At 61.6% G+C, this 57671-nt stretch carries 50 protein-coding genes and 1 tRNA gene (1 of these 51 running past the window's edge); 31 read left to right on the top strand and 20 right to left on the bottom strand.

Annotated features, from left to right (window positions below; translation table 11 throughout):
- The 15 genes from dnaG to pqqE form a co-directional block, all read left to right on the top strand.
- Positions 1-1366: the 3' portion of a DNA primase gene (dnaG, locus tag ACZRMO_RS25880; RefSeq protein WP_463974721.1), read on the top strand. The gene continues 608 nt to the left of window position 1, outside the view; 1366 of the gene's 1974 nt are visible here — the last part of the coding sequence; its start codon lies beyond the left edge, outside the window; it ends in the stop codon at positions 1364-1366.
- 67 nt (positions 1367-1433) lie between these two features.
- Positions 1434-3284, top strand: coding sequence for an RNA polymerase sigma factor RpoD (gene rpoD, locus ACZRMO_RS25875; protein WP_017739518.1), 1851 nt, complete (start codon positions 1434-1436; stop codon positions 3282-3284).
- Positions 3285-3407: 123 nt separating this feature from the next.
- Positions 3408-7151, top strand: a complete 3744-nt coding sequence (locus tag ACZRMO_RS25870) for an EAL domain-containing protein (protein ID WP_463974720.1) — start codon at positions 3408-3410, stop codon at positions 7149-7151.
- Between the two features lie 15 nt (positions 7152-7166).
- A tRNA-Ile gene (locus ACZRMO_RS25865) sits at positions 7167-7243 on the top strand.
- Between the two features lie 200 nt (positions 7244-7443).
- Positions 7444-7674: a DUF4160 domain-containing protein gene (locus ACZRMO_RS25860; protein ID WP_463974719.1), complete on the top strand. Its 231-nt coding sequence runs from the start codon at positions 7444-7446 to the stop codon at positions 7672-7674.
- Positions 7662-8126, top strand: coding sequence for a DUF2442 domain-containing protein (locus ACZRMO_RS25855; protein WP_463974718.1), 465 nt, complete (start codon positions 7662-7664; stop codon positions 8124-8126). Before ACZRMO_RS25860 ends, ACZRMO_RS25855 begins: the two co-directional genes overlap by 13 nt.
- 166 nt (positions 8127-8292) lie before the next feature.
- On the top strand, positions 8293-8739 hold the full coding sequence (locus ACZRMO_RS25850) for an Lrp/AsnC family transcriptional regulator (RefSeq protein ID WP_135289036.1): 447 nt from the start codon (positions 8293-8295) through the stop codon (positions 8737-8739).
- A gap of 146 nt (positions 8740-8885) precedes the next feature.
- Entirely contained in the window at positions 8886-10577 is a 1692-nt protein-coding gene (locus tag ACZRMO_RS25845) for a flavin monoamine oxidase family protein (RefSeq protein ID WP_207045091.1), read from the top strand.
- Between the two features lie 11 nt (positions 10578-10588).
- On the top strand, positions 10589-11383 hold the full coding sequence (locus ACZRMO_RS25840) for a carbon-nitrogen hydrolase family protein (protein WP_463974717.1): 795 nt from the start codon (positions 10589-10591) through the stop codon (positions 11381-11383).
- Between the two features lie 48 nt (positions 11384-11431).
- Positions 11432-13786 (top strand): pyrroloquinoline quinone biosynthesis protein PqqF, encoded by a 2355-nt coding sequence (gene pqqF, locus ACZRMO_RS25835; RefSeq protein ID WP_463974716.1) that lies wholly within the window; start codon positions 11432-11434, stop codon positions 13784-13786.
- 159 nt (positions 13787-13945) lie between these two features.
- Positions 13946-14020, top strand: coding sequence for a pyrroloquinoline quinone precursor peptide PqqA (gene pqqA / locus ACZRMO_RS25830; protein ID WP_003194766.1), 75 nt, complete (start codon positions 13946-13948; stop codon positions 14018-14020).
- A gap of 69 nt (positions 14021-14089) precedes the next feature.
- A complete protein-coding gene (gene pqqB, locus ACZRMO_RS25825) occupies positions 14090-15001 on the top strand; it encodes a pyrroloquinoline quinone biosynthesis protein PqqB (protein WP_463974715.1) in 912 nt (303 codons plus the stop codon).
- A gap of 11 nt (positions 15002-15012) precedes the next feature.
- On the top strand, positions 15013-15765 hold the full coding sequence (pqqC, locus tag ACZRMO_RS25820) for a pyrroloquinoline-quinone synthase PqqC (protein ID WP_463974714.1): 753 nt from the start codon (positions 15013-15015) through the stop codon (positions 15763-15765).
- A complete protein-coding gene (gene pqqD / locus ACZRMO_RS25815) occupies positions 15762-16037 on the top strand; it encodes a pyrroloquinoline quinone biosynthesis peptide chaperone PqqD (RefSeq protein ID WP_003194772.1) in 276 nt (91 codons plus the stop codon). Before pqqC ends, pqqD begins: the two co-directional genes overlap by 4 nt.
- On the top strand, positions 16030-17160 hold the full coding sequence (gene pqqE / locus ACZRMO_RS25810) for a pyrroloquinoline quinone biosynthesis protein PqqE (RefSeq protein WP_017739526.1): 1131 nt from the start codon (positions 16030-16032) through the stop codon (positions 17158-17160). Before pqqD ends, pqqE begins: the two co-directional genes overlap by 8 nt.
- 5 nt (positions 17161-17165) lie before the next feature.
- Here the strand turns inward: pqqE and ACZRMO_RS25805 are convergent, their stop codons facing one another.
- The 3 genes from ACZRMO_RS25805 to ACZRMO_RS25795 all read right to left on the bottom strand — a co-directional run bounded on the left by ACZRMO_RS25805 (position 17166) and on the right by ACZRMO_RS25795 (position 19237).
- On the bottom strand, positions 17166-17324 hold the full coding sequence (locus ACZRMO_RS25805; protein WP_010207008.1) for a YqaE/Pmp3 family membrane protein: 159 nt from the start codon (positions 17322-17324) through the stop codon (positions 17166-17168).
- 95 nt (positions 17325-17419) lie between these two features.
- Positions 17420-17740 carry a helix-turn-helix domain-containing protein gene (locus tag ACZRMO_RS25800; RefSeq protein WP_463974713.1) on the bottom strand — a complete coding sequence of 107 codons (321 nt, stop codon included), beginning with the start codon at positions 17738-17740 and terminating at the stop codon, positions 17420-17422.
- A 237-nt stretch (positions 17741-17977) separates the two neighbouring features.
- On the bottom strand, positions 17978-19237 hold the full coding sequence (locus tag ACZRMO_RS25795; protein ID WP_463974712.1) for an aspartate aminotransferase family protein: 1260 nt from the start codon (positions 19235-19237) through the stop codon (positions 17978-17980).
- A gap of 209 nt (positions 19238-19446) precedes the next feature.
- Between ACZRMO_RS25795 and ACZRMO_RS25790 the strand changes: the two genes are divergently transcribed.
- Positions 19447-20346: a LysR family transcriptional regulator gene (locus tag ACZRMO_RS25790; protein WP_124527153.1), complete on the top strand. Its 900-nt coding sequence runs from the start codon at positions 19447-19449 to the stop codon at positions 20344-20346.
- A gap of 226 nt (positions 20347-20572) precedes the next feature.
- Here ACZRMO_RS25790 and ACZRMO_RS25785 read toward each other — a convergent pair whose 3' ends face one another.
- The 10 genes from ACZRMO_RS25785 to bioB all read right to left on the bottom strand — a co-directional run bounded on the left by ACZRMO_RS25785 (position 20573) and on the right by bioB (position 33011).
- On the bottom strand, positions 20573-22351 hold the full coding sequence (locus ACZRMO_RS25785; protein WP_463974711.1) for an acyl-CoA dehydrogenase C-terminal domain-containing protein: 1779 nt from the start codon (positions 22349-22351) through the stop codon (positions 20573-20575).
- 123 nt (positions 22352-22474) lie between these two features.
- Complete coding sequence (locus ACZRMO_RS25780) at positions 22475-24244, bottom strand: acyl-CoA dehydrogenase C-terminal domain-containing protein (RefSeq protein WP_463974710.1); 1770 nt, start codon at positions 24242-24244, stop codon at positions 22475-22477.
- A 90-nt stretch (positions 24245-24334) separates the two neighbouring features.
- Positions 24335-25624 (bottom strand): GGDEF domain-containing protein, encoded by a 1290-nt coding sequence (locus ACZRMO_RS25775; protein WP_124527156.1) that lies wholly within the window; start codon positions 25622-25624, stop codon positions 24335-24337.
- A 208-nt stretch (positions 25625-25832) separates the two neighbouring features.
- On the bottom strand, positions 25833-27638 hold the full coding sequence (locus ACZRMO_RS25770; RefSeq protein ID WP_463974709.1) for a phenylacyl-CoA dehydrogenase: 1806 nt from the start codon (positions 27636-27638) through the stop codon (positions 25833-25835).
- Between the two features lie 341 nt (positions 27639-27979).
- Positions 27980-28261, bottom strand: coding sequence for a pyrroloquinoline quinone biosynthesis protein PqqE (locus ACZRMO_RS25765; protein WP_207045118.1), 282 nt, complete (start codon positions 28259-28261; stop codon positions 27980-27982).
- Between the two features lie 106 nt (positions 28262-28367).
- Complete coding sequence (gene bioD / locus ACZRMO_RS25760; protein ID WP_463974708.1) at positions 28368-29048, bottom strand: dethiobiotin synthase; 681 nt, start codon at positions 29046-29048, stop codon at positions 28368-28370.
- The gene (gene bioC / locus ACZRMO_RS25755; protein ID WP_463974707.1) at positions 29045-29857 is read right to left on the bottom strand and encodes a malonyl-ACP O-methyltransferase BioC; all 813 of its coding nucleotides are present in this window, start codon (positions 29855-29857) and stop codon (positions 29045-29047) included. Before bioC ends, bioD begins: the two co-directional genes overlap by 4 nt.
- Entirely contained in the window at positions 29850-30581 is a 732-nt protein-coding gene (locus tag ACZRMO_RS25750) for an alpha/beta fold hydrolase (RefSeq protein WP_124527159.1), read from the bottom strand. Before ACZRMO_RS25750 ends, bioC begins: the two co-directional genes overlap by 8 nt.
- Positions 30574-31755, bottom strand: a complete 1182-nt coding sequence (gene bioF / locus ACZRMO_RS25745) for an 8-amino-7-oxononanoate synthase (protein ID WP_463974706.1) — start codon at positions 31753-31755, stop codon at positions 30574-30576. The genes ACZRMO_RS25750 and bioF overlap by 8 nt, the downstream gene beginning before the upstream one ends.
- 200 nt (positions 31756-31955) lie before the next feature.
- On the bottom strand, positions 31956-33011 hold the full coding sequence (bioB, locus tag ACZRMO_RS25740; RefSeq protein ID WP_122487227.1) for a biotin synthase BioB: 1056 nt from the start codon (positions 33009-33011) through the stop codon (positions 31956-31958).
- Positions 33012-33103: 92 nt separating this feature from the next.
- Here bioB and ACZRMO_RS25735 point away from each other — a divergent pair, with 92 nt between their 5' ends.
- The 5 genes from ACZRMO_RS25735 (at position 33104) to rarD (ending at position 38816) form a co-directional block, all read left to right on the top strand.
- Positions 33104-33841, top strand: a complete 738-nt coding sequence (locus tag ACZRMO_RS25735; protein WP_463974705.1) for a phosphoribosyltransferase family protein — start codon at positions 33104-33106, stop codon at positions 33839-33841.
- Between the two features lie 58 nt (positions 33842-33899).
- Positions 33900-34664 (top strand): TOBE domain-containing protein, encoded by a 765-nt coding sequence (locus tag ACZRMO_RS25730; protein WP_463974704.1) that lies wholly within the window; start codon positions 33900-33902, stop codon positions 34662-34664.
- A 79-nt stretch (positions 34665-34743) separates the two neighbouring features.
- The gene (locus tag ACZRMO_RS25725) at positions 34744-36642 is read left to right on the top strand and encodes a PhoX family protein (RefSeq protein ID WP_463974703.1); all 1899 of its coding nucleotides are present in this window, start codon (positions 34744-34746) and stop codon (positions 36640-36642) included.
- 171 nt (positions 36643-36813) lie between these two features.
- Positions 36814-37788: a serine/threonine protein kinase gene (locus ACZRMO_RS25720; protein WP_124527164.1), complete on the top strand. Its 975-nt coding sequence runs from the start codon at positions 36814-36816 to the stop codon at positions 37786-37788.
- Positions 37789-37931: 143 nt separating this feature from the next.
- Positions 37932-38816 carry an EamA family transporter RarD gene (rarD, locus tag ACZRMO_RS25715; protein WP_124527165.1) on the top strand — a complete coding sequence of 295 codons (885 nt, stop codon included), beginning with the start codon at positions 37932-37934 and terminating at the stop codon, positions 38814-38816.
- A 223-nt stretch (positions 38817-39039) separates the two neighbouring features.
- Here rarD and ACZRMO_RS25710 read toward each other — a convergent pair whose 3' ends face one another.
- Complete coding sequence (locus ACZRMO_RS25710) at positions 39040-39552, bottom strand: glycine cleavage system transcriptional repressor (RefSeq protein WP_124527166.1); 513 nt, start codon at positions 39550-39552, stop codon at positions 39040-39042.
- 266 nt (positions 39553-39818) lie between these two features.
- On the opposite strand from ACZRMO_RS25710, the gene ACZRMO_RS25705 reads away from it, so the two are divergent.
- Entirely contained in the window at positions 39819-41996 is a 2178-nt protein-coding gene (locus tag ACZRMO_RS25705) for a malate synthase G (protein ID WP_463974702.1), read from the top strand.
- A 175-nt stretch (positions 41997-42171) separates the two neighbouring features.
- Here the strand turns inward: ACZRMO_RS25705 and ACZRMO_RS25700 are convergent, their stop codons facing one another.
- Positions 42172-42618, bottom strand: coding sequence for a response regulator (locus tag ACZRMO_RS25700; protein ID WP_017738467.1), 447 nt, complete (start codon positions 42616-42618; stop codon positions 42172-42174).
- A gap of 246 nt (positions 42619-42864) precedes the next feature.
- Between ACZRMO_RS25700 and ACZRMO_RS25695 the strand changes: the two genes are divergently transcribed.
- From ACZRMO_RS25695 to ACZRMO_RS25660, 8 genes are all read left to right on the top strand, one after another.
- Positions 42865-44787 (top strand): putative nucleotidyltransferase substrate binding domain-containing protein, encoded by a 1923-nt coding sequence (locus tag ACZRMO_RS25695; RefSeq protein WP_463974701.1) that lies wholly within the window; start codon positions 42865-42867, stop codon positions 44785-44787.
- Complete coding sequence (locus ACZRMO_RS25690) at positions 44784-45491, top strand: 3'-5' exonuclease (RefSeq protein ID WP_463974700.1); 708 nt, start codon at positions 44784-44786, stop codon at positions 45489-45491. The genes ACZRMO_RS25695 and ACZRMO_RS25690 overlap by 4 nt, the downstream gene beginning before the upstream one ends.
- 175 nt (positions 45492-45666) lie before the next feature.
- Complete coding sequence (locus ACZRMO_RS25685; RefSeq protein WP_177059263.1) at positions 45667-46185, top strand: RNA polymerase sigma factor; 519 nt, start codon at positions 45667-45669, stop codon at positions 46183-46185.
- The gene (locus tag ACZRMO_RS25680; RefSeq protein WP_463974699.1) at positions 46182-47150 is read left to right on the top strand and encodes a FecR domain-containing protein; all 969 of its coding nucleotides are present in this window, start codon (positions 46182-46184) and stop codon (positions 47148-47150) included. The genes ACZRMO_RS25685 and ACZRMO_RS25680 overlap by 4 nt, the downstream gene beginning before the upstream one ends.
- A gap of 204 nt (positions 47151-47354) precedes the next feature.
- Positions 47355-49793 (top strand): TonB-dependent siderophore receptor, encoded by a 2439-nt coding sequence (locus ACZRMO_RS25675; RefSeq protein ID WP_463974698.1) that lies wholly within the window; start codon positions 47355-47357, stop codon positions 49791-49793.
- Between the two features lie 63 nt (positions 49794-49856).
- On the top strand, positions 49857-50951 hold the full coding sequence (locus tag ACZRMO_RS25670) for a PepSY-associated TM helix domain-containing protein (RefSeq protein WP_463974697.1): 1095 nt from the start codon (positions 49857-49859) through the stop codon (positions 50949-50951).
- Complete coding sequence (locus ACZRMO_RS25665) at positions 50948-51130, top strand: hypothetical protein (protein ID WP_463974696.1); 183 nt, start codon at positions 50948-50950, stop codon at positions 51128-51130. The genes ACZRMO_RS25670 and ACZRMO_RS25665 overlap by 4 nt, the downstream gene beginning before the upstream one ends.
- 135 nt (positions 51131-51265) lie before the next feature.
- Entirely contained in the window at positions 51266-51895 is a 630-nt protein-coding gene (locus ACZRMO_RS25660; RefSeq protein WP_463974695.1) for a glutathione S-transferase N-terminal domain-containing protein, read from the top strand.
- A gap of 174 nt (positions 51896-52069) precedes the next feature.
- Here the strand turns inward: ACZRMO_RS25660 and creD are convergent, their stop codons facing one another.
- The 4 genes from creD to rloA2 are packed head-to-tail and all read right to left on the bottom strand — an operon-like array spanning position 52070 to position 56112.
- Entirely contained in the window at positions 52070-53443 is a 1374-nt protein-coding gene (creD, locus tag ACZRMO_RS25655; protein ID WP_463974694.1) for a cell envelope integrity protein CreD, read from the bottom strand.
- A 51-nt stretch (positions 53444-53494) separates the two neighbouring features.
- The gene (creC, locus tag ACZRMO_RS25650; RefSeq protein ID WP_463974693.1) at positions 53495-54934 is read right to left on the bottom strand and encodes a two-component system sensor histidine kinase CreC; all 1440 of its coding nucleotides are present in this window, start codon (positions 54932-54934) and stop codon (positions 53495-53497) included.
- Positions 54934-55602, bottom strand: a complete 669-nt coding sequence (gene creB, locus ACZRMO_RS25645; RefSeq protein ID WP_463974692.1) for a two-component system response regulator CreB — start codon at positions 55600-55602, stop codon at positions 54934-54936. Before creB ends, creC begins: the two co-directional genes overlap by 1 nt.
- Before the next feature lie 9 nt (positions 55603-55611).
- Positions 55612-56112, bottom strand: coding sequence for a retropepsin-like aspartic peptidase RloA2 (gene rloA2, locus ACZRMO_RS25640; protein ID WP_124527179.1), 501 nt, complete (start codon positions 56110-56112; stop codon positions 55612-55614).
- Between the two features lie 255 nt (positions 56113-56367).
- On the opposite strand from rloA2, the gene ACZRMO_RS25635 reads away from it, so the two are divergent.
- Complete coding sequence (locus tag ACZRMO_RS25635) at positions 56368-57282, top strand: acyltransferase (RefSeq protein WP_463974691.1); 915 nt, start codon at positions 56368-56370, stop codon at positions 57280-57282.
- Between the two features lie 17 nt (positions 57283-57299).
- On the opposite strand, the gene ACZRMO_RS25630 is transcribed toward ACZRMO_RS25635, so the two are convergent.
- Positions 57300-57671, bottom strand: a 372-nt coding sequence (locus tag ACZRMO_RS25630; RefSeq protein WP_463974690.1) for a hypothetical protein, incomplete at its 5' end; no start/stop codon positions are given.

Here is a 57671-nt window from a genome sequence, read left to right as displayed (position 1 = left end):
CGACCGCGTGATGTTCCCGATCCGCGACAGCCGTGGCCGTATCATCGCCTTTGGTGGCCGTGTATTGGGGGACGACAAGCCCAAGTACCTGAACTCCCCGGAAACCCCGGTATTCCATAAGGGCCAGGAACTCTACGGGCTGTTCGAAGCGCGCAAGAACAACCGCAACCTCGATGAAATCATCGTGGTTGAAGGCTATATGGACGTGATCGCACTCGCCCAGCAGGGCCTGCGCAACGCAGTGGCAACCCTGGGTACCGCCACCAGCGAAGAACATTTGAAGCGCCTGTTTCGTGTAGTGCCCAGCGTCTTGTTTTGCTTCGACGGCGACCAGGCCGGCCGCAACGCCGCCTGGCGCGCCCTCGAAGCCACACTGTCGAGCCTGCAGGATGGGCGCCGCGCGCGCTTTTTGTTCCTGCCCGAAGGCGAAGACCCGGACACCCTGGTCCGCTCCGAAGGCACCGACGCATTCCGCGCACGCATCAATCAACATGCGCAGCCGCTGGCAGACTACTTCTTCCAGCAACTGACCGAAGAGGCCGATCCGCGCTCCCTCGAAGGCAAGGCCCACATGGCCACCCTCGCTGCGCCGTTGATCGACAAGGTGCCGGGTGCCAACTTGCGCACCTTGATGCGCCAGCGCTTGCAGGAAATCACCGGTTTAAGTGGCGAGGCGGTCAGCCAGCTGGCCCACAGCGCACCGCAAGATGCCGCGCCGCCGGCCTACGACCCCGGCATGGATTACGACGCCATGCCGGACTATGCCGACTTCCACCAACCGCACGAGGCCTACACGCCCCAGCAGGAGTGGACCCCGAAAAAGCCCGGCGCCGGCGGCAAGCAATGGGACAAGAAACCGTGGAGCAAGAACGGCAAGCGCGGTGATCGTGACGAGGCCTACGCCCCACGCACCCCAGTCGCCGTAGAAGCGCCAACCTTGATTGCCCTGCGCACGCTCATCCATCACCCGCAATTGGCGGGCAAGGTTGAAAGCGCCGATCACTTTGCCAACGCCAGCAACACGTACGCCCAGGTGCTAATCGCGCTGATTGAAGCAGTGCAGAAAAATCCTAAGCTAAACTCAATTCAGTTGATGGCTCGCTGGCACGGCACCGAACAAGGACGTTTGTTGAAAGCACTCGCGGAAAAGGAGTGGCTAATTGACGGCGACAACCTTGAACAACAGTTTTTAGACACCATTACTAGGTTATCCGAGGGCCAGCACACGCAGACCCTCGACGAACTCATCAAGAGAGCGAGGCAGCCAGGATTATCGGCTGAAGAGCAAATTCAGATAGCAAAACAGATGCGCGACCTCTTAAAACAGAATGTTTCCGCATCAAACCCGACCTCAGCTGGCGTGTGAGGTCATAGCTCGGGTATAATCCTCGGCTTGTTTTTTGCCCGCCAAGACCTTCAGTGGATAGGGTGTTATGTCCGGAAAAGCGCAACAGCAGTCTCGTATCAAAGAGTTGATCACCCTTGGTCGTGAGCAGAAGTATCTGACTTACGCAGAGGTCAACGATCACTTGCCTGAGGATATTTCAGATCCAGAGCAGGTGGAAGACATCATCCGCATGATTAATGACATGGGGATCCCCGTACACGAGAGTGCTCCGGATGCGGACGCCCTTATGTTGGCCGACGCCGATACCGACGAGGCAGCCGCTGAAGAAGCCGCTGCTGCGTTGGCCGCGGTGGAGACCGACATCGGTCGCACGACTGACCCTGTGCGCATGTATATGCGTGAAATGGGTACCGTCGAGTTGCTGACACGCGAAGGCGAAATCGAAATCGCCAAGCGTATTGAAGAGGGTATCCGTGAAGTGATGGGCGCAATCGCGCACTTCCCTGGCACGGTTGACCACATTCTCTCCGAGTACACTCGCGTCACCACCGAAGGTGGCCGCCTGTCCGACGTCCTGAGCGGTTATATCGACCCGGACGACGGCATCGCGCCGCCAGCTGCCGAAGTACCGCCGCCTGTCGATGCCAAAGCCGCGAAAGCGGACGATGACACCGACGACGACGAGGCTGAAGCCAGCACCGACGACGAAGAAGAAGTCGAAAGCGGTCCAGACCCGATCATCGCTGCCCAGCGTTTCGGTGCGGTTTCCGATCAAATGGAAATCACCCGCAAGGCCTTGAAGAAGCACGGTCGCGCCAACAAGCAGGCAATCGCCGAGCTGCTGGCCCTGGCTGAGCTGTTCATGCCGATCAAGCTGGTCCCGAAGCAATTCGAAGGCCTGGTTGAACGCGTTCGTAGCGCCCTTGAGCGTCTGCGTGCACAAGAGCGTGCGATCATGCAGCTCTGTGTCCGTGATGCGCGCATGCCGCGTACCGACTTCCTGCGCCAGTTCCCGGGCAACGAAGTTGACGAAAGCTGGTCCGACGCTCTGGCCAAAGGCAAGGCGAAATACGCTGAAGCCATCGGTCGCCTGCAACCGGACATCATCCGTTGCCAGCAAAAGCTGACTGCGCTTGAAACCGAGACCGGCCTGACAATTGCCGAGATCAAGGACATCAACCGTCGCATGTCGATCGGTGAGGCCAAGGCCCGCCGCGCGAAGAAAGAGATGGTTGAAGCGAACTTGCGTCTGGTGATCTCCATCGCCAAGAAGTACACCAACCGTGGCCTGCAATTCCTCGATCTGATCCAGGAAGGCAACATTGGCTTGATGAAGGCTGTGGACAAGTTCGAATACCGTCGCGGCTACAAGTTCTCGACTTATGCCACCTGGTGGATCCGTCAGGCGATCACTCGCTCGATCGCCGACCAGGCCCGCACCATCCGTATTCCGGTGCACATGATCGAGACCATCAACAAGCTCAACCGTATTTCCCGGCAGATGTTGCAGGAAATGGGTCGCGAACCGACCCCGGAAGAGCTGGGCGAACGCATGGAAATGCCTGAGGATAAAATCCGCAAGGTATTGAAGATCGCTAAAGAGCCGATCTCCATGGAAACCCCGATTGGTGATGACGAAGACTCCCATCTGGGTGACTTCATCGAAGACTCGACCATGCAGTCGCCAATCGATGTCGCCACCGTTGAGAGCCTTAAAGAAGCGACTCGCGACGTACTGTCCGGCCTCACTGCCCGTGAAGCCAAGGTACTGCGCATGCGTTTCGGCATCGACATGAATACCGACCACACCCTTGAGGAAGTCGGTAAGCAGTTTGACGTGACCCGCGAGCGGATCCGTCAGATCGAAGCCAAGGCGCTGCGCAAGTTGCGCCACCCGACGCGAAGCGAGCATCTGCGCTCCTTCCTCGACGAGTGATACCAGAACCCCCGGCCCAGGCCGGGGGTTTTGTTTTGCATCGATAAAACTCTGCGTAACCCCCCTCCCCCCCGCAATGCCCGTCTACACTCGAAACATTCCCCGTGCCATAACGAGACCGTTATGCCCAGATTGCCGACTGTGTTGCTGCTGTCGCTGCTGACCTGGACCGCAACGGCTGGCGCGTTGACTCTTACCGATGATGAGCGTGGCTGGCTGGCGGACCATCAGGAGCTGCGGCTGGGGGTGGATGCGTCATGGCCACCCTTCGAATACCGCGATGAAAATGGCCACTATCAAGGCCTGGCCGCTGATTACGTGCGCCTGATCCAGGACCGTCTGGGCGTGAGGATCAAGCTGATCGAACCGGCCAGTTGGAGCGCTGTGCTCGAACAGGCCAGGAACAACCAGCTCGATTTGCTGCCCGGCATCATGTCCACCCCGGAACGCCAGAGCTACATAGCGTTCACGCGCCCCTACCTGGACTTTCCCATCGTGATCCTGGCCCATGAGGGCGGCGCCAAGCCGCGTAACCTCAAGGACCTCTACGGGCTGAAGATTGCAGTTGTGGAGAATTACGCGCCCCATGAACTGCTGCGCACTCACCACCCTGACCTCAACCTGGTGGCCATGCCGAATGTCAGCTCGACCCTGCAAGCACTGGCCACCGACGAAGTGGATGCCGTGGTCGGCGACCTCGCCTCCAGCGTCTGGAGCCTGCGCCAACTGAAGCTCGATGGCTTGTACGTCAGTGGCGAAACGCCCTATCGCTACCAACTGGCGATGGGCGTACCCCGGGACAACAAAATGCTGGTCGGCATCCTCGATAAAGTCCTCGCCGACCTCAGCCCACAAGAAACCGATGCCATCCAGCAACACTGGGTGGGCAGCATTACCGATCACCGTGAATTCTGGACCGACCTGCTGACCTACGGCTTGCCGGCGGTATTGCTGCTGAGCACCGTACTGGCCATCGTCATTCGCATCAATCGCCGGCTCAGCTCGGAGATATCCCGCCGCGTTGCGCTCGAGCAAGAGCTGCGCAGCAGCGAATACCACTATCGCGGCCTGGTGGAGAGCCTGTCCGCCATCGCGTGGGAAGCCAGCGTTGTCGATTTCACCTACAGCTACGTGTCACCCCACGCCGAGGAGCTGCTGGGCTATCCCCGCGCACACTGGTTGATCCCCGGCTTCTGGCGCAACATCATTCACCCAGCCGACCTGACACGCGCCGAAACCTATTGCTTGCGCGAAACCCGCGCCAACCGCGACCACAGCATTGATTACCGCGTCATCACCGCCAATGGCCACTGCCTGTGGGTGCGCGATATTGTCAGCCTGATAGAACACGGCCATGAGCCAGTTTTGCGCGGCTTGATGATCGACATCAGCGAAGCCAAGCGCACGGAAGAAGCCCTGCAACTGTCCGAGCAAAAGTTTGCCTCGGTGTTTCAGCAATGCCCGGACATATTGATACTCGCCCGACTGTCCGATGGCTGCCTGCTGGAAGTGAACAAGGCGTTCGAAGATCAGGTTGGCCTGGGCGCCGAAGAGGTGGTGGGTAAAACCGGTACGGCGCTCAACATCTGGGGGACCGAGGGCACTGGCCCGGACCTGCTGCAACGGGTGCAGACATCCAGTATCCGCAACCTGGAGATGCCCTTTCGGCGCAGCAACGGCCAAGCCTTTACCGGCCTGATTTCCGCCGAACCGTTCCAGCTCGACACCATCGAAGCCATCGTGGTGGTGGTGCGCGACATCTCCCAGCTCAAGGAAACCCAGCAGCAACTGCAAACTTCCGAAGAGAAATTCGCCAAGGCGTTCCATGCCTCACCCGACGGCCTGCTATTGAGCCGCCAGAGCGATGGCCTGCTGATCGAAGTGAACGATGGCTTCAGCCGTATTACCGGTTTCAACAGTGCGGCATCCCTCGACCAATCAGCCCTGGACCTGGGCATCTGGGTCGATCTCAACGAACGCAAGCACATGCTGGAACTGATGCACCGCGACGGTTATGTCCGCGACTTCATCTGCCATATCCGCCGCAGCGACGGGCAGATCCGCCTCTGCGAGTTATCCAGCCGGCCACTGCCCATTGGCGATGACGACTGCATGCTCACCATCGCCCGCGACATCACCGAACGCCAACTCATGCAGGAGAAGCTGCAACAGGCCGCCACGGTCTTCGAAAGCACCGCCGAAGGCGTGCTGATCACCGACACCCGGCAGAACATCAGCGCAGTCAACCGCGCCTTCAGCGAGATCACCGGCTACAGCGAGGCCGAAGCCCTGGGCCACACTCCGCGCCTGCTCGCCTCCGGGCTGCACGACAGCGCGTTTTATGCCGCGATGTGGCATCAACTGACGGCCCAAGGGCATTGGCAGGGCGAGATTTCCAACCGCCGCAAGAATGGCGAGGTTTATCCCAGCTGGCTGACGATCAGCGCCGTGCGCAACCGCGAGCAGTTGATCACGCACTTTGTCGCCGTGTTTGCCGATATCTCCAGCCTCAAGCTGGCCCAGGCGCGCCTCGACTATCAGGCGCACCACGATCCCCTGACCGGCCTGCCCAACCGCACACTGTTCGAAAACCGACTGCAGGCCGCCCTCAACGGCCATCAAGAAACCGGCAAACAAGGCGCCGTGCTGTTTCTCGACCTCGACCGCTTCAAACACATCAACGACAGCCTCGGCCACCCCATTGGCGACCTCTTGCTCAAAGACATCGCCGTGCGCCTCAAGGAACAACTGCGCGACATCGACACCGTCGCCCGCCTCGGTGGCGATGAATTCATCATCCTGCTGCCAGGCCTGCAACACGCCACCGACGCCGACTACCTCGCGAACAAACTGCTGGCGTGCTTCACCCCACCGTTCCAGGCCGGCGAACACGAGTTCTTTATCAGTGCCAGTATCGGCACCAGCCTCTACCCACAGGACGGCACCGACGTGGCCACCCTGGTTAAGAACGCCGACGCCGCGATGTACCGCTCCAAGGCCAAGGGCCGCAACCGGGTCGAAAGTTACACCCGCGACCTCACCGCCCAAGCCAACGAACGCGTAGCGCTGGAGCACGAACTGCGCCGCGCCATCGAACGCGACGAACTGAGCCTGTACTACCAGCCAAAACTCAGCCTGGTGACACAAGAGCTGATCGGCGCAGAAGCCCTCATCCGCTGGCACCACCCGACCTTCGGCGACGTACCTCCCGAGCATTTCATTGCCCTGGCCGAAGAAAACGGCATGATCCTGCAGATTGGCGACTGGGTACTCGAACAAGCCTGCCGACAAATGCACACCTGGCATCGCACTTACGACGACTTCGGCACACTCTCGGTCAACCTCGCCGGTGCGCAACTGCGCCACCCCAACCTGCTGTCACGCATCGAACAACTGCTGCACGACTACCGCCTCGAACCCGGCTGCCTGCAATTGGAAATCACCGAAAACTTCATCATGAGCCAGGCCGAAGAAGCGCTGGGAGTCCTGCACCAACTCAAGCACCTGGGCGTACAACTGGCGATTGACGACTTTGGCACCGGCTACTCATCCCTCAGCTACCTCAAGCGCCTGCCGCTGGACTTCCTGAAAATCGACCAATCCTTCGTCCGCGGCCTGCCCGACGACCCCCACGACGCTGCCATCGTGCGCGCCATCATCGCCCTGGGCCACAGCATGCAATTCACCATCATCGCCGAAGGCGTGGAAAACCCCGCGCAACAAGCATTCCTTGCCGCAGAAGGCTGCGAACAGATGCAAGGCTACATCGTCAGCCTGCCCCTACCGCCCGAGCTTTTTGCCGCGAGCTTTCTTCGTATGAGCCTTGAGGATTTTTCGGATAGCACAGCAGAGAAACCGTCGCTATAATCCGCGACCTGTTAAGGGCCTATAGCTCAGTTGGTCAGAGCAGAGGACTCATAATCCTTTGGTCCACGGTTCAAGTCCGTGTGGGCCCACCAAACAAGAAAGCCGCGCATTGCGCGGCTTTTGCGTTTCTGGCGTTCAACAAACGTCTCTACCCAAATCACCGAAAAGCACTTTCCGTCCACAAACTGTCCACCGTTGAAACCTATTGATCTGCATTCGACAGGCTAGTGACATCGCTCATGGCAATTTCCCACCAATTTTCATATCGCCAAATTGGCGATACGATCAGGGCATGTCTACCAAATACCGATTTCGCGACAAGTACCGCATAGAACTGCGGGAAAAGGACAACCTGCCACCCCACGTACACTTGACGGGCGGCGGCGTCGATGTCTTGATAAGCCTTGAAACATGTGAGGCGATGCTCGGCCGAGCGCCGACGGTGGTGCTGAAAGAGGCTTTGGCCTGGGTGCGAGCGCACCAAGATGAATTAATGGAGGAATGGCATAAATGGCATCCATGAAACGCCCTCGCCTGCGGGCTGTGCAGGCGCGTCCTGGCCATGTGCTGGAACTGACATTTATCGATGGCCAACAGTTTTTTCTGGATATGACCAAAGACGTCGCCACCTATCCTGGCCTGAAACCGTTGCAAGCAGCCGAAGCTTTTAAAGGTGCGACTCTGGGCGATGATGGCTGGAGCGTGGAATGGCCCGAGTTGGACATTCAAATCGGCGCCGACACACTGTACCTCGATGCCTTGGCTCAGGCCGCACCTGATGAAAACACCCGAATTTTCATCGGCTGGCGCGCCCGCACCGGGCTCAACCTGGCCCAAGCCGCCGAGGCCCTGGGCGTCGGCACGCGCAGCATCACCCGTTACAGCAACGGTCGCGAAGCAGTGCCACGCACACTCGCGCTGGCGTGCTTGGGCTGGGATCGCTTGCAGGAGCGACCCGAGCTCAAGCGCGCATGACGCGTTAGCGAAAGACTGATCACATCACACCCGAAAGCCGCGCATTGCGCGGCTTTCGCGTATCCGTGACTCTTCAATCCTCCCTCACATCAGCGCCTTGCGCTGCCTGCTCCCCAACACAAGCCTGTAACATGCCGCCCATTGCCGTCCGCATCGGAGCCTCACCTTGCCCGCCCTAGATGAAATCGACCGCCAACTGATCGCCGCCCTGCAGATCAACGCGCGCGAAAGCGTGGCCATGCTTGCACGCCAGTTAGGCATCGCGCGCACCACGGTGACCTCGCGCCTGGCCCGGCTGGAGAAAACCCAGGTGATCACCGGCTATGGCGTACGCCTTGGCCAACGCGTCGTCGACGGCGGTTTGCAGGCGTATGTGGGGATCACCGTGCAAGCGCGTTCGGGCAAGGAAGTGCTGCGCAGGCTCAGTGCCATGGCCCAGGTCCAGCAGTTGTGCGCCGTAAGTGGCGAATTCGATTACGTGGCGTGGCTGCGCACCGATTCGCCGGAGCAGCTTGACCAGTTGCTGGACCAGATCGGCAGCGTCGATGGCGTGGAGAAAACCACCACCTCGATCATCCTCAGCAACAAATTGGATCGTGGACAGCCAGTTTGACCGCCAACTTCGTCACTCTGACTAAAAACAATCCAATACGACGACACATTGCGTCTTATTAACGCGCGCTACGCTCCCTAAACTGGCTGCCATCTTTTCCTATACTCAGCGGGACGTGCCCCGCCGAGTTGCTAGCCAGGTCAGCCATGAACCCATTCAACAAAAACAATCGCCACCCAGCAGACGGTAAAAAGCCCATCACCATCTTTGGCCCGGACTTCCCCTTCGCCTTTGATGACTGGATCGAACACCCCGCCGGCCTGGGTAGCATTCCCGCCGCCCACCATGGCGCCGAAGTAGCGATTGTAGGCGCGGGCATTGCCGGCCTGGTCGCCGCGTACGAGCTGATGAAGCTGGGCCTCAAGCCCGTGGTGTACGAAGCCTCGAAAATGGGCGGCCGCTTGCGCTCCCAGGCATTTGAAGGCGCTGAAGGGATCATCGCCGAGCTCGGCGGCATGCGCTTCCCGGTATCGTCCACCGCGTTCTACCACTACGTGGACAAGCTCGGGCTGGAAACCAAACCGTTCCCCAACCCTTTGACCCCAGCGTCTGGCAGTACAGTGATCGACCTGGAAGGCCAGACTCACTACGCACAAAAACTGTCGGATTTGCCGGTGCTGTTTCAGGAAGTTGCCGACGCCTGGGCCGATGCCCTGGAGGCCGGCTCGCAGTTCGGTGATATCCAGCAAGCCATCCGCGACCGTGATGTGCCACGCCTCAAGGAGCTGTGGAACAAGCTCGTGCCGCTGTGGGACGACCGCACTTTCTACGACTTCGTCGCCACCTCCAAGGCGTTTGCCAAGCTGTCATTCCTGCACCGCGAAGTCTTCGGCCAGGTCGGCTTCGGCACCGGTGGCTGGGATTCGGATTTCCCCAACTCCATGCTGGAAATCTTCCGCGTGGTCATGACCAACTGCGACGACCACCAGCACCTCGTCGTCGGCGGCGTGGCACAAGTGCCCATGGGCATCTGGCGCCATGTGCCGGAACGTTGCGCCCACTGGCCGGCCGGCACCAGCCTCAGCTCATTGCACCGCGGCGCGCCACGGGCCGGGGTGAAGCGCATTGCCCACGCCGACGGTGGCCGTTTCGCCGTCACCGACAACTACGGCGACACCCGTGAATACGCCGCCGTACTGACCACCTGCCAGAGCTGGCTGCTGACCACCCAGATCGAATGCGACGAAAGCCTGTTCTCGCAAAAAATGTGGATGGCCCTGGACCGCACCCGCTACATGCAATCCTCGAAGACCTTCGTGATGGTCGATCGCCCGTTCTGGAAAGACAAGGATCCGGAAACCGGCCGCGACCTGATGAGCATGACCCTTACCGACCGCCTGACCCGCGGCACCTACCTGTTCGACAACGGCGACGACAAACCGGGCGTGATCTGCCTGTCTTACTCGTGGATGAGCGACGCGCTGAAAATGCTCCCGCAGCCCATCGACAAGCGCGTAAAGCTGGCCCTCGACGCCCTGAAGAAGATCTACCCGAAAGTCGATATCAAGGCGCGTATCATCGGCGACCCGATTACCGTGTCCTGGGAAGCCGACCCGCACTTCCTCGGGGCCTTCAAAGGCGCGCTGCCCGGTCACTATCGCTACAACCAGCGTATGTATGCGCACTTCATGCAGAAGGACATGCCCGCTGAGCAGCGTGGGATTTTTATCGCCGGTGACGACGTTTCCTGGACCCCGGCCTGGGTGGAAGGCGCCGTGCAAACTTCGCTGAACGCGGTGTGGGGCATCATGACCCACTTTGGCGGCAGCACTCACCCCGAGAACCCGGGGCCGGGCGATGTGTTCGATGCAATCGGCCCGATCGCCCTGGCTGAGTAAGGAGCCGAACCATGCGTGTCGCCCTGTACCAATGCCCGCCACTGCCGCTGGACGTGGCCGGCAATCTCAAGCGCCTGCACCAGTTGGCGCATGAAGCCTCCGGCGCCGATGTGCTAGTGCTGCCGGAGATGTTCCTCAGCGGCTACAACATCGGCGCCGAAGCAGTCGGCGCCTTGGCCGAGGCGGCCGACGGTCCCTGCGCACAGACGATTGCCGAACTGGCGCAAAGCGCGGGTCTGGCGATTGTGTATGGCTACCCGGAGCGCGCTGAAGACGGGCAGATCTACAACGCCGTACAGTTGATCGACGCCCACGGCCAACGCCTGTGCAACTACCGCAAGACCCATCTGTTTGGCGACCTTGATCACTCGATGTTCAGCGCCGGCGGCGACGACTTGCCGCTGGTGGAGCTCAACGGCTGGAAGCTGGGAATGCTGATCTGCTACGACCTGGAGTTCCCGGAAAACACCCGGCGCCTGGCCCTGGCCGGCGCCGAGCTGATTCTGGTGCCCACGGCGAACATGGTGCCGTTCGACTTCGTCGCCGATGTCACCGTGCGGGCGCGGGCCTTCGAGAACCAATGCTACGTGGCTTATGCCAACTACTGCGGGCATGAAGGCGAAATCCACTACTGCGGGCAAAGCAGCATCGCCGCACCGGATGGCCAGCGTATTGCCCAGGCGGGGCTGGACGAAGCCTTGATCATCGGCACCCTGGAGCGCCAATCGATCCTCAATGCCCGCGCCGCCAACCACTACCTGCACGACCGCCGCCCCGAACTGTACGGCGCGCTGCACAAGCCCTGACCCATTGGGTTTGCTAGCATAGGCACTTCCTACGTTTCGGAAGTGCCCATGCCTGCGCCGGCCCACCCCCTTGATCGTCAACTGACCCTCGCCAATGGCCTGCGGGTTACCCTGCTCCATGCGCCACGCTTGAAGCGCTGTGCCGCTGCGTTACGGGTGACTGCCGGTAGCCATGACGTGCCGCTGGCTTGGCCAGGTTTGGCGCATTTTCTTGAACACCTGTTGTTTCTCGGAACCGAGCGTTTTCCTACCAACGAAGGGTTGATGGCCTACGTGCAACGCCACGGTGGCCAGGTCAATGCCAGCACCCGTGAGCGCACCACCGAGTTCTTCTTTGAGCTGCCGGTTGCAACCTTTTCCGATGGGTTGGAACGCTTGGCGGACATGCTGGCCAACCCGCGCCTGGCGCTGGAAGATCAACTGCGCGAGCGCGAAGTGCTGCACGCGGAGTTTGTTGCCTGGTCCCGGGATGCCAAGGCACAGCAGCAGGTGGAGCTGCTGGAAGGTTTGGCGGCGGATCATCCGCTGCGCGGCTTTCATGCGGGCAACCGCGACAGCCTGCCGGTGGAGCGTGAGGCATTTCAGCAGGCCTTGCGGGAATTTCATCAGCAGTTTTACCAGAGCGGGCAGATGATTCTGCGCCTTGCTGGCCCGCAACCGTTGGACGAACTGGAAGCCCTGGCCCAGCGATTCAGCAATCCGCTGTCTACAGGCCCGTTGCACCCGCAAGCCGCGCCGCCCGCCTTGATGGCCGACCAAACCCAGGGTTATCAGTACAACACCGACAATCACCTGCACCAGGTCATCACTTGCCATGCACCCCGCGCGGCGCTGGAGTTCCTGTGCACCTGGCTCAACGCCTCGGCGCCAGGCGGGCTGTTGGCCGAGCTGCAAACCCGGCAACTGGCCACTGCCTTGCAGGCGACGGTGCTGTATCACTTTGCCGGACAGGCGGTACTCGTTATCGACTTTACGCTCGGCGCACAAGGTGAACAGGCGACACTGATTGAATCCTTGCTGTACGACTGGTTGAGCTTTTTCGCACATAGCGATTGGACTGCACTGCAAGAAGAGTTCGCCCTGCTCGCCGCTCGCCAGCAACAGACCCGAGGCGCCCTGGCCCTGGCTCAACACGCCAGCGAAGACGTGTCAGAGCAGAGCATCGCCGCCCTCAAAGCCATGCTCGATGCCCTGCACCTGCCGGCCGCCCGACACACTTGGCAACTACCTCCCAACAATCCCTTCCTGCGCCCGCCGCTCAAGGAAGAACGCGCCGGACTGATTCGCGGCCAGACCAGTGCCCATCGTGGTTTACGCACGTTCGCCCAGGACCGTTCACGGGGTCGCCGAGAAGTCTCGGCACTCACCTTCAGCCAAGCGTTGGCGGATGACACCGATGAAGCTGCGCTGTACCTGCACTGGCGCTTTGCTCCCTTGGGTCTGGAAAGCGCCCTGCATCCATTGCGTGAGAATGCTCGCCAAGCGGGCGTCGAATTGTCGTTTGAAACCGTCGGCGATGACTGGCTGGTGAAACTGGTCGGGTTACCCGAACCCATGCCGGCAGTGCTGGACGCGTTGGCGCATAGCCTGAATCAGACGCAACAGGCACCCTGCGCACCTACGCCGATGATCGCAATCCGCGAATTGCTCAAGGCGCTGCCCGCTTTCTGCAGCGCCAACACGCCGGAAAACGTCGAGGCAACCTGGGCCAGCGCACAATGGCAAGGCCTGGGGCTGGGGTTTTCCGCCGTGTCTGAAGCAGCGATCAAAGCCGCAGCGGCCCGCCTGCCCGGGCACCCTGCAAATCTCGAACGGGTCCCGGCAACCCTCGGCGGTCAGCGCATCTGGCACGAGGTACAAACCGATTCCAACGAAGCCGCCCTGCTGCTGTTTTGCCCGACACCCAGCCAATCCTTGGCGGATGAGGCCGCGTGGCGCCTGCTGGGGCATGTGCTCCAGGGCCCGTTTTACCAACGCCTGCGGGTAGAACTGCAAATCGGCTACGCGGTATTCAGCGGCGTCCGACAGATCAACGGGCAAACCGGTCTGCTGCTTGGTGTGCAATCCCCCAGCGTGTCCCTCGCTGGGATCATCGAACACCTGCACACCTTCCTCACGCAGTTACCTGCACGCATCAGCAGCAGCGAAGACCTCGGCAACCTGGCGCTGGCCCGACAATTTTCAACTGAGACGCTACCCCTCGCCCAGGCCGCCGAACTGCTCTGGCACGCGCGTCTGGTGGGGCATCCGGCGGAATATCTGGAGCACCTTCAACAATCAATCCAGGGCCTCACGCGTGAACAGATGCAACACGCCGCCGAGCAATTGATCGACGCCACAGGCGGCTGGCGTTGTATTGCCAACGGCCCAATCATCCAGGGTCAATGGCAGTCTCCAGGCTGATCGTTGCCAACCCTGCAACAGGCTTTTTCCTCCGAGACAGCGCTAACTTGAACAGATCTGAGTATTATTCCTACGCACACAGCTGAACATCTCCGATTGGAGGTGGACTATATGTATTACTTGGTAGTGAAAGTCCCATCCCTTGGTAGGAGTAAGAATATGACCTGGTCCAAACCTGCTTACACTGATCTGCGTATCGGTTTCGAAGTCACCATGTACTTCGCCAGCCGTTAATCTGCTGGGTAATACAACGCCTCGGCCCGCCCGGGGCGTTTTTGTTTTGAGCTTTGCTTGGGAGCTACCATGTTTGTCCAGATTCTAGGTTCCGCCGCCGGCGGTGGTTTCCCCCAGTGGAACTGCAACTGCGTGAACTGCGCAGGTTTCCGTGATGGCAGCCTGCGGGCCCAGGCGCGTACGCAGTCGTCCATCGCCATCTCCGACGATGGCGTGAATTGGGTGCTGTGCAACGCCTCGCCGGATATTCGTGCGCAACTGCAAAGCTTTGCGCCGATGCAACCGGGCCGCGCCCTGCGCGATACCGGCATCAGCGCGATCATCCTGATGGACAGCCAGATCGACCACACCACCGGCCTGCTGAGCCTGCGCGAAGGTTGCCCGCACCAGGTGTGGTGCACCGACATGGTCCATGAAGACCTCAGCACCGGCTTCCCGCTGTTCACCATGCTGACCCACTGGAACGGCGGCCTGGCCTGGAACCGCATCGAGCTGGACACCAGCTTCACCGTCCCGGCCTGCCCCAACCTGCGTTTCACCCCGCTGCCCTTGCGCAGCGCCGCGCCGCCGTACTCGCCGCACCGCTTCGACCCGCACCCAGGCGACAATATCGGCTTGATCGTCGAAGACCTGCGCACCGGCGGCAAACTGTTCTACGCCCCGGGCCTGGGCAAAGTCGACGCGCCGCTGCTGGAGATCATGGCCAGCAGCGACTGCCTGCTGGTGGACGGCACGATGTGGGATGACGATGAAATGCAGCGCCGTGGCGTCGGCACCCGCACCGGTCGCGAGATGGGCCACCTGGCGCAAAACGGCCCCGGTGGCATGCTCGAAGTGCTGGAGCAGTTGCCCGAGCAGCGCAAAGTACTTATCCACATCAACAACACCAACCCGATCCTCGATGAAGACTCCCCCGAGCGAGCGGAATTGGTGCGGCGCAATGTCGAAGTGGCTTACGACGGCATGAGCATTGAATTGTAGGAGCGACCGAAATGACTGACACGCCATTGACCACCGCTGAATTCGAAGCCGCCCTGCGGGCCAAGGGCGCCTTCTACCATATCCATCACCCGTACCACGTGGCGATGTATGAAGGCCGCGCGAGCCGCGAGCAGATCCAGGGCTGGGTTGCCAACCGCTTCTACTACCAGGTGAACATCCCGCTCAAAGACGCGGCGATCCTGGCCAACTGCCCGGATCGCGAGATCCGCCGCGAGTGGATCCAGCGCCTGCTCGACCACGACGGTGCACCGGGTGAGGACGGCGGTATCGAAGCCTGGCTGCGCCTGGGCCAGGCCGTCGGACTCGACCCCGATCAACTGCGTTCACAAGAATTGGTCCTGCCCGGCGTACGATTTGCGGTAGATGCCTACGTCAACTTCGCCCGTCGCGCCAGCTGGCAAGAAGCCGCCAGCAGCTCGCTGACCGAACTGTTCGCCCCGCAGATCCACCAGTCGCGCCTCGACAGCTGGCCGCAGCACTACCCGTGGATCGACCCCGCCGGCTACGAATATTTCCGCACCCGCCTGGGCCAGGCCCGGCGCGACGTGGAGCACGGTTTGGCGATCACCCTGCAGCACTACACCACCCGTGAAGGCCAGGAACGCATGCTGGAAATTCTCCAGTTCAAACTGGATATCTTGTGGAGCATGCTGGACGCCATGAGCATGGCCTACGAACTGAAACGCCCGCCGTATCACAGCGTGACCGAGCAACGGGTATGGCATAAGGGGATTGCCCTATGAGCTTTGATCGCAGCAAGAAACCGACCTGGCGCCAAGGTTACCGCTACCAGTACGAACCCGCGCAAAAGGGCCATGTACTGCTCTACCCCGAAGGCATGATCAAGCTCAACGACAGCGCCGCGCTGATCGGCGGTTTGATCGACGGCGAGCGCGACGTGGCGGCAATCATCGCCGAGCTGGATAAGCAGTTCCCCGGCGTACCTGAGCTGGGTGACGACATCGAGCAATTCATGGAGGTCGCCCGTGCTGAGCACTGGATCACCCTTGCCTGAAAAACCGCCGATTGGCCTGCCGCTGTGGCTGCTCGCCGAGCTGACCTACCGCTGCCCGTTGCAGTGCCCGTATTGCTCCAACCCGCTGGATTTTGCCGAGCAGGGCAAGGAGCTAAGCACCGAGCAGTGGTTCAAGGTGTTTCGCGAAGCGCGGGAAATGGGCGCCGCGCAGCTGGGCTTCTCCGGCGGTGAACCGCTGGTGCGCCAGGACCTCGCCGAACTCATCGCCGAAGCGCGCAAACTGGGGTTCTACACCAACCTGATCACCTCCGGCATCGGCCTTACCGAGCAGAAGATAAGCGACTTCAAGAAGGCCGGCCTGGACCATATCCAGATCAGCTTCCAGGCCAGCGACGAGCAAGTGAACAACCTGCTGGCCGGCTCGAAAAAAGCCTTCGCACAAAAACTCGAAATGGCCCGCGCAGTGAAAGCCCACGGCTACCCGATGGTGCTGAACTTCGTCACCCATCGGCACAATATCGACAAGATCGACCGCATCATCGAGCTGTGCATTGCGCTGGAGGCGGACTTTGTCGAACTCGCCACCTGCCAGTTCTACGGCTGGGCGCAGCTCAACCGCGTCGGGTTGCTACCCACCCAGGAACAGCTGGTGCGCGCCGAACGCATCACCAACGAATACCGCGCCAAGCTGGAAGCCGAAGGCCACCCGTGCAAGCTGATCTTCGTCACCCCGGACTACTACGAGGAACGCCCGAAAGCCTGCATGAATGGTTGGGGCAGTATTTTTCTGACCGTCACGCCGGACGGCACCGCCCTGCCCTGTCACGGCGCCCGACAGATGCCGGTGCAGTTTCCCAATGTGCGCGAGCACAGCATGCAGCACATCTGGTACGACTCGTTCGGTTTCAACCGCTTTCGCGGCTACGACTGGATGCCCGAACCCTGCCGTTCATGCGATGAAAAGGAAAAGGACTTCGGCGGCTGCCGTTGCCAGGCCTTCATGCTCACGGGGGACGCGAGCAATGCCGACCCGGTGTGCAGCAAGTCCGAGCAGCACGGCATCATCCTCAAGGCGCGGGAAGAAGCCGAACACGCCACTCAGACCATCGAGCAACTGGCCTTTCGCAATGAGCGCAACTCACGGCTCATCGCCAAAGGCTGAAAGCCTCAGCGCTTGGCGATGATGTACACCGCGTGAATGATGCCCGGGAAATAACCGCACAGGGTCAGCAGAATATTCAGCCAGAACGCACCGGCGAAACCCACTTGCAGGAACACACCCAGTGGCGGCAGCAGAATGGCGATGATGATACGAATGATGTCCATGGGTTCAGCTCCAGAAAATCGGCTCGTGTGAGCCGTGTAGCTAATCGACCTTGGGGGTTCGTGAGGGTTCAGTGGGATCTGGCATAGCGCCACTGTCAGGCCAGAATCTCCAAACCGTGCTTTTGCACGATGCTCAGTAACTTGAGCGCCATGCCGCTTGGGCGTTTCTCGCCGGATTCCCACTGTTTCACCGTGGAGGCGCTGGTGTTGAGGTAGCGGGCGAAGACAGGTTGGCTGACGTGGCAGCGCTCTCGCAGCCCTTTGATTTGTTCGGCAGAGATCTGCAACGGACCGCGCGTGAGGCACGCTTCGTCGAACTCACGAAGTTTGGTTTTGTTTATGGCGCCAATTGCGTAAAGCGCCAGGGCAGAGTGGTGGATGGACTCCATCGCTTCACTTACATATTTGTTGGTCATGATGCATCCCTCAATATGCCGTCTTAGAATCGTGTCACCAGTGGTGTGCACCAAGTACAAAAAAGTGCTCCATTTGCCGCTATTACTCTTTAACGAGCCTGCTAAAAAATCATCTCTTTAAGAGATGTTCAAGCGCCCTTTTCAATCCAAAAATTTCACACACAAAAAAACGCCCCCAGCCAAAAGAATCAGGCCGGAGGCGCCGCGTATACCGCGAGACGGTTCAGGAAACAGGGGTTAAACAGCGATGCCCTTGCGGCATTGCAGTTGCGCGGTGCGCACGCGGGAGAAGGCGCGCGCCAGGCGCAGGAGCATTTCGTCGATATTGCTTTTGCTCACCGTCAGCGCCGGGGTAAAGCGCAGGCAGTTGGGTTGCGAGGCGTTGAGGATCAGGCCTTCGTGCAGCGCCGCTTTTACTACCGCATCCGCAGAATCATCCGACAAGGTCAGGCCCCACATCAGGCCGTGGCCGCGCAGTTGGCCGTGGTCGTAGCGGTAAGCCAGGCGGGCGAGGCCTTCACCCAGGTGCAGGCCGGCTTCGCGTACATGCTCTAGAAAGCCGTGTTCCAACACGGTATCGAGTACGGCCACACCGGCCGACGCCATCAGCGCATTGCCGTGATGGGTGCCTTCCAACTCGCCCACTTCAAAGCAACAGGCTTTGCCCCGCGCCAGCAGCGCTGCCAGGGGCACGCCGCCGCCGAGGCCTTTGCCGAGGGTGATGATGTCGGCGCGCACGCCGTATTGCTGTTCGGCGAGCAAGGTGCCGCAGCGGCCGAGGCCGGTTTGCACTTCGTCGAGGATCAGCAGGATGCCCAGCTCGCGACATAGGCGCTCGACGCCTTTAAGGTAATGCTCGGTCGCGGGAATCACGCCCGCTTCGCCCTGGATCGGCTCGAGCATGATCGCGACGGTTTGCGCATCCACAGCGGCGTGCAGGGCCGGCAAATCGTTGAAGGGCACGTGGCTGAAGCCCGGCAATTGCGGCTCGAAGCGGTTGCCAGCGGCGCCCGCCGAAGCGGCCATCGCGGCGAAGCTGCGCCCATGGCAACCGGCGCTGGCGCTGATGATCCGATAGGCGCCGCCGCGATGCCGCTGGCCCCACTTGCGCGCCAGCTTGATCGCCGCTTCGCAGGCTTCCGCGCCGCTGTTGAGCAGGTAAGCCTGGTCGCTGCCGGTGCGGTGGCACAGGCGCTCGGCGAGGTTGAGTTGGGCACGGTTATACAGGCCATTGCCCGGGTTGATCAGTGCCTGGGTCTGGTCGGCCAGGGCTTTGATCAACACGTGCGGGCTATGGCCGAGGCTGTTGGCGGCGTTGCCCTGGCTGAAATCCAGGTAGGCACGGTCCTCACTGTCCCACAGCCAGGAACCCTGGCCGCGTACGAAAACTTGCGGTGGCCGCGCCACGGTGGGCATCAGGGAATCCCCCGAGGGCGATTCATCCAGAATCAGGTCATCCAGGCTCGGCGCAGGTCGACGCATATTGAACAGGTTCACAGCTCACCCCCGATAGCAACCGGACCTTGGTCGGTACACCTGGCGACTACGGCCATGAGGTTTTTTGCCTTGCCTATGTAAACGCTGTCTGAATAAACGCTGTTCATTGCCCGATCCGGCCCTGTAAGCCCTGCGAATAGGCGCTAGACTAGGCGCCTCGGGGGCCAACAGCCATTTCGATTTTCCAGCTTTTTCGATAAGTAAGTCTTATGGATTTCAAGCAACTGCGTTATTTCGTCGCGGTGTATGAGGAAGGCCACGTCGGCCGTGCCGCAGAGCGTCTGTCGATCTCCCAACCGGCACTGTCCCAACAGATCCGCCAACTGGAGCAGAACCTCGATGTGAGCCTGTTCGAACGCAGCAGCAAACGCCTGTTGCCGACTCTGGCGGCCCACACGCTGTACAACCACGCGTTGCCGCTGATCGATGGCATGCAGCAAGCCGTCGAAGCCTTGCGCAATTTCAAGGGCCAGGCCATGCGCACCTTGGCCATCGGCGTGCTGCAAACCGTGCACACCAGCCTGGTCCCGCAAATGCTTGAGCGTGTGCGCAAGGCCCAGCCCCATCTGGTGGTGCAGATCTACGAATTGACCGGGCTGGAGATCGAACGGCGACTGCTCAATGGCTCGCTGGACATAGGCATCAGCTACCTGCCACCCCGACAGCCGGGGCTACACGGCGCACTGCTGTACGAAGATGAGTTGAAGGTGGTCATCCCCGAAGATCATCCGCTGCGGGAATTCAAGAAGGTCTCGCTGAAACAGGCGGCCGAGTTGCCCATGTTGCTGCTGGGGGAAGAGTTTCAGGTCCGGCAGATCTGGCAGGGCCAATTGGCCAACCTCGGGCGGCGCCCGCAGGTGCAGGCCGAGTTGAACACCATGGTGGGGATTCTCGACAGCCTGCCTCACACCAAGCTGGCGACGGTGCTACCAGGACGTTCCCAGGACGAACACAACAGCCAGTCGCTGCTGTGGAAACCCTTGAGCGAACCCAGGGTGCCGTTGAAAGTGGGCTTGGTGTGTCGCGATGCGCAGCGCCAGCAAGCGACGGTAGCGCTGTTGCGCACCTTGCTCGAAGACGTGATGAATGCCCCGCAGGCAGGCGCCTGACTTTTTCGCGGGCAAAAGAAAACCCCGCCGAAGCGGGGCTTTGCAGACTGTTTCCCTGACATCCATTTCACTCCGCCGTCCTGGCAGAATCCTACGTGTCCGTGTTGTTGCTTTGCGCTTCCTGCGCGACGTCCATGTGAAGTAGATTATCTGTGGATCCAATTTGGCGATAGAGGACGAATAGCAGCACGTCATGTAAGAGAATGCTTACATGCCCTCCAAGCCCTTAGAACAGTGCTTCATCCAGCAAAAACAGCGATTCGCTACCGGCTTTTACCGACGCACTCAGCGACTGGATACGCGGCAGCAGGCGTGCAAAATAGAAGCGCGCCGTGCCCAGCTTGCTGGCGTAGAAGTCTTCCTCAGCCTCTTTGCCCAGCGCCGCCTTGGCCATGCGTGCCCACATGTAGGCGTAGGCCATGTATCCAAATGCATGCAAATACTCCACGGAGGCCGCGCCGATTTCATTCGGGTTGGTCTTCGCACGGTCCAGCACCCAGGCGGTCAATTCGTCGAGGTTATCCACCGCCGCGCTCAGCGGCTTGGTGAACTCGGCCAACTCAGCGCCTGCCGCTGCGATGAACTGGCGGATCTCGTCGGCGAACAAGGTGTAGAACGCACCGCCGCTGCCCACGATCTTGCGGCCCATCAAGTCCAGCGCCTGGATACCGTTGGTGCCTTCGTAGATCTGGGTGATGCGCACGTCACGCACCAGTTGCTCCTGGCCCCACTCGCGGATGTAACCGTGGCCGCCAAACACTTGCTGGCCGAGCACGGTGGTTTCCAGACCGAGATCGCTCAAGAACGCCTTGGCGACAGGTGTCAGCAACGCCACCAGGTTATCCGCGCGCTCGCGGGCCGCCGGGTCTTCGCTGAACTTGGCGATGTCCAGTTGCGTCGCCACGTAAGTGGAGAATGCACGGCCGCCTTCGTTCGCCGCCTTCATGGTCAGCAGCATGCGACGCACGTCCGGGTGGACGATGATCGGGTCCGCCACTTTGTCCTTGGCCTGGGCACCGGTCGGCGCACGGCTTTGCAGGCGGTCACGCGCGTATTCAATCGCGTTCTGGTACGAGCGCTCACCTGACGCCAGGCCCTGGATGCCAACGCCCAGACGCTCGTAGTTCATCATGGTGAACATCGCCGCCAGGCCCCGGTTCGGCTCGCCCACCAGGTAACCCACGGCGCCATCGAAGTTCATCACACAGGTCGCGGACGCCTGGATGCCCATCTTGTGTTCGATCGAGCCACAGCTCACCAGGTTACGCGCGCCCAGGCTGCCATCGGCATTGACCATGAACTTGGGCACGAGGAACAACGAAATGCCCTTGGGACCGGCCGGCGCATCCGGCAGCTTGGCCAGCACCAGGTGGATGATGTTGTCGGTCAGGTCGTGCTCGCCACCGGTGATAAAGATCTTGGTGCCGCTGATGGTGTAGGAACCGTCCGCCTGCGGCTCGGCCTTGGTGCGAATAATCCCCAGGTCCGTACCGGCATGGGCTTCGGTCAGGCACATGGAGCCAGCCCACTCACCGGAGTACATCTTCGGCAGGTAGATGGCCTTCAACTCTTCACTGGCGTGGGTGTTGATCGACACACAGGCGCCAGAGGTCAGCATTGGGTACAGGCCGAACGCCAGGCTCGACGAGTTGATCATCTCCTCAACCTGGGCCGAGACCGCCTTGGGCATGCCCATGCCGCCGAACACCGGGTCTCCGCCTACGCCGACCCAACCGCCTTCAGCGTAGGTTTTGTAGGCCTGTGGATAACCATCCGGGGTAAACACCGCGGTGTCTTCCCAACGGCAACCCTGCTCATCGCCGCCACGGCTGAGCGGGGCGATGGATTTGGCGGTGACTTTGCCGGCTTCTTCGAGGATGGCCTCTACGGTTTCGGCGTCAACGGTGTCTGCCAATGCCGGCAATTGGGCCCAAGTGGTGGCGACCTCAAAGACTTCATTGAGGACGAAGCGCATATCACGCAGCGGCGCTTTGTAATCAGCCATGGCAAACCTCGTGAGAACGTGAAAAGTAATTCGGTAAGTGTCGGTTTTACAGGCTCCGAGTGTACCCGAACAACTTTTCAGACACATAGGGTCCACTTGTGACTGACTGGTATTTTTAAGTCATCAGAGCGCAAATGCCTCCGCCGGCAGACTCATCAGGCATTCGCTGCCCGCTTCCACCGCCGCACGGTGGGTGGCGGTACGCGGCAACAGGCGCTTGAAGTAAAAGTCGCAGGTGGCCAGCTTGGCTTTGGCGAAGTCCGTATCGGGCTCGCCAAGCGCCGCGATCGCCATACGCAGCCACAGGTAGGCGAGCACGATGTAACCGCTGTACATCAAGTAATCCACCGCCGCTGCGCCCACTTCATCCGGGTTCTTCATGGCCGCCATGCCCACTTTGGTCGTCAGCTCGCCCCATTCCTGGTTCAGTTGATTGAGCTGCGCCACATAGGCCTTGAGCTGCGCATGCTCGGCATTCGCCGCGCAGAACTTATGCACGATTTTAGTGAAGCCACGCAGCAGCTTGCCCTGACTGCCCAGCACCTTGCGCCCCAGCAAGTCGAGGGCCTGGATGCCGTTGGTGCCCTCATAGATCGGCGCAATCCGCGCATCCCGCGCCAGTTGTTCCATGCCCCATTCGCGGATGTAGCCATGGCCGCCGAAAATCTGCATGCCGTGGTTGGTCACCTCCAGGCCGGTGTCGGTCATAAAGGCCTTGCAGATCGGGGTGAGGAACGCCAACAGGTCTTCGGCCTCCTGGCGCTGGGCCGCGTCGCTGCTCAGGTGCGCGGTGTCGAGTAATTGCGCAGTGAAATAAGTCAGGGCGCGGTTGCCCTCGTTGAAGGCTTTCATGGTCAGCAGCATGCGCCGCACGTCGGGGTGCACGATGATCGGGTCGGCGGCTTTGTCCGGGGCCTTGGCGCCGGTCAGCGCGCGCATCTGCAGGCGGTCGTTGGCGTATTTGATCGCGCCCTGGAAGCTCGCCTCACCATTGCACAAGCCCTGCATGCCGGTGCCCAGGCGCGCGTGGTTCATCATGGTGAACATGCAGTTGAGGCCCTTGTTTGCCTCGCCGATCAGGAAGCCCTTGGCCCCGTCGAAGTTCAGCACGCAGGTGGCCGACGCCTTGATGCCCATCTTGTGCTCGATGGAACCGCAGTGCACCGCGTTGCGCGCGCCGGAGTCGGCATGGAACTTGGGCACGATAAACAATGAGATGCCCTTGGTGCCCGCCGGCGCGTCCGGCAGCTTGGCCAGCACCAGGTGGATGATGTTCGCGCTCATGTCGTGCTCGCCGGCCGAGATGAAGATCTTGCTGCCGGTCACCGCATAACTGCCGTCCGCCTGGGGCACGGCGCGGGTCTTGATCAGGCCCAGGTCGGTGCCGCAGTGGGCTTCGGTGAGGCACATAGTGCCGGTCCACTCGCCGGCGGTGAGTTTGCTCAGGAAGGTGTCTTTCTGCTCGGCGCTGCCGTGGGCGTGGATCGCCGACATCGCGCCATGGGTCAGCCCCGGGTACATGCCCCAGGACGTGTTACTGGAGCCGATCATCTCGCTGAGCACCAGGCCCAGGGATTGCGGCAAGCCCTGGCCACCATAGGCCGGGTCCGCCGCCACGCCGTGCCAGCCGCCTTCGACGTATTGGGCAAAGGCTTCCTTGAAGCCCTTGGGCGTGGTGACCACGCCGTTATCGAAATGGCAGCCCTCTTCATCGCCGCTGCGGTTCAGCGGTGCGAGCACGTTTTCGCAGAATTTCGCGCCTTCTTCGAGGATCGCGCTGACCATGTCCGGGCTGGCGTCTGTCGCCCCCAGCGCCGCGTAGTGGCCGTGGAAATCAAACACGTTGTCGATCAGAAAGCGCATGTCGCGCAGGGGAGCTTTGTAGTCAGGCATGGCAATGTCTCCGGCAGCAGATGGCTTCAACCTACTGCCGGCAACACGCCTGGACAATCACTGTAGCGCTGCTGAATACAGCGCCATTACTCAACCGGCAGCGCTCTCCATACGCACCGCGCCACGCCGGGTTTGCCCGGCCGCGATCACACAATTGCGCCCCGCGCCCTTGGCGGCGTACAGCGCCTGGTCGGCGGACTTGAGCACTTCTTCGCTGGTGCGCTGCTCGGCCTGGCGCTCGGCCACGCCGATACTCACGGTCACCGACACACTGGTTGCACCGCTGCCCACGCGGCGCTGGCGACCTTGCTGATCGTCCTGGGGGCGGTCCGGGTTACGCAGCTTGATGTCGTAGTTGGCGATGATCTCGCGGATCTCTTCCAGGTGCGGCATGCATTCGTCCAGGGTCTTGCCGGCGAACACCACGGCGAACTCTTCCCCACCATACCGATAGGCGCGCCCGCCACCGTTGACCTTGGCCAACTTGCTCGCCACCAGGCGCAGCACCTGGTCCCCCACGTCGTGGCCATGGGTGTCGTTGAAGCGCTTGAAGTGATCGACGTCGGTCATCGCCAGTACGTAGTTGCGACCCAGGCGCTGCATGCGCTCGTTCAGCGCACGGCGGCCCGGCAAGCCGGTCAGTTCGTCGCGGAAAGCCATTTGATAGGCCTCGTGGGCCACACCGGCGGCGATCATCAGCATCACCTGGCTGCACATGATGTTGAGGGTGAACGGCAGGATGAAGGTTTGCGGCAGCATCCAGAACAACCCGACAAACCCCACCAGCTGCGCCGCGTGCAGCGGGCGTGGCTGATACCAGTACTGCGCCGCGAGGGTCAGGAAGCCGATCAGGAACATCGGGTACGACAACTGGATCAAGCTCATCCAGTTGCCATGCAGCGCCGGCCAGCGAATCTCGGCCAGCCAGTTCAGCAGCGCCTGGGGATAACTTTGCTCCAACGCCAACGCCACGCTGCCGACGGCGAACAGCACCGCACAACGTGCGACGAAGTCACGGAACAGGTGGGTCTTTTCCTGCCACAGCGCGTAGATGCTGAACAACAGCGGCAACAGCAGGCAACACAGATGGAACACCACGGCGGCGTCTTCGCGCACGCGGCCGTTGTCGCGGTAGTAATCGGTCTGGGTATCCAGCAGGAAATACGCGACGTACACCGTGATCATCAGGAACAGTTCGCGCTGGCGCCGGTACACCGCGCAATACGCACCGCCGAGCAACAGCACCAAAGTCGGCAGCACGTTGAACAGCGAGGTGAAGAAGACGTTGAGGTCCTTGACGTACGCAGCCGACAGCCCGGCCAGCAACAGCAGCAACGAAGGGAGGAAATGACTGAACCGTACAGCGGACACGCGTGACAAGGGTAAAACTCCGACCCGCAGATAAATGATGGCACTGTGCCTTGATGCCGACAGTTAAGCACAACCTGGCACGCATGTATCACATTGCCATCACTGTAACGGCAGCCGACGCTAATCCCTGAGCGCTGTACTGGGATTTTTTATCGCCCACAAAAAAGCCGCCACTCCCGTGAAGGAGCGGCGGCTCTGGAAGTGAACCCGGTAAGGCTTAGTAAGCCAGGCCGAAGTCTTCTTCTTTCATGTCCATCAGGTTGTTGGCACCCGACAGCATGGTGGCTTTATGGGCCAGGGTCCGCGGCAGGATGCGCTGGAAGTAGAAGCGCGCGGTCTGCAGCTTGGCGGTGTAGAACGCCTCTTCGGTGGTGCCGGCGGCCAGTTTTTCGGCGGCCAGGCGCGCCATGTCGGCCCAGAAGTAAGCCAGGCAGGCGTAACCGGAGTACATCAGGTAATCCACCGAGGCGGCACCAACTTCTTCGCGGTCTTTCATCGCGGCCATCCCGACCTTCATGGTCAACTCGCCCCACTCTTTGTTCAGTGCCACCAGCGGTGCAACGAACTCTTTGACGGCTTCGTTGCCTTCGTTGGCCTGGCAGAACTTGTGCACGATCTTGGTGAAGCCCTTGAGCGCTTCGCCTTGGGTCATCAGCACTTTGCGGCCCAGCAGGTCGAGGGCCTGGATACCGGTGGTGCCTTCGTACAGCATCGAAATGCGGCTGTCGCGCACGTTCTGCTCCATGCCCCACTCGGCGATGAAACCGTGGCCGCCGTAGATCTGCACGCCGTGGTTGGCGGATTCAAAACCGACTTCGGTCATGAACGCCTTGGCGATCGGGGTCATGAACGCCAGCAGGCCGTCGGCTTGCTTCTTGGCTTCGTCGTCGGTGCCGTACTTGACGATGTCCACTTGCTTGGCGGTGAAGTACACCATCGCACGGTTGCCTTCGGCGAAGGCTTTCATGGTCAGCAGCATGCGGCGCACGTCGGGGTGCACGATGATTGGGTCAGCGGCTTTTTCCGGCGCTTTCGGGCCAGTCAGGGAGCGCATTTGCAGGCGGTCACGAGCGTATTTCAGGCCGCCCTGGAAGCCGATCTCTGCGTGGGACAAGCCTTGCAGCGCAGTGCCCAGGCGCGCGGTGTTCATAAAGGTGAACATGCAGTTCAGGCCTTTGTTCGCCGGGCCGATCAGGAAACCGGTGGCCGCGTCGAAGTTCATCACGCAGGTGGCGTTGCCGTGGATGCCCATCTTGTGTTCCAGGGAACCACAGGTCACCGCGTTGCGCGCGCCAATCGAACCGTCTGCATTCGGCAGGAACTTCGGCACGATAAACAGCGAGATGCCTTTGGTGCCAGCCGGTGCATCCGGCAGGCGGGCCAGGACGATGTGGACGATGTTGTCGGCCATGTCGTGTTCACCGGCCGAGATGAAGATCTTGGTGCCGGAGACTTTGTAGGAACCGTCAGCCTGAGGCTCGGCCTTGGTGCGCAGCATGCCCAGGTCGGTGCCGCAGTGTGGCTCGGTCAGGCACATGGTGCCGGTCCATTCGCCGGACACCAGCTTGGTCAGGTACGCGTCTTGCTGCTCGGGGGTGCCGTGCTCGGAAATCGTGTTCATCGCACCGTGGGACAGGCCCGGGTACATGCCCCACGACCAGTTGGCGGCGCCAACCATTTCGCTCACTGCCAGGCCCAGGGATTCCGGCAGGCCTTGGCCGCCGTGCTCCACGTCGTGGGCCAGGCTTGGCCAGCCGCCTTCGACGAATTGTTTGTAGGCTTCTTTGAAACCCGTAGGGGTTTTAACGCCTGACTCACTCCAGGTACACCCTTCGATGTCGCCCACGCGGTTCAACGGTGCCAGTACTTGCTCACAGAACTTGGCGCCTTCTTCGAGAATGGCGTCAACCATGTCCGGGGTAGCGTCCTGGCAAGCCGGCAGGCTTTGATAGTGCGCTTCATAGCCAAGCAGTTCGTCACGAACGAAGCGAATATCACGCAAGGGGGCCTTGTAGTCAGGCATAGCGATAAACCTCTGCTGATGTATCTGGAATGAACAACCGCGTGGATTTGTTGTAGCGGTCAAACAGGTGTTTGAAACATACGTTTACGACCTGGGGATGTCAAGACGCCGTTTGTCATGACGCGAATCAATGACGCGCACGGCGATGCTTGCGGCGGGTTGCCACAGCAAAGGAAGTGTAGGAGTTCAGAAGGGCAACCGAGGCCAAATGTGGGAGCTGGCTTGTGTGGGAGCTGGCTTGCCTGCGATGCAGGCGCCGCGGTGTATCAGGAAGACCGAGTAGAGGCTATCGCAGGCAAGCCAGCTCCCACAGAAGAGCCGGCAAGCCTGGAGAGAGGGGATTAAGCGTAAGTATCGATCAACGTACCCAGCATTTCATCCGAAGCCTTGGCAACCTTGGCGCCCAGCTCCACTTGAAACTTGCCTTGCGCCATTTCGACCATATTGCTCGCCGAGTTGGAAGGCTGGGCACGGTCATTGGCGCGCAGACGATCCAGCTGTGCATCCGAGGGCTGGGTCGTCGCAGCGCTGGCGATTTTGCCGGCGGCCTGGTCGACACGGTTCTGCCCGGTCTGAATGGTGCTCAGGCCCGAATAAAACGCGCTGCTTCCAGAGATGTCCATGGCGTAAGCCTGCCTTTAGAGAATCGTGAACACAGATTGAAGCAGAGAAACCGGCAAAACACCCGTCAAAAACACTAATGGCACAATGCCTTAGCGATAGCCAAAATCAGTCAAGCAGGTCGAGCTGCAAGTATTCCGCCACCGCCTCGGCCCCGGCGTGCTTGAGTTTCGGCACGCGGCCCAGGCATGGCGCAGGCAGGCGTTCGGCCAGGGTGGCGAGGTTTTCTTCCAGACGGGAGGTCTTGGGGTCGATGATATTCGCCACCCAACCCGCCAGCGGCAAACCGTCCCGCGCAATGGCTTCGGCCGTGAGCAACGCATGGCTGATGCAACCCAAGCGCACGCCCACCACCAGGATCACCGGCAGCTTCAACGCAATGGCCAGGTCCGACAGATTCGCCTGATCAGCCAAGGGCACGCGCCAGCCGCCCGCGCCTTCGATCAAGGTGAAATCAGCGTCCCGTGCCAACACCTGCTGCATGGGCTTGAGCAACGACTGCACCGTGAGCGCAACACCGGCTTCCCGTGCCGCCAGATGGGGCGCGATGGCCGGTTCGAACGCCACCGGATTCACCTCGGTATAACTCAGCGGCAATGAACACTCGGCCAACAACGCCAGTGCATCGGCATTGCGCAGGCCCTTGGGCGTGACCTGACAACCGGATGCCACCGGCTTACCTGCGGCGGTACTTTTTCCGGCCTGTCGCGCGGCATGCAGCAGCCCGGCCGCGACGGTGGTCTTGCCGACATCGGTGTCGGTGCCCGTAATGAAATAAGCGACGCTCATAACGGTTTCTCCAGTACTGCGTACACCACCTGGTAAGTCGCCGGCAGGCCCTGGGCCTGACGGAACTGCTCATAAGCGTCCACCAGTGCAACAATCCGCGCGCGCCCCGTCAACCCTCCCGGCCGGCCCGGGTTGAGGTTATGCGCGCCCAGCGCCTTCAATTCATGGGTCAGGCTGCGCACATCCGGGTAATGCAACACATGGGGCTGGCGCTCCAGGCTGACCACGCGCAAACCGCTGGCCGCGCACAACTGCCGGTACGCCTCGAGGGTGCGGAAGCGGTTGACGTGCACCAGGCCGTCCGCCGCGCGCCAGCTTTCTCGCAGCTCATCCAGCGTGCCCACGCACAAGCTGGCGAACGCCAGCACGCCGCCGGGTTGCAGCACACGATAGGCCTCGCTGAGCACCGCCTCGAAATTCGCACACCATTGCACCGCGAGGGAGGAGAAGATCAGCCCCAAGCTGTCAGCTTTAAGCGGCAAGCGTTCGGCGTCGCCGGCGATGAAGTGGTGAGCGCCGCCCAGAGGCCGGGCGTGGTTGAGCATGCCTTCGGCAATGTCCAACGCCAGGCCTTGGCTGGCGGGCAAACGCTCGCCCAGCACACGGCTGAAGTATCCAGTGCCACAGCCCATATCCAGCCAACGTTGCGGCGCGAGAGGCGCCGGCAGACGGGCGAGCAATTCACTGCCTACCGCGCGTTGCAACTCGGCAACGCTGTCATAGCTGGCCGCTGCACGGGAGAACGACGCCGCTACCTGGCGCTTGTCCGGCAAGGCGCCCGGCAGTTGGGGGTGGGATAAATCAGTCATCAACGCACTCATGCAAAAAAGCCTGGATGGCCCCCGCGACACCGTGGGGGTCTTCCAGAAGAAAAGCGTGACCGGCCTGTTCAATCAGGCCGATTTCAACATCGGGCAGCAAGCTCAGCAGGGCGCTTGCCGCCTCGGCGGGCACCAGTTCATCCAGCCCGGCGAACAGGTGCATCTGCGGGCCGCGATACGCCAGCAAGGCTTCGCGGGTGTCGAGTTGGGCGAGCAGTTCAAGACCTGTCATCAACACGCGGGACGGCGTATTCGGCGCCCCGCTGACCAGCAGACGCGCCAGCCCACGCGGGTCCGCAGCGCCCTTGGCGCACAACAGGCCGAAGCGTTTGAGGGTAACTTGGGAGTCCGCATGGCAGCCGGCGAGGAAGGCGTCGAAAGTTTCGGCGGGCATCGCACTCGGCCAACCGTCATGGGCGACGAAACACGGGTTGCTCGCCAGGGTCAGCAGGCCGCAACAGCGTTCGCCGCGCCGCGCCGCCAGTGCCGTGGCGAGCATGCCGCCAAGGGACCAGCCGCCCAGCCAGGCGTTGTCCGGCAATGTGGCGTCGAGTTCATCCAGCCATTCGTCGAGGTCGCTGGAATCCAGCGCCGGCAACGGTTCGATCTGCACCCGCAGGTGTTCGTCGAGGCCCTGCAAGGCGGCGGCCAAGGGTTCCAGCGGCGATACGCCGAGGCCCCAGCCGGGCAACAAGATCAGTCGATCACGCATGGTCGGGCTCCGTGGCGCCTAACAAGCGGAAACACTCTTCCAATGCGTTTAACAATAGCTGCACCTGCGCCTCGGTGTGGGCTGCCGTCAAGGTCACGCGCAAACGCGCACTGCCGGCAGGCACGGTGGGCGGACGGATCGCGGTGACCATCAGGCCCCGCTCGCGCAACATCTGCGACAGGCGCACGGCTTTGGCGCTGTCGCCGATCAGGATCGGCTGGATCGGCGTAAAGCTTGCCATCAAATCCAGGCCCAACTGCTCGGCGCCCTGGCGGAACTGGCGGATCAGGCCGTTGAGGTGCGCGCGCCGCCAATGCTCGGTGCGCAGCAGTTCCAGGCTCTTCAACGTGGCGCAGGCCAGCGCCGGCGGTTGGCTGGTGGTGTAGATATACGGCCGCGCGAACTGGATCAGGCTCTCGATCAGCTCTTCGCTGCCGGCCACAAATGCGCCGGCCGTACCGAAGGCTTTGCCGAGGGTGCCGACCAACACCGGCACGTCCTCCTGGCTCAAGCCGAAGTGCTCGACGATCCCGCCGCCGTTGGCGCCCAGCGGACCAAAACCGTGGGCGTCATCCACCATCAACCACGCACCTTTCGCACGCGTTTCACGGGCCAGTGCGGGCAGATCGGCCAAGTCGCCGTCCATGCTGAACACGCCGTCGGTGACCACCAAGGTGTTGCCGGTGGCCTTTTCCAAACGCTTGGCCAGGCTGGCGGCGTCGTTGTGCAGATAGCGATTGAAACGCGCACCGGACAACAACCCCGCATCCAGCAACGAAGCATGGTTAAGCCGGTCCTCCAGCACCGTATCGCCCTGCCCGACCAGCGCGGTCACTGCGCCGAGGTTGGCCATGTAGCCGGTGGTAAACAGCAGCGCGCGCGGGCGACCGGTGAGGTCGGCCAGGGCTTCTTCCAGCTCATGGTGTGGCGTCGCATGCCCCACCACCAAGTGCGAAGCACCACCGCCCACGCCCCAGCGGGACGCACCGGCGCGCCAGGCTTCGATCACGTGCGGGTGATTGGCCAGGCCCAGGTAATCGTTGTTGCAAAACGCCAGCAACGGCTGGCCGTCCACCACCACTTGCGGGCCTTGGGGGCTTTGCAGCAGCGGGCGTTGGCGATAAAGGTGTTCGGCACGGCGGGCAGCGAGGCGCGCGGAGAGATCGAAAGACATGCTGGCCTCGGATAGATCTGGATGAACACAGTCTCAATGTGGGAGCTGGCTTGCTGTGGCGAGGGAGCTTGCTCCCGCTCGACAGCGCAGCTGGAGCCGGCTTTTTGGGGGCGCTTCGCACCCCAGCGCAAGCAAGCTTGCTCGCCACATCAAGCCAGCTCCCACACTGGATTGCATTCCAATCAATAGAGAGATGGGCGTCAAACAACGGCGTTGTAGAACTGCTCGCTGCTTTTTTGCTCCACCAACGCCTGCTCGATCGCCGCCTGATGCACCTCATCGGCGTGCTCTTCACGGGCCTCCGGCAAGATCCCCAAACGCGAGAACAATTGCATGTCCTTGTCCGCCTGCGGGTTCGCAGTGGTCAGCAACTTGTCGCCATAGAAGATCGAGTTGGCACCGGCAAAAAACGCCAGGGCCTGCATCTGCTCGTTCATCGCCTCGCGGCCGGCCGACAGGCGCACATGGGACTGCGGCATGAGGATGCGCGCCACGGCGAGCATGCGGATAAAGTCGAACGGGTCGATGTCCTCGGCGTTCTCCAGCGGCGTACCGGCCACCTTCACCAGCATGTTGATCGGCACCGACTCCGGGTGTTCCGGCAGGTTGGCCAGTTGGATCAGCAGGTTGGCGCGGTCGTCGAGGGACTCACCCATGCCGAGGATGCCGCCGGAGCAGATCTTCATCCCCGAATCCCGTACGTAAGCCAGGGTTTGCAGGCGCTCGCTGTAGGTGCGGGTGGTGATGATGCTTCCGTAGAACTCCGGCGACGTATCGAGGTTGTGGTTGTAGTAGTCGAGACCGGCCTGGGCCAGCGCTTCGGTCTGCTCCTGGTCGAGGCGACCAAGCGTCATGCAGGTTTCCAGGCCCATGGCCTTCACGCCTTGGACCATCTGCAGCACGTAGGGCATGTCCTTGGCCGACGGGTGCTTCCACGCGGCGCCCATGCAGAAGCGCGTCGAGCCGATGGCCTTCGCACGGGCGGCCTCTTCGAGGACCTTCTGCACTTCCATCAGCTTTTCTTTTTCCAGGCCGGTGTTGTAGTGGCCCGACTGCGGACAATATTTGCAATCTTCCGGGCAGGCGCCCGTCTTGATCGACAGCAGGGTCGACACCTGCACACGGTTGGCGTCGAAATGCGCGCGGTGCACGGTCTGCGCCTGGAACAGCAGGTCATTGAACGGCTGCACAAACAGCGCTTTGACTTCGGCGAGGGACCAATCGTGACGCAAGGTGGCGGTGGTGCTGGCGCTCATGGGCGATTCCTTGATTATGCTTTGGCAAGCGCTGCGGGAAGGGCAATACCCACAGACACGACACGGATGCTCGGCATATTTAAGGAAGATTCATGCACTGTCAACCTGACCACAAACACCAGGTTTACATCTGGTTAAAAAACGAACACACCTGTTTAATCTGCGATGAAGCGACACAATCCACACATTGTGTGTGCAACGTCTGCGAAACGGAGCTGCCTTGGCTGATGGCACCGTGCGAAATCTGCGCCCTGCCCCTGCCGATGGACGGTCTGCTATGCGGCCAATGCCTGAAAAAACCACCGGCCTTTAAACAGGTGATTGCCCCCTGGACCTACAGCTTTCCCATCGACAGCCTGATCAGCCGCTTCAAGCACCAGGCGCGCTGGCCCCTCGGGCAAATGCTTGCGCGGCTGTTGGGCCAGCACCTGCAACATCACTTCGACAACACCGGGCTCCCCCGCCCCGACTGCCTGCTGCCGGTGCCCATGGCGCGCAAACGCCTGCGTGAACGCGGCTTCAACCAGGCACACATGCTGGCGCGGTGGCTCAGCCAAGACCTCGGCATCACCATCGATGAACACCTGTTGTTACGCCCCCAGGACACCGTCGCACAGCAGGCCCTCGACGCCAAAAGCCGCCAGCGCAACCTGCTTACGGCCTTCGCCCTGGCCGTCAACGCCGACGTGACGGGCCGCCACGTCGCCCTGGTGGACGATGTGCTCACCACCGGCGCCACCGCCCACAGCCTCGCCCGCCTGTTGATCAATGCCGGCGCGCGCCGAGTCGATGTGTATTGCCTGGCCCGCACCCCCAAACCGGGCGCCTGACTTGACGCCGCCGCGCCTTGCCCGCAACGTTCGGTGTATCTCATCCAAGCGTGTCGCCATGTCTCTGCCAGCTTCCCTCAGCCAACACATCATCCGTCGCCCCCAGCGCATTGCCTTGCTGGGGCATATCGCCGAACAGGGCTCGATCACCCGCGCGGCAAAAAGCGCCGGCTTGAGCTACAAGGCCGCCTGGGACGCCATCGACGAACTGAACAACCTTGCGCAAAAGCCCCTGGTGGAACGCAGCGTCGGCGGCAAGGGCGGCGGCGGTGCCAAGCTGACGGCCGAAGGTGAGCGGGTGTTGCGTCTGTACCAGCGCCTGCAAGTGTTGCAGGCCGAACTGCTCGGTTCGGATGAGGCCGCCAGCGACTTCAATCTGCTCGGCCGCCTGATGCTGCGCACCAGCGCACGCAACCAGTTGCACGGCCAAGTCATGGCGATTGAAAGCCACGGCCGCAATGACCTGATCCGCCTGCAACTGGCCGGCGGCCTGACGTTGCAAGCGCAGATCACCCACGACAGCACCCATCGCCTGGAGCTGGAGAGCGGCGTGGAAGTGGTCGCACTGATCAAGGCCGGCTGGTTGGATTTGCTGGCCCCCGGGGCTGCTGCAACACCTGGACACAATTGCCTGGGCGGCACCCTCGACGCGATTCTCGCCGCCGACGACGGCCCCAGCGAAGTGCGCATCGCCCTGCCCAACGGCCAGGTTTTATGCGCCCTGGCGCAGCCCGACGCGCTCAAGGCCCTGGGCGCCACCGAGGGCCAGGCGATCCAGGTGCAATTCGCGCCGAGCAATGTGTTGCTCGGCACGCCGGTGTAGGCAACGCTCGCCGTCAAACTGCAACAATTTCGTCACGCGCGCTCCTTAAGGTGTCTGCAAAAACCGCAGGGAGCCTGAGATGAGCCTATTAGAAGAAAACCAAGCCACCGACCTTGAACAGATGGTCGGCCTCACCCGCCGCCGCTTTATCGGCGCCGGCGCCCTGTGCGGCGCAGCGATGTTCCTCGGCGGCAACCTGCTGAGCCGCAGCGCACTCGCCGTCAACGCCGCCTCCGCCAGCCCGTTGCTGGGTTTCACCAGCATCGCCGCCGCCACCAGCGACGCCATTACCTTGCCGCCCGGCTACAGCGCTTCGGTACTGATCAGCTGGGGCCAACCGCTGAGCAAGACGGCGCCGGCCTTCGACCCGTCCGGCAACGGCACGGCCGAGGCCCAGGAACAGCAATTCGGTGACCACAACGACGGCATGAGCCTGTTCGCCTTCCCCGGCGACGACAATCGCGCGCTCATGGCGATCAACAACGAATACACCAACTACCGCTACCTCTTCGCCCATGGCGGCGCGCCGCAATCGGCCGAAGAAGTGCGCAAGGCCCTGGCCAGCGAAGGCGTGTCGGTGATCGAAGTACGGCGCCAGGGCGACACCTGGCAATTCGTCCAGGACTCGCGCTACAACCGGCGCATTCACGGCAACTCACCGATCCGCCTGGGCGGCCCCGCTGCCGGCCACGCCTGGCTGAAAACAGCCGCCGACAAAACCGGCACCAAAGCCCTCGGCACCTTCCAGAACTGCGCCAACGGCAAGACGCCATGGGGCACTTATCTGACCTGTGAAGAGAACTTCACCGACTGCTTCGGCAGCAGCAACCCACAACAAACCTTCGACGCCGGGCAAAAGCGCTACGGCGCCGTGGCCGCCAGCAAAGAGATCAACTGGCACCAGCACGACCCGCGCTTCGACCTTGCTAAAAATCCCAACGAACTCAATCGCCACGGCTGGGTAGTGGAAATCGATCCGTTCGATCCAAAGTCCACCCCGGTCAAACGCACCGCCCTCGGCCGCTTCAAGCACGAAAACGCGGCGCTGGCCGAAACCCGCGACGGCCGCGCCGTGGTGTACATGGGCGACGACGAACGCGGTGAGTTCATCTACAAGTTCGTCAGCCGCGACAAGATCAACCACAAGAACCCCAAGGCCAACAAAGACCTGCTGGACCACGGCACCTTGTATGTGGCGATCTTCGACGCCGGCGACGGCAACGCCGACCACCCCAAGGGCACCGGCCAATGGGTCGAGCTGACCCATGGCAAGAACGGCATCGACGCCAGCAGCGGTTTCGCCAGCCAGGCCGAGGTGCTTATCCACGCGCGCCTCGCCGCCAGCGTGGTGAAAGCCACGCGCATGGACCGCCCGGAATGGATCGTGGTCAGCCCCACCGACGGCCAGGTCTATTGCACCCTGACCAACAACGCCAAGCGCGGCGAAGACGGCCAGCCAGTGGGCGGGCCCAACCCACGGGAGAAAAACGTCTACGGCCAGATCCTGCGCTGGAAGGCCGACGCTGATAACCACGGCGCCCACACGTTCACCTGGGACCTGTTTGTCGTGGCCGGCAACCCCGGCGTGCATGCCGGTACGCCGAAAGGTGGCTCGTCAAATATCAACCCGCAGAACATGTTCAACAGCCCTGATGGCCTGGGTTTCGACAAGGCCGGGCGCTTGTGGATTCTTACAGACGGCGACTACAGCAACGCAGGCGATTTCGCCGGCATGGGCAATAACCAGATGCTGTGTGCCGACCCGGCCACTGGGGAAATCCGCCGCTTCATGGTCGGACCGGTGGCGTGTGAGGTGACAGGCATCAGCTTCTCGCCGGATCAGACGACACTGTTTGTAGGGATCCAGCATCCAGGGGAAACCGGCGGCTCGACGTGGCCGGAGCATTTGCCGAATGGCAAGCCGCGCTCGTCGGTGATGGCGATTCGGCGGGATGATGGTGGGATAGTCGGCGCCTGATAGGGCCTCATCGCAGGCAAGCCAGCTCCCACAGTTGACCGCATTCCTATGCTGGAACTCGGTCAAATGTGGGAGCGGGCTTGCCCGCGAAGGCGTCCGCACAGCCACCGCCTATCTATGCTGTTACCATACCCGGCCGGACGCGGCGCCCTGCTGCGCGCAGGAGTTCGCATGGCCCATCCGTTTGAAACACTCACCCCCGACCTGGTCCTCGACGCGGTCGAAAGCATCGGTTTCCTCAGCGATGCGCGCGTCCTTGCGCTCAACAGCTACGAAAACCGTGTTTACCAGGTGGGCATCGAAGACTCCGAACCGCTGATCGCCAAGTTCTATCGCCCGCAGCGCTGGACCAACGAAGCGATCCTCGAAGAACACCGCTTCACCTTCGAACTGGCGGAATGCGAAGTGCCGGTGGTCGCGCCGCTGATCCACAACGGCGAAAGCCTGTTCGAACACGAAGGTTTCCGTTTCACCCTGTTCCCCCGCCGTGGTGGTCGTGCGCCGGAGCCGGGCAATCTCGACCAGCTCTATCGCCTCGGGCAACTGCTGGGCCGCTTGCACGCGGTGGGTTCCACCCGCCCGTTCGAACACCGTGAAGCCTTGGGTGTGAAGAACTTCGGCCACGACTCCCTCAACACCCTGCTCGAAGGCAACTTCATCCCCAAGAGCCTGCTGCCGGCCTACGAGTCCGTGGCCCGCGACCTGCTCAAGCGCGTGGAAGAGGTGTACAAGGCCACGCCGCACAAGAACATCCGCATGCACGGCGATTGCCACCCCGGCAACATGATGTGCCGCGACGAGATGTTCCATATCGTCGATCTGGATGACTGCCGCATGGGCCCAGCGGTGCAGGACCTGTGGATGATGCTCGCCGGTGACCGTCAGGAATGCCTGGGGCAGTTGTCGGAATTGATGGACGGCTACCAGGAATTCCACGACTTCGACCCGCGCGAATTGGCCCTGATCGAACCGCTGCGCGCGTTGCGCCTGATGCATTACAGCGCCTGGCTGGCCCGACGCTGGGACGACCCGGCGTTCCCCCACAGCTTCCCGTGGTTTGGCAGTGAGCGTTACTGGGGCGACCAGGTGTTGGCGTTGCGTGAGCAGCTGTCAGCCCTCAACGAAGAACCCCTAAAACTCTTCTGACCACTGATCGTTCCCACGCTCCGCGTGGGAATGCATCCCTGGACGCTCTGCGTCCGCCCCGGCGTTCCCACGCAGAGCGTGGGAACGATCGGCGTTTCACCTTACAATCGCGCTTTGATAGCTGCCTAAGCAAGGATTCTGCAATGCACGCCGCCAACCCCCGCAAGGGTTACATCCTGGGCCTGAGTGCCTATGTCATCTGGGGTCTGTTCCCGCTCTACTTCAAAGCCATCGCCAGCGTCCCGGCCGCCGAAATCATCGTGCACCGCGTGTTGTGGTCCGCGCTGTTCGGCGGTTTGCTGCTGCTGGTGTGGAAACACCCCGGCTGGTTTCGCGAACTGCGCGACAACCCCAAGCGCCTGGCGATCCTGGCCCTCAGCGGTTCGTTGATTGCGGGTAACTGGCTGACCTATGTGTGGTCGGTGAACAGCGGGCGCATGCTGGAAGCGAGCCTGGGTTACTACATCAACCCGTTGGTGAATGTGCTGCTGGGCATGCTGATCCTCGGCGAGCGCCTGCGTCGCTTGCAGTGGGCGGCGGTCGCACTGGCCGCGGTGGGTGTGGCGCAACAGGTGTGGCAGGTGGGCAGTTTGCCGTGGGTGTCGCTGGTGCTGGCGCTGACCTTCGGTTTCTACGGTTTGATCCGCAAGCAGGCGCCGGTCAAGGCACTGCCCGGGCTGGTAGTGGAAACCTGGATGCTGGTACCGATTGCCGTGGCGTGGTTGTTGTTCAATCCGACCGCCCACAGTGCACAACTAGAGTTCTGGAGCACATCCGAAGCCTGGTGGCTGGTGGCGGCAGGCCCGGTAACGCTGATCCCATTGGTATGTTTCAACGCCGCCGCACGGCATTTGCCCTACACCGCATTGGGCTTTTTACAGTACGTAGCGCCGACCTTGGTCCTGCTGGAAGCCGTGCTGCTGTTCGGTGAACACCTGGCACCGAGCACGCTGATTGCCTTCGCCTTTATCTGGGCTGGCCTGGTGGTCTACAGCGTGGATGCGTGGCTGAGCGTGCGCAAACGCTGATCAAATAACGTACAAACCTCTGCAAGCCACAGCGGGCTTGGCTTGCAGACATCCACCCCAAGGTTATCCACAACCTGATCCCCGCCATTTGTGCACAAGCGCTTGAAATTGCTCGTTTTTTGCTCAAACAGCGAAGAAGCCCGGCCGGCGTGGCCTGGCGCCGGGTCTCTACAGGTTATCCACAGGCCTATGCAAGATTTCCATGCATAACCTTGTGGGCAGATTATTCCTCGTGGTGCAGTTCCACCATCAAGTCATCGGCCAGGGTTTCCAGGGATAACTGCAAGGTATCCAGGGACAGCGCCGCGGGCACCTGCAACAGCGCCTCGGCGGTAAACAGCGGGTCGCCGCTCATGGGCGCCGGGCGTACATCGGTACTCAGGCTCTCCAGGTTCACTCCTTGCTTGCTCAGCAGCGCGGTGATCTCGCGCACGATGCCTGAACGGTCATTGCCCACCAGCGTCATCATGATCGATTTGGACGCGCTCGCCTGCCCGCTGCTGCCCTCGCCCACCAGAACACGAATGCCGTGTGTGGATAAGTCCTCCAGCGCGCCCACCAGTGCCTGACGGTTTTCGGTGGGAACACTGACCCGCAGGATCCCGGCAAACTGCCCGGCCATGTGGGCCATGCGGCTTTCCAGCCAGTTGCCGCCGTGGGCGGCGATGTTCTGCGCGATGCGTTCAACCAGGCCGGGTTTGTCGGCGGCGATAATTGTGAGTACAAGATGGTCCATGGCGATGCCCTCTGGAATTCAATCTACAAGGTGGACTCGGCAGCCACCGAAAACAAATCGTGTACCATTTTTATATTTATCTGGAACAATCCAATGGTTTTTTGAGAACATCCCGTTCTCCGCTGTGACCGTACGACCAAAGTGGGTCGCTAAACGACGTATTTAGTCTAATTTTCACAACCGCAAGTCATCATGTAGTATGCGCAACCTGGCACTACATAATGAAAATCTAAAAAGCGCTTAAGCTGTGCAGAGTGAGGCAAGCAATGACTGAACACGTTCAAGTCGGTGGCCTGCAGGTCGCCAAAGTCCTGTTCGACTTCGTGAACAACGAAGCCATTCCCGGCACCGGCATTACTGCCGAGCAGTTCTGGGCCGGTGCCGACAAGGTCATCCATGACCTGGCGCCGAAGAACAAAGCCCTACTCGCCAAACGCGACGATTTCCAGGCGCGCATCGACACCTGGCACCAGACCCACGCCGGCCAGGCCCACGACGCGGTGGCCTACAAGGCCTTCCTGCAAGATATCGGATACCTGCTGCCAGAAGTCGCGGATTTCCAGGCCACGACCCAAAACGTCGACGACGAGATCGCCCGCATGGCCGGCCCGCAGCTGGTCGTGCCGGTGATGAATGCGCGCTTCGCCCTCAACGCCTCCAATGCGCGTTGGGGCTCGTTGTATGACGCGTTGTATGGCACCGATGCCATCAGCGAAGCCGACGGCGCCGAAAAGGGCCAGGGCTACAACAAAGTGCGTGGCGACAAGGTAATTGCCTTCGCCCGCGCCTTCCTCGACGAAGCCGCACCGCTCAGCGCCGGCAGCCACGTCGACTCCACCGGTTACAAGATCGTCGACGGCAAGCTGATCGTCAGCCTCAAGGGCGGCAGCAACAGCGGCCTGCGCGACGATGCGCAACTGATCGGTTTCCATGGCGACGCGGCACAACCGACCGCCGTGCTGCTGAAACACAACGGCCTGCACTTCGAAATCCAGATCGACGCCAGCACCCCGGTCGGCCAGACCGACGCCGCCGGCGTAAAAGACGTGCTGATGGAAGCCGCGCTGACCACCATCATGGACTGTGAAGACTCCGTCGCCGCCGTCGATGCCGATGACAAAGTGGTGATCTACCGCAACTGGCTCGGCCTGATGAAGGGCGACCTGGCCGAAGAAGTGGCCAAGGGCGGCAAGACCTTCACCCGCACCATGAACGCCGACCGCGTCTACACCGGCGTAAATGGCCAGGACGTGACCCTGCACGGCCGCTCCCTGTTGTTCGTGCGCAACGTCGGTCACCTGATGACCATCGACGCGATCCTCGACAAAGACGGCAACGAAGTGCCGGAAGGCATCCTCGACGGCCTGGTCACCAGCCTGGCGGCGAGCCACAGCCTCAACGGCAACAGCAGCCGCAAGAACAGCCGCACCGGTTCCGTGTACATCGTCAAACCCAAGATGCACGGCCCGGAAGAAGCCGCGTTCACCAACGAGCTGTTCGGCCGCATCGAAGACGTGCTGAACCTGCCGCGCAACACCCTGAAAGTCGGGATCATGGACGAGGAGCGCCGCACCACGGTCAACCTCAAGGCCTGCATCAAGGCCGCCAGCGAGCGCGTGGTGTTTATCAACACCGGCTTCCTCGACCGTACCGGCGACGAGATCCACACCTCCATGGAAGCCGGCGCCATGGTGCGCAAGGCGGCGATGAAGGCCGAAAAATGGATCGGCGCCTATGAGAACTGGAACGTCGATATCGGCCTGAGCACCGGCCTGCAAGGCCGTGCGCAGATCGGTAAAGGCATGTGGGCGATGCCCGACCTGATGGCGGCGATGCTCGAACAGAAAATCGCCCACCCACTGGCCGGCGCCAACACCGCTTGGGTACCGTCGCCGACCGCCGCTGCGTTGCACGCGTTGCACTACCACAAGGTCGACGTCTTCGCCCGCCAGGCCGAACTGGCCACGCGTGAACGCGCGTCGGTGGACGATATCCTGACCATTCCTCTGGCGACCAATACCGATTGGTCCGACGAAGAAATCCGCAATGAGCTGGACAACAACGCCCAGGGCATCCTTGGCTACGTGGTGCGCTGGATCGACCAGGGCGTCGGCTGCTCGAAAGTGCCGGACATCAACGATGTCGGCCTGATGGAAGACCGCGCCACCCTGCGCATCTCCAGCCAGCACATCGCCAACTGGCTGCGCCACGGCATCGTCAACGAAGCCCAGGTGCTGGAAAGCCTCAAGCGCATGGCGCCGGTGGTAGACCGTCAGAACGCTGGGGATAAGTTGTACCGCCCACTGGCACCGGATTTCGACAGCAACATCGCGTTCCAGGCAGCGGTGGAGTTGGTGATTGAAGGGACCAAGCAGCCGAATGGCTATACCGAGCCGGTGTTGCACCGTCGGCGTCGGGAGTTCAAGGCTAAGAATGGCCTGTAAATGAAAAAAGCCCTGGTCGAGAGACCGGGGCTTTTTTTTGGGGAGTTGTGGTGACTGTGGCGGCCTCATCGCAGGCAAGCCAGCTCCCACAGTTGACCGAGTTCCTACAGGATATACGCGGTCAACTGTGGGAGCTGGCTTGCCTGCGATAGGGCCCGCCCAGTCAGCACAAAAATCAGGCCGCCATCCCCAACTCCCGCTTAACCATCTTCGCCAACTTCACGCTATCAATCGGCTTGAGCAAAAAATCCACCACACTCAAATGCATCGCATCGATCACATCCAGCGCTTCGGCGTCCCCCGACATGATGATGATCGGCAACGCCGCCCGCGTGGACTCGCGCACCTTGCGGATCAGCTCCAACCCGTTGCTGGGTGCCATGCGCAGGTCGGTGATGAGCAGGCCAATGGAACCGCTGGACTGCAACAGTGCCCACGCCGCCTCGCCGCTCTCGGCGGTCATGCAGCGAATACCGTCCAGCCCGAGGATTTCCGCCAGCAGTTCACGGGCGTCCTTGTCGTCATCGACGATCAACACCCGTTGCGGCGGTAAATCAGGCTCCAGCATCACGGCGCTCAGCGCCTCGCGCTCGGCATCACTCAAAATATCGTGGTCGGACATACGGTTCTCAGCAGTTCTCATCAATCTCCCAGCACACTCGTCAGACATCTGCGGAAGGGCGAACAATGTGCACTTCGTCGGAAAGTTTGCCTAGTGGGCGTTCTACGGGTTTTGCACAATCTTCATATAAGGTTTTTCCCTAGGTTTACAACGATTCCCGGGACCTAGACTTACGTCCAATGGGCACCCGACCCGCAGGAGCCGACCATGCAGGACGATAACGACAATAAAATTGCGGTCACTGTTATGAGTAAAGCTGATGCCTTCGCCCAGGCGGGGAAAACTGCTGTGTTGCAGAACATTCACGGCACCTTGCAGTTCCTGCAACGCTTCCCGCCGTTCAACCAGATGGAAAACGCGCATTTGGCGTTTCTGGTGGAACAGTGCCAATTGCGCTTCTTCGGCCCCGGCGAGAGCATCCTCAAACCGTCGGGCGGGCCGGTGGAACACTTCTACATCGTCAAGCAGGGCCGTGTGGTCGGCGAACGGCCAGACTCGGCCGAGACCACCTTCGAAATCACCACCGGCGAATGTTTCCCCCTCGCCGCGCTATTGGGCGAGCGCGCCACCCGTACCGAGCATAAAGCCGCTGAAGACACCTTCTGCCTACAGTTGAACAAGCCGGCGTTTATCAAGCTGTTCGCCCTTTCCAGCGCGTTTCGCGACTTTGCCCTACGGGGCGTGAGCAGCTTGCTGGACCAGGTCAACCAGCAGGTCCAACAAAAAGCCGTGGAGACCCTCGGCACCCAATATTCCCTGAACACCCGCCTCGGCGAGTTGGCCATGCGCCATCCGGTGACATGCAGCCCGACCACGCCGTTGCGCGAGGCGGTGACGCTGATGCATGAGCAACAGGTCGGCAGCATTGTGATCGTTGACGAACAAAAGGCGCCCCTGGGGATTTTCACCCTGCGCGACCTACGCCACGTGGTCGCGGACGGTGTCAGCGATTTCAGCCAGGCAATCGCCGGCCACATGACCCAGGCGCCGTTCTACCTGACCCCGGACCACAGCGCCTTCGACGCGGCGATTGCCATGACCGAACGGCACATCGCCCACGTCTGCCTGGTGAAAGACCAGCGCCTGTGTGGCGTGGTGTCCGAGCGCGATCTGTTTTCCCTGCAACGCGTGGACCTGGTGCACCTGGCCCGCACCATCCGCAACGCGCCCCGGGTGGAAAACCTGGTGGCGATCCGCGGCGAGATCGGCCAGTTGGTCGAACGCATGCTGGCCCATGGCGCGTCGTCCACCCAGATCACTCACATCATTACGCTGTTGAACGATCACACCGTGTGCCGGGTGATCGAGCTGACCCTGGCGGAAAAAGGCGACCCCGGCGTGCCGTTCAGTTGGCTGTGTTTCGGCAGTGAAGGCCGCCGCGAGCAGACGCTGTACACCGACCAGGACAACGGCATCCTCTTCGACGCCAAGGACGCCGCCGAAGCCGCGCAGATCCGCGCCCTGCTATTGCCGCTGGCGCAGCAGATCAACCAGAGCCTGGCGCTCTGCGGGTTCAGCCTGTGCAAGGGCAATATCATGGCCGGCAACCCTGAGCTGTGCCTGTCGCGGGGCGAATGGGCGCGGCGTTTTGCGGCGTTTATCCGCGAGGCCACGCCGGAGAACCTGCTGGGTTCCAGCATCTATTTCGACCTGCGCGTGGTGTGGGGCGATGAACGCGGCTGTGAGCAACTGCGCCAGGGCATTCTCGATCAGGTCGCCGATAACCGCTTGTTCCAGCGCATGCTCGCCGAGAACGCCTTGCGCCAGCGCCCGCCCGTAGGGCGTTTCCGCGAGTTTGTGCTGTCACGTAAAGGCAGCGAAAAGGCCACGCTGGACCTCAAGGTGCAGGGCCTCACGCCCTTCGTCGACGGGGCGCGCCTGCTGGCCCTGGCCAATGGCATCCACGCCAACAACACCCTGGAGCGCCTGCGCCAACTGGTGGTCAAGGAAGTCATCGAGCCGCTGGACGGCGCCGCCTATGAAGAGGCCTATCACTTCATCCAGCAGACCCGCATGCAGCAGCACCAGTTGCAGACCCGGGAAAACCAGCCCTACTCCAACCGCGTCGACCCCGACAGCCTCAACCACCTCGACCGGCGCATCCTGCGCGAATCCCTGCGCCAGGCCCAGCGCCTGCAAAGCAGCCTGACGTTGCGGTATCAGCTGTGAGCCTATTCAGCTGGTTACGTGCGAAAAAACCACGGCTTGCCCCCACACAACAACAACGTCTGGCGCAGTTGCCCACGCCCGCCGCACTAGGAACGGACACCTTGCGCAACCAGCGCTGGGTGGTCGTGGACCTGGAAACCAGCGGCCTGAACCTCAACCGCGACCAGGTGCTGTCCATCGGTGCGGTGGTGATCGAGGACGGCGCTGTGGATTTCTCGCAGATGTTCGAGCGCACCTTGCAACGGGCCGAAGCCAAGCCAGGCCCCAGCGTATTGATCCACGGCCTCGGCCCCAGCGCGATTGCCGCCGGCAGCGATCCGGTGGAAGCACTGTTGGACTTCATGGCGTTTGTCGGCGACAGCCCGCTGCTGGCGTTCCATGCGTCGTTCGATCAACACATGCTGTGCCGGGCGCTCAAGGACAGCCTCGGCTATCGCCTGGCTCACCCGTTCCTGGATGTGGCCGACATCGCCCCGCTGCTGTGCCCCGAGGCGCATATCCGCGAAGCCGGGCTGGATGACTGGATCCACCACTTCAACCTGCACGTGGGCGAACGCCATCACGCCAGCGCCGATGCCCTGGCCACGGCCGAGCTGATGCTGATCCTGTTCAGCCGCGCGCGCCAGCAGCACATCGACACGCCGCAAGCGCTGCACGAGCGTTTGAGCCAATGGAAACGGCGTAAACAGGCGCCGTCTTTTTAGGGGGACGCGGAGCGTCCGGTGAGGCATTCCCACGCGGAGCGTGGGAACGATCAACCGAGCGTGGGAACGATCGGCCGAGATCAGCCGACAGACGCCAATTGCGCCCACCCGACGCCTCTGACACAATCGCGAATAATTCTCGTTAGTTTAAACATCTTGTTTGCCAGGTGATGCCTTGTCGTCGATCCAGAACCCACACAGTGAGCTTGTTGGCGCGTTGTATCGCGACCATCGTGGCTGGCTGTTGGCCTGGCTACGGCGCAACGTGGCGTGCCCGAGCCGCGCCGAAGACCTGAGCCAGGACACCTTCATGCGCCTGCTGGGCCGTGACGAGCTGCGCGAACCCCGCGAACCCCGGGCGTTCCTGGTGGCCATCGCCAAGGGCCTGCTGTTCGACTACTTCCGCCGCGCCGCCCTGGAACAGGCCTACCTCACCGAACTGATGCTGATCCCGGAAAGCGAACACCCGTCGCCGGAAGAGCAGCAACTGATCCTCGAAGACCTCAAGGCCATCGACCGCCTGCTCGGCAAGCTGTCGAGCAAGGCCCGCGCCGCCTTCCTCTATAACCGCCTCGATGGCCTGGGCCACGCCGAAATCGCCCAGCGCCTCGGCGTGTCGGTGCCGCGTGTGCGCCAGTACCTGGCCCAGGGCATTCGCCAGTGCTACATCGCCCTGTATGGCGAGCCGCTGTGAGCGTGATCAGTTCCAAACCGGTATCGGCCCGTGTGCTGGATGCGGCGATTGCCTGGCAGCTGTCCCTCGATTCGGGGGATGGCAGCCCGGTTGAGCGCGAGGAATTCGACAAATGGCTGGCCAGCGACGAAGAACACACCCGCGCCTGGCGCCAACTGGGCATGCTCGACCAGCGTTTCAGCGCGGCCTCGGGCCCGGCACGGGCAGCCTTATTGCAGTCACGCGAGGGCATTCGCCAGCGGGTGCGCAAGCTTGGCAGTGGTTTGGCGAGTATCGCCGTGGTCATTGGCCTGGCGTTGTTTGCCGGGGAACGCTATGTGCCGATCCACTATTGGCTGGCCGACCAGCGCACCGCCACCGGCGAGCAGCGCACGCTGAAACTGGCGGACGGCACCCTGATCAACCTCAACACCCACAGCGCCATCGACGTGCGCTTCGATGAAAAGCGCCGGTTGATCGTGTTGCAGGAAGGCGAAATCCTCGTCGAAACCGGCCACAACGATGCGCGGCCGTTTTATGTGCAGACCCGTGACGGCAGCCTGCGGGCACTGGGCACGCGGTTTATCGTCAGGCGCGAAGAAGACGCCACGCGCTTGAGCGTGCTGCAATCGGCCGTCGGCGCCCAGCCCGAAGCGTTGCCGCAGGAACAGATCTTCAAGGAAGGCCAGCAGGTGCTGATGCGCAGCGACGGCCTGGGCCCAACGCTGGCCGTCACGCCCGCCACCGATGCGTGGACGCGCGGCATGCTGGTGGTGGACAACGCGCGCCTGGGTGATGTGGTGGCGGAACTGGCGCGCTACCGCACTGGGCACCTGGGTGTGGATAAGGATGTGGCGGACCTGCGCATTACCGGCAGCTTCCCGCTGCATGACACCACCCTGGCGCTGAATGCGCTGCTGCCGACGTTGCCGGTGCAGATCGAGCAGCACACGCCGTGGTGGGTGACTGTCGGCGCCAAGCCTTGATCGTTCCCACGCTCCGCGTGGGAATGCAGCCCGGGACGCTCCGCGTCCCAAAGCATGACGCAGAGCGTCACAAGAGGCATTCCCACGCAGAGCGTGGGAACGATCGGTGTTTCAGCCAATAATATTTTCACCCAGCCCTATCACTTTTCGATTCTCGTTCGGCACCTAGGCAATTGAGAAATATTTCCATTCAGGAGCCGCCCCATGTCCCGCACGCTAGACACCCTGTTGCGCCCCAGCCTGTTAGCCGTGGCCATCGCCCTCAGCGCCCCGCTGGCCAGCACTCCGCTGATCGCCGCCGAACAGGCCTCCAGCGTGCGCGCCTACAACCTGCCGGCGGCTCCCCTGGCGAGTACCTTGAACCAGATTGCCAGCCAGGCTGGCCTGGCGCTGACCCTCAACCCGTCGCTCGCTGCAGGTAAAACCTCGGCCCCGGTCAAAGGCCAGTTCGATGCACCCGGCGCATTGCGCGAGGCGTTGCGTGGCACGGGCTTGCAGTTGGAGCAGAGCAGCGCCGGGACGTACACGCTGGTGGCGATCCCGGAAGGGGTAGTGGCGTTGCCGGAGACCAATATTACCGGTCAAGGTAGCTATGAAAGCGCATGGGGCCCAGCGGACGGCTATGTCGCAACACGCACCGCTGCCGGCACCAAGACCGATACACCGATTGCCGAACTGCCGCGTTCGGTCTCGGTCATCACCCGCAAACAAATGGAAGACCGCTCCGTACTCAACCTCAACGACGCCCTGCGCTACACCGCTGGCGTGCAGAGCAGCGGCTACGGTTCCGACTCACGCAGTGACTGGTTGCTGGTGCGCGGTTTTGTGCCGACACAATTCCTCGATGGTCTGCCATTGCCGAAAGGCAACTACGCCACACCAAAAATCGACACCTGGGACCTGGAACGGATTGCCGTCCTGCGTGGCCCGGCGTCGTCGGTCTACGGGCAAACCCCTCCAGGCGGCCTGTTGGATATGGTCAGCCGTCGACCGCAAGCCGAACGTTCGAATGAAATCGAAGTGCAGGCCGGCAGCAACAACCACAAGCAGATCAACTTCGACAGCACCGGAAAGATCGATGACGAGGGCCAGTTCCTCTACCGCATCAGCGGCGTCGTGCGCGACAGCAATACCGCCGTGGATCACATCCCGGACAAACGCTACAACGTCGCCCCCAGCCTGACCTGGAATATCAACGACGACACCAAGCTGACGCTGCTCACCCAGTTCACCCGCGACGATACCGGGATCACCGGGCAGTTCTTGCCACTGCAAGGCACCAAGCTCAGCTCCCCCGCCGGCAAGATTTCCCATCACAAGAACCTCGGTGATCCAGATTGGGAATTCTATGACCGCACCTACTACGCGCTAGGCTATGCCTTTGAAACGCGTCTGAACGACACGTGGCAGTTCCGCCAGAACCTGCGTTACACCAAGAATGATCTGTCGTTCCAAGGCATCACGGCAGGCGGCGCGTTCTATCCAAACGGCCCGGAACTCGCGGTAGACGACGCTGGCAACGTCACTCGTTCAGCCGGCAAGGTCGATGAAAATATTGGTCAGTTCGCTGTGGATAACAACTTCCAGGCCGACTTCCAGACCGGCGCTGTAAGCCACACGTTGCTACTGGGCCTCGACCATCAGCGTTCCGATAGCGATGCGCGCTGGCTGTGGGGTTCGGCCGGTGTACCGACCATCAACTTCAACCGCCCGGTGTATGGGCAGGACTTTTCCAAAGTCCAGTACTTCACCATGTACGACTACACCCAAAAGACCCAGCAGACCGGCCTTTACGTCCAGGACCAGATGGCCCTCGACAACTGGCGCCTGACCCTCGGCGGGCGTGAGGACTGGGTGCATACCGGCACTACCTTCCACAACCTGAATGACGCCACCAACACCCAGCGTGACAAGCATTTCAGCGGCAATGCGGCACTGAGCTACGTGTTCGACAACGGCATCACGCCGTACCTGTCCTACGCCGAATCGTTCCAGGCCGGTACGGGCACTCAAGTGGCAAGCACCGGAACGTTCAAGCCAACCGAAGGCAAGCAATACGAAGCCGGTGTCAAATACCAACCACCGGGCACCAAGGCACTGTTTGCCGCTGCGGTGTTTGACCTGACCCAGCAGAACTCCACCGTGACCGAAGGCAGCATCACCCGCCAGATCGGTGAAGTGCGCGTTCGCGGCCTTGAACTGGAAGCCAGTGCCGACGTCACCGAAAGCCTCAAGCTGGTGGGCTCGTACACCTACAATGACAGTGAAATCATCGAAGGTGCTGCCGCCGAGAAAGGCAATCGCATGAACCAACTGCCACGCAACCAAGCCACTGGCTGGGCCGACTACACATGGCACAGCGGCCTGCTGGACGGCTTCGGCATCGGTGCGGGCGTGCGTTACGTCGGCGACACCTACGGCAACGCCACCAACACCGATTTGGGCCATGTCGGCTCCTACACCGTGTACGACGCATCGGTGCACTACGACCTGGGCCGCGTGAACAACACCCTAAAAGGGGTGACCGTCGCGGTCGACGCAAAGAACATCTTCAACAAGGACTACCTGTCCACCTGCGATGGTTACTACTGCTACTACGGCGACCAACGTAACGTGGTCGCCAGCGTGAATTACAAATTCTAAGACGGTGAAAAACCGCTGACGAAGGGCCGCCTGAACTGCGGCCCTTTTTGCCTTGGAGCCGTGATGAAAAGCAAAACCATCCGCCGCTGGTCCTTCATCCACACCTGGACCAGTCTGATCTGCACGGTGTTCCTGCTGCTGCTCGCACTCACCGGCCTGCCGCTGGTGTTCCACCACGAGATCGACCATCTGCTGGGCAACGAGCCGCAGCTGGCGCACATGCCCGCCGACACGCCGCAGCTGAACCTGGAGCAGCTGGTGGCCAAGGCCCAGGCCCATCGCCCTGGCGAAGCCATGCAGTACCTGGCCTGGGACGAGGACGACGCGAACGGCGTGATTGCGATCATGGCCGCCACCGCCGGCACCGAGCCCAACTCGTCCCACACCTTCATGCTGGATGCGCGTACCGGTGACGCGGTGGAGATGCCGTCGGCGAATGGCGGTTTCACCCTGTTCCTGCTGCGCCTGCATGTGGATATGTTCGCCGGGTTGCCGGGCAAGTTGCTGCTGGCGTTCATGGGCATTCTGTTTGTAGTGGCGATTATCTCGGGCACGGTGTTGTACCTGCCGTTCATGCGTCGCCTGAAGTTCGCCACCGTGCGCCAGGACAAATCCACGCGCTTGCGCTGGCTCGACCTGCATAACCTGCTCGGTGTGGTCACCCTGACCTGGGCGCTGGTGGTGGGCGTCACCGGCGTGATCAGCGCCTGCGCCGACCTGATCATCGCCGCCTGGCGCCAGGACAGCCTCAGCGCCATGATCGAGCCGTACAAACACGCGCCGCCGCTGACCCAACGCGCACCGGCCAGCGAGCTGCTGACCATCGCCGCCAAGGCCGCGCCCGGCATGCAGCCGGACTTTATCGCCTTCCCCGGCACGCGGTTTTCCAGTGAGCATCACTATGCGGTGTTCATGAAAGGCAGCACCCACCTGACCTCGCACCTGCTCACGCCGGTGCTGATCGACGCCAGCACCCTGGCCGTCACTGCCATCGCCGAACGGCCGTGGTACATGGACGCCATGGGCATGTCCCAGCCCCTGCACTTTGGCGACTATGGCGGTATGCCGATGAAGATCTTGTGGGCGGTGCTGGATGTGCTGACCATCATCGTGTTGGGCAGTGGGGTTTATCTGTGGATCGTCAGGCGTAAGACATGAAGCCAAGACAGTCGAGTTTCTGGAAGGTGTTTGCGATTCCGCTGGGGATTGGCGTGCTCAGTGCGGCGGGCTTGTTTGCGGCATTGCTGGGGGATGGCTGGTGGGATTCGTTGAGTTGGGTGGGGTTGGGGGTGCCGGCTGTGATTGGTGGTTGGGGGTTGTTTAAGCGGCGGGGCTAAGGGCCTCATCGCAGGCAAGCCAGCTCCCACATTGGGTGGTGTTCACAATTCAAAATGTGGGAGCGGGCTTGCCCGCGATGAGGCCTTCAAAAACACCACCAATGCCTCTAGGCTAGCCCCAGCCCATCTTGAGGAATGCCCATGTCCACCATGACCTTGTTCCACAACCCCGCCTCCCCCTTCGTGCGCAAAGTCCGCGTGCTGCTGCTCGAAACCGGCCAGCAGGATCGCGTGGCCTTGCAAGCCACCCTGCCGACACCGATCCAGCCCGACCAGCACGTGCTGCAAGGCAACCCTGTGGGCAAGATCCCGGCCCTGCGCCTGGCCGACGGTTCGGTGCTGCACGACAGCCGGGTGATCCTCGACTACCTCGACCACCAGCACGTCGGCAACCCGCTGATCCCCCGCGACGGCTCGGCCCGCTGGCGCCGCCTGACCCTGGCCTCGATGGCCGACGGCATCATGGATGCCGCCGTGCTGGTGCGCTACGAAACCGCCATGCGCCCGGTGGAAAAACATTGGGACCAGTGGCTGGACGAGCAACGCAACAAGATCCGCCGCAGTGTCGCCGAGTTGGAAGCGGACGCGATTGCGGAGCTGGCCAGCCACTTCGATATTGCCGCGATCAGTGTGGCGTGTGCGTTGGGTTACCTGGATTTCCGCCATCCGGACCTGCAATGGCGCCTCGATAACCCGCAGCTTGCCGCCTGGTACGCCGAGGTCAGCCAGCGTCCTTCGATGCTTGAGACCCAGCCACCCATCTAACATTCACACCAAACCAATGTGGGAGCGGGCTTGCTCGCGAAAGCTGTGGGTCAGTTAATGAATTCGTTACTGATAGACCGTATTCGCGAGCAAGCCCGCTCCCACATTGTCCAGTGGCGTGGTTGAGGAAGTTGACTAGCCGCGCCTTCATCTGCTGATCTTCCCTTAACCCAATCATTGCACCGCCTCCAGGTCAAACTGCAACGGTTCCACCGCCTTGCGCTTGCCCACGCCATACCAGTCCAGTTTGCGTGTCAGCACCATCACCGTACCCAACAAGCCAAACAACAGCAGCGAGCCCATCAACAGCGCGTAGTCCTCGGCACTCAACAGCCCGTAGAGCAAGCCATACAACGCCGCCAACCCCGCCGAAAAGCCCAGCCCGTGGCGGATACTGCGCAGCACATGGCAGACGTAGAAGCCAATCAGCAACACACAGGCACTGGCAGAGATGAGGTAGGCCAGGGCGAAGCCAATATGCTCGGACAGCGACAACAGCAGCAGGTAGAAAAACGCCAGCGCAAAGCCCACCAACGCGTATTGGATCGGGTGCACCGCCAGGCTCTTCAGCACTTCGAACAGGAAGAAGCCGGCAAAGGTCAGGCCGATAAACAGCAGCGCGTATTTGATCGCCCGGTCGCTCTTGAGGTACTGGTCCACCGGGTCGATGAAGTTCACGCCGAAGCTACGATTGGTGAAATCCTTGCAGCCCTGGCCGTCCAGGCAACTTTGCAGCGCCTGTTCGAGGTTGGTGGAAAAGAAGGTGGTCTGCCAGTTGGCGGTAAAGCCGCTATCGGTGACGTCTCGTTGGGCCGGCAGGAAGTTGCCGATAAAGCTCGGGTGCGGCCAATTGGACGCAAGCGACACTTGGCTGATCTTGCCCACCGGCACCACTTGCAACTGCTCGGTGCCTTGCAGGCGCAGGTCGAAGGCGAAGTCCACGACGTAGGGCTTTTTGCTGTCCTGTTGTGGCAACGCCACGTGCACGCCTTCCCCCAGCCAGTCCACTTGGGAGCCGGGTTCGAAGTCCAGGTGCTGGCTGCCCAGCTCCAGTTTCAGCGCGTTTTCGATGCCGCGAATATCGCTGATACCCACCGCCAGAAACGCCGGATCAAAGCGGTAATCGGCGAAGTCTTCGGTAATGCCCCATTGCGCGGGCAACTCGAAGCGCCCACTGATGCGGTTGTCGGCATGGAACAGCCGCGCCTGGTAGATGCCCCGTGCACGCAGTTCGGTCTGCACCTTGCCGTCGAGTTCAAAACGGTCCGGCAGGAAATACAGACGACCACGTTCTTCACGGGTGACTTCGTAGCGTTTGTTGAGCTTTTCATTGAGCTTCCACTCGCGCACGGTCTTGCGGTAAGGCACCACCATCACCGGGCCGGTGAGGCGCTGGCTGTAGCTGGAACTGCGGGCAATATCTTCCAGCACTGCATCACGAGTGTATTGGCGATCGCCGATGATGCCGTTGATCATCAGCAATGGAATCAGCAATACCAGCATCAGCAGCGCAATCGCGCCCAGTTTGAAAAGCAGACTGCGGTTCATGGGACTCTCCCTGTTTTGATGGGGCGAGTCTGGGCAGCCTGTGTGGGGGGTTTATGTGGGCAATGTGGAGACTGTGTGGAGATGCAGCACCACCTGCACGCCGCCGGGCACGTTGCCGATCTGCAAGGTGCCGCCGTGGAGCTTCACCACTTCTTCAACGAAGTTCAGGCCCAGGCCGGTGCTTTTGCGCCCGCTGGCCGGGCGTGGCAGCGAGTAGAAACGCTCGCTCAGGCGTGGCAGGGCGTAGTCGGGAATCGGCGCCGCCTGGTTGAACACGCTGATGTGCACGTCGTTGTGCTGCGCGTGCGCGCTGAACGTCAAGGTGCCGCCCGCAGGCGTGAAGTCCAAGGCGTTGTCCAGCAGGTTGCCCAGGGCCTGGCGCAACAGGAACGGCTCGCCGTAGACCTTCACATCCGCTGCAATCGACTGTTCCACCTGCAAGCCGGCGCGTTCGATCCGTGCACATTGCGCCTTGAGCATGTCCTCGACCATCGCCGCCAGCGGGATGCTCGCCTGTTCTTCCAGGCCCTGGCGCTGCTCCACCTGCGCCAGGTTCAACAGGCGTTCGATCAACTGCTGCAAGCGCGCGCTTTCGCTGTCGATATTGCCGACAAACCGCTGCTGCTGCTCACGGCTCATATCGCCCTGCAACAGCTCCGCCGCGCCGCGAATCGCCGCCAGCGGGCTTTTCAATTCGTGGGTCAGGGTATGCACGTAATGCTCGACGTAGGCCTTGCCTTCCAACTGCGTGCGCATGTGCTCCACGGCGGTGGACAACTGCTTCAACTCGCCGCCACGGTAATGCGGCAACTCGGCACGGCGGCCTTCGCTGACGGCCTCGGCATACGCCGTGAGGCGGCGCAACGCGACCGTCAGCCACCACGACAACAACGCCCCGAGCAACAGGCCCAGCACCACCAGCCCGGCGCCGTACCACAGCAGGCGGCGCTCGGTGCGGTCCACATAGGGCTGCAACGAACTGTTGGGCTTGGCCACGGTGACCACGCCGATAATCTGGCCGTTATCACGGATCGGCGCGCCAACGTGCATCACCGACGAGGTGGCGTCGTCCTCCGCGCTGCGGGTGGAACGCGCACCGTACTCGCCGCGCAGGGTCAGGTACACGTCGTTCCATTTGGAATAGTCCTGGCCCACCGCTTCGCCCGTGGAATCGAGCAGCACGATGCCCTTGGCGTCGGTCACGTAGATGCGATGGTTGACCTGGTTTTTCGGCAGGCCCCAGATGGTCGCCCCCGGCTGGCGATTGCCGTAGGCCTTGAGCCATTCGGGCCAATGGCTTTGGCCGAGGGTGCCGTTTTTCACGTCATCGCGCAGGATCTCGGCGAGCAGGTTGGCAGTGTCCACCAGGGTTTCTTCGGTGGACTGGCGCACGCCGGGGCGGATTTCCTTCATCACCGTGCTCAACACGAAATAGCCGGTGAGGCCGATAAACAGCGCATACACCAGGAAGATCCGCAGCCCGAGGCGCATCAGCTGTGGCTCGGGCTGTAGCTGTAGCCGAGGCCGCGATGGGTCTGGATCGGCTCGGCCTCCGCCGCCACGCTGCGTAACTTGCTGCGCAGGCTTTTGATATGGCTGTCGATATTGCGTTCGTAACCGGCGTCCGCCGCCACACCGACCGCGTCCAGCAACTGTTCGCGGCTGAACACCCGCTCGGGCTGTTCCAGCAGGCTTTGCAGCAGGCGGAATTCGTGGCGGGTCAGGCTCAGCGGCTGGCCGCGATAGTTGATCTGCATGCGTTCCAGGTCGACCTGGAACACCGCTGGCGCCACACCGGGGCCGACGCGTTTGAGAATCGCCTTGACCCGCGCCGCCACTTCCCGGGGGCTGAAGGGCTTGACCACATAATCGTCGGCGCCAATCTCCAGGCCCACTACGCGGTCAATCTCACCGTCGCGGGCGCTGAGAAACATCACCGGCACTTCGCTGAAACGGCGTAGTTGCTTGCAGGTTTCAAAGCCGGTGATGTCGGGCAGGCCGATGTCGAGGATGATCAGGTCGGCCGGGGCCTGGCGCTGATGGGCCAGCGCCTCCTGGCCAAGGCTCAGCCAGGTGGTGGTGAAACCCTCGCCTTGCAGGGCGAATATCAGCGTGTCGGCTATCGCCGCTTCGTCTTCGACAATCAGGATGTGGGGCATTTTGGTCTGTCAGCAGTCCGGTTTGTCCGCAGTGTAACGACGTGCCGGGTTCACCGCTGCGCCAAATTCACGCAGGGCCTTGGCGCCGATCAGCAACGGGTAGTTGAAGCTGCTGCGGTCGGTAAGGTTGACCTCGACGGTGCGCTTGACGTTGCCCAGGCACATTTCCAGGTCGATCACCGGGCGCTTGGCCACGGTGGCCTCATCCTTGTCGTCGTCTTCGTCGGCGCGGCTCTTGATCTTGCTGATGCGCGAGACTTTGTGCTCGTAGACCTTGTCGGACGCGTCCTTGCCGCCGAGGCGGAAGCGCACCCAGTCGTCGCCGTCACGCTGGAAGGTCTCGATGTTGCGCGCCGACAGCGAGGCCGTGAGGGCGCCGGTGTCCATCTTGGCCTTGAACGTTTCGCCGATCTCCGGCAATTGGATGTATTCGTAGCGACCGTAGAGGGTCGGTTCGGCAGCCATGACGGGCACGGCAACCAGGGCGAACGCAGCAAGTAACAGTTTCACGAAGGGATGTCCTCGGAAAGAAGTAGGCGGATTCTAGACCGCAAAAGCGCTACTTAGTTGGATCGTTCCCACGCTCCGCGTGGGAATGCCTCCTGTGACGCTCCGCGTCACGCCCGCAAGATCGGACGCGGAGCGTCCAAGGCTACATTCCCACGCAGAGCATGGGAACGATCACATTCGTCAGGCGCTTTGCGATTTGGCCTCTAGACTCACCTTGCTTATCATGGCCCGTCCACAAGATCCGAAGAGTTACCTATGCGCCGCCTGCTCACCGGCTGTTTTGTCACCCTGCTGCTGTTGTTCAACACCCTGGTCCTGATCGGTCCGTTGATGGTGTTTGCCCTGCTCAAACTGGTCGCCCCCGGCCGCTCGCGCGACTACATGTCGTGGGCGGTGATGTGGATCGCCGAGACCTGGGCCGAGATCGACAAGCTGATTTTCGCGCTGTGCATCCCCACCCAATGGGACATTCGCGGTGGCGGCGACTTGCGCACCGACACGTCCTACCTGGTCATCAGCAATCACCAATCCTGGGTGGATATCCCCGCACTGATCCAGGCTCTCAATCGGCGCACGCCGTTCTTCAAGTTCTTCCTGAAAAAAGAACTGATCTGGGTGCCCTTCCTCGGCCTGGCGTGGTGGGCGCTGGATTACCCGTTCATGAAACGCTACAGCAAGGCGTTCCTGGCCAAGCACCCGGAGCTGGCGGGGCAGGATTTGCAGATCACCAAGCAGGCATGCGAACTGTTCAAGCGCCAGCCGGTGACGGTGGTCAATTATCTGGAAGGAACGCGATTTACCGAGGCAAAACGGGCACAGCAATCTTCACCCTTTGCCCATTTGCTCAAGCCCAAGGCGGGCGGCGTGGCGTTCGTGCTGGCGGCGATGGGTGAACAGTTGGATGCGATCCTCGACGTCACCGTGGTTTATCCACAGGCGAAGATTCCGGGGTTCTGGGATTTGATCAGCGGCGCAGTGCCGAAAGTGATCATCGATATCCGCACCCGAGAACTGGACCCGACGTTGTGGCAGGGGGATTACGAGAACGATCCGGCGTTTCGCCAGACCGTCCAGAGCTGGGTGAACCAGCTCTGGAAAGAGAAGGACCTGCGTATTCAAGAACTTTCAAATAAAAGCATCGGGAGCAGTCATCAAGCCCAAGAGCCTTAGCGTTTTTAAACCAGCGTTCAAGCCTGCGAACGTATGCTATTCATCAGAGCCTTTCGGACCTGAACAGGGTTGTTGGCTATATCATCAAAAAGGTGCTGCATAGCATCTCGCAAACCTTTCAAGGCTTGTTCGGCATTGTTTCCTGTCGCGCCAGCTTCCAGGAACTCTTTAAGGTATGAAACTACTTTGTCAGACTTGGCCTCGACTGAACCCGACGCTTGCGACTCCAGGCGCTGTGCTTCGGTAGAAGAGATCTGTTCTGGCTGGCCGTCCTTTCCCATCACCAAAGAAATACCATCGCGATCCGGACCTGAGTCGGCAGGCAGTTCTTTTGCCATCTTGACCTGTTCTGGCTGGCCGTTCTTTCCCATCACCAAAGAAATACCATC

This window comes from Pseudomonas sp. B611 (assembly GCF_055407965.1).
This window is presented reverse-complemented; position numbering and strand designations above follow the sequence as displayed.

Bases quoted from the DNA above. Each gene is read 5' to 3' on its own strand.
- ACZRMO_RS25765 (WP_207045118.1), bottom strand. From the start codon at position 28,261: ATGGACATCTCTGGAAGCAGCGCGTTTTATTCGGGCCTGAGCACCATT.
- pqqF (WP_463974716.1), top strand. From the start codon at position 11,432: ATGCCTGCGCCGGCCCACCCCCTTGATCGTCAACTGACCCTCGCCAAT.
- ACZRMO_RS25770 (WP_463974709.1), bottom strand. From the start codon at position 27,638: ATGCCTGACTACAAGGCCCCCTTGCGTGATATTCGCTTCGTTCGTGAC.
- ACZRMO_RS25790 (WP_124527153.1), top strand. From the start codon at position 19,447: ATGGATTTCAAGCAACTGCGTTATTTCGTCGCGGTGTATGAGGAAGGC.
- rpoD (WP_017739518.1), top strand. From the start codon at position 1,434: ATGTCCGGAAAAGCGCAACAGCAGTCTCGTATCAAAGAGTTGATCACC.
- ACZRMO_RS25635 (WP_463974691.1), top strand. From the start codon at position 56,368: ATGCGCCGCCTGCTCACCGGCTGTTTTGTCACCCTGCTGCTGTTGTTC.
- pqqD (WP_003194772.1), top strand. From the start codon at position 15,762: ATGAGCTTTGATCGCAGCAAGAAACCGACCTGGCGCCAAGGTTACCGC.
- ACZRMO_RS25840 (WP_463974717.1), top strand. From the start codon at position 10,589: ATGCGTGTCGCCCTGTACCAATGCCCGCCACTGCCGCTGGACGTGGCC.
- ACZRMO_RS25780 (WP_463974710.1), bottom strand. From the start codon at position 24,244: ATGCCTGACTACAAAGCTCCCCTGCGCGACATGCGCTTTCTGATCGAC.
- ACZRMO_RS25805 (WP_010207008.1), bottom strand. From the start codon at position 17,324: ATGGACATCATTCGTATCATCATCGCCATTCTGCTGCCGCCACTGGGT.
- ACZRMO_RS25855 (WP_463974718.1), top strand. From the start codon at position 7,662: ATGGCATCCATGAAACGCCCTCGCCTGCGGGCTGTGCAGGCGCGTCCT.
- ACZRMO_RS25675 (WP_463974698.1), top strand. From the start codon at position 47,355: ATGTCCCGCACGCTAGACACCCTGTTGCGCCCCAGCCTGTTAGCCGTG.
- ACZRMO_RS25710 (WP_124527166.1), bottom strand. From the start codon at position 39,552: ATGGACCATCTTGTACTCACAATTATCGCCGCCGACAAACCCGGCCTG.
- ACZRMO_RS25750 (WP_124527159.1), bottom strand. From the start codon at position 30,581: ATGCGTGATCGACTGATCTTGTTGCCCGGCTGGGGCCTCGGCGTATCG.
- pqqB (WP_463974715.1), top strand. From the start codon at position 14,090: ATGTTTGTCCAGATTCTAGGTTCCGCCGCCGGCGGTGGTTTCCCCCAG.
- creC (WP_463974693.1), bottom strand. From the start codon at position 54,934: ATGCGCCTCGGGCTGCGGATCTTCCTGGTGTATGCGCTGTTTATCGGC.
- ACZRMO_RS25695 (WP_463974701.1), top strand. From the start codon at position 42,865: ATGAGTAAAGCTGATGCCTTCGCCCAGGCGGGGAAAACTGCTGTGTTG.
- bioB (WP_122487227.1), bottom strand. From the start codon at position 33,011: ATGAGCGCCAGCACCACCGCCACCTTGCGTCACGATTGGTCCCTCGCC.
- ACZRMO_RS25845 (WP_207045091.1), top strand. From the start codon at position 8,886: ATGAACCCATTCAACAAAAACAATCGCCACCCAGCAGACGGTAAAAAG.
- ACZRMO_RS25870 (WP_463974720.1), top strand. From the start codon at position 3,408: ATGCCCAGATTGCCGACTGTGTTGCTGCTGTCGCTGCTGACCTGGACC.
- ACZRMO_RS25800 (WP_463974713.1), bottom strand. From the start codon at position 17,740: ATGACCAACAAATATGTAAGTGAAGCGATGGAGTCCATCCACCACTCT.
- ACZRMO_RS25730 (WP_463974704.1), top strand. From the start codon at position 33,900: ATGTCTCTGCCAGCTTCCCTCAGCCAACACATCATCCGTCGCCCCCAG.
- ACZRMO_RS25660 (WP_463974695.1), top strand. From the start codon at position 51,266: ATGCCCATGTCCACCATGACCTTGTTCCACAACCCCGCCTCCCCCTTC.
- rarD (WP_124527165.1), top strand. From the start codon at position 37,932: ATGCACGCCGCCAACCCCCGCAAGGGTTACATCCTGGGCCTGAGTGCC.
- ACZRMO_RS25725 (WP_463974703.1), top strand. From the start codon at position 34,744: ATGAGCCTATTAGAAGAAAACCAAGCCACCGACCTTGAACAGATGGTC.
- ACZRMO_RS25665 (WP_463974696.1), top strand. From the start codon at position 50,948: ATGAAGCCAAGACAGTCGAGTTTCTGGAAGGTGTTTGCGATTCCGCTG.
- bioD (WP_463974708.1), bottom strand. From the start codon at position 29,048: ATGAGCGTCGCTTATTTCATTACGGGCACCGACACCGATGTCGGCAAG.
- ACZRMO_RS25700 (WP_017738467.1), bottom strand. From the start codon at position 42,618: ATGTCCGACCACGATATTTTGAGTGATGCCGAGCGCGAGGCGCTGAGC.
- ACZRMO_RS25670 (WP_463974697.1), top strand. From the start codon at position 49,857: ATGAAAAGCAAAACCATCCGCCGCTGGTCCTTCATCCACACCTGGACC.
- bioC (WP_463974707.1), bottom strand. From the start codon at position 29,857: ATGACTGATTTATCCCACCCCCAACTGCCGGGCGCCTTGCCGGACAAG.
- ACZRMO_RS25735 (WP_463974705.1), top strand. From the start codon at position 33,104: ATGCACTGTCAACCTGACCACAAACACCAGGTTTACATCTGGTTAAAA.
- bioF (WP_463974706.1), bottom strand. From the start codon at position 31,755: ATGTCTTTCGATCTCTCCGCGCGCCTCGCTGCCCGCCGTGCCGAACAC.
- creB (WP_463974692.1), bottom strand. From the start codon at position 55,602: ATGCCCCACATCCTGATTGTCGAAGACGAAGCGGCGATAGCCGACACG.
- creD (WP_463974694.1), bottom strand. From the start codon at position 53,443: ATGAACCGCAGTCTGCTTTTCAAACTGGGCGCGATTGCGCTGCTGATG.
- ACZRMO_RS25720 (WP_124527164.1), top strand. From the start codon at position 36,814: ATGGCCCATCCGTTTGAAACACTCACCCCCGACCTGGTCCTCGACGCG.
- ACZRMO_RS25705 (WP_463974702.1), top strand. From the start codon at position 39,819: ATGACTGAACACGTTCAAGTCGGTGGCCTGCAGGTCGCCAAAGTCCTG.
- pqqC (WP_463974714.1), top strand. From the start codon at position 15,013: ATGACTGACACGCCATTGACCACCGCTGAATTCGAAGCCGCCCTGCGG.
- ACZRMO_RS25860 (WP_463974719.1), top strand. From the start codon at position 7,444: ATGTCTACCAAATACCGATTTCGCGACAAGTACCGCATAGAACTGCGG.
- ACZRMO_RS25785 (WP_463974711.1), bottom strand. From the start codon at position 22,351: ATGGCTGATTACAAAGCGCCGCTGCGTGATATGCGCTTCGTCCTCAAT.